Annotated in this window: 54 protein-coding genes (1 of these 54 running past the window's edge); 35 read left to right on the top strand and 19 right to left on the bottom strand. The window is 66.6% G+C overall.

The genetic code is table 11. From position 1 onward, the window contains the following. The 3 genes from PV773_RS14910 to PV773_RS14900 all read left to right on the top strand — a co-directional run. Positions 1–1532, top strand: partial view of a DNA translocase FtsK gene (locus tag PV773_RS14910; RefSeq protein ID WP_347967105.1) — the 3' portion only. It extends 1114 nt beyond the left edge of the window; 1532 of the gene's 2646 nt are visible here — the last part of the coding sequence; the start codon falls outside the window, past its left edge; the stop codon is at positions 1530–1532. A 118-nt stretch (positions 1533–1650) separates the two neighbouring features. Then, positions 1651–2307 (top strand): outer membrane lipoprotein carrier protein LolA, encoded by a 657-nt coding sequence (locus tag PV773_RS14905; protein WP_347967104.1) that lies wholly within the window; start codon positions 1651–1653, stop codon positions 2305–2307. A 123-nt stretch (positions 2308–2430) separates the two neighbouring features. Then, on the top strand, positions 2431–3237 hold the full coding sequence (locus PV773_RS14900) for an exodeoxyribonuclease III (RefSeq protein ID WP_347967103.1): 807 nt from the start codon (positions 2431–2433) through the stop codon (positions 3235–3237). Between the two features lie 161 nt (positions 3238–3398). Here the strand turns inward: PV773_RS14900 and PV773_RS14895 are convergent, their stop codons facing one another. Continuing rightward, positions 3399–3854 (bottom strand): cyclic nucleotide-binding domain-containing protein, encoded by a 456-nt coding sequence (locus PV773_RS14895; RefSeq protein WP_347967102.1) that lies wholly within the window; start codon positions 3852–3854, stop codon positions 3399–3401. Positions 3855–3928: 74 nt separating this feature from the next. Then, a complete protein-coding gene (locus PV773_RS14890; protein WP_340041003.1) occupies positions 3929–4612 on the bottom strand; it encodes a response regulator transcription factor in 684 nt (227 codons plus the stop codon). Between the two features lie 149 nt (positions 4613–4761). Between PV773_RS14890 and PV773_RS14885 the strand changes: the two genes are divergently transcribed. Next, positions 4762–5292 (top strand): L,D-transpeptidase, encoded by a 531-nt coding sequence (locus tag PV773_RS14885; RefSeq protein ID WP_347967101.1) that lies wholly within the window; start codon positions 4762–4764, stop codon positions 5290–5292. Between the two features lie 136 nt (positions 5293–5428). On the opposite strand, the gene PV773_RS14880 is transcribed toward PV773_RS14885, so the two are convergent. Further along, positions 5429–5677, bottom strand: a complete 249-nt coding sequence (locus PV773_RS14880) for a hypothetical protein (RefSeq protein WP_347967100.1) — start codon at positions 5675–5677, stop codon at positions 5429–5431. A 135-nt stretch (positions 5678–5812) separates the two neighbouring features. Between PV773_RS14880 and gcvA the strand changes: the two genes are divergently transcribed. Next, positions 5813–6730: a transcriptional regulator GcvA gene (gcvA, locus tag PV773_RS14875; protein ID WP_347967099.1), complete on the top strand. Its 918-nt coding sequence runs from the start codon at positions 5813–5815 to the stop codon at positions 6728–6730. 256 nt (positions 6731–6986) lie between these two features. On the opposite strand, the gene PV773_RS14870 is transcribed toward gcvA, so the two are convergent. From PV773_RS14870 to tsaD, 5 genes are all read right to left on the bottom strand, one after another. Beyond that, positions 6987–7589 (bottom strand): methyltransferase, encoded by a 603-nt coding sequence (locus tag PV773_RS14870; RefSeq protein ID WP_347967219.1) that lies wholly within the window; start codon positions 7587–7589, stop codon positions 6987–6989. A gap of 68 nt (positions 7590–7657) precedes the next feature. After that, positions 7658–8092 carry an EVE domain-containing protein gene (locus PV773_RS14865; RefSeq protein ID WP_347967098.1) on the bottom strand — a complete coding sequence of 145 codons (435 nt, stop codon included), beginning with the start codon at positions 8090–8092 and terminating at the stop codon, positions 7658–7660. A gap of 22 nt (positions 8093–8114) precedes the next feature. After that, positions 8115–8411 carry a YciI-like protein gene (locus tag PV773_RS14860; RefSeq protein ID WP_347967097.1) on the bottom strand — a complete coding sequence of 99 codons (297 nt, stop codon included), beginning with the start codon at positions 8409–8411 and terminating at the stop codon, positions 8115–8117. Between the two features lie 21 nt (positions 8412–8432). After that, complete coding sequence (locus PV773_RS14855; RefSeq protein ID WP_347967096.1) at positions 8433–9416, bottom strand: NAD(P)H-dependent glycerol-3-phosphate dehydrogenase; 984 nt, start codon at positions 9414–9416, stop codon at positions 8433–8435. Next, positions 9413–10498, bottom strand: a complete 1086-nt coding sequence (gene tsaD / locus PV773_RS14850) for a tRNA (adenosine(37)-N6)-threonylcarbamoyltransferase complex transferase subunit TsaD (protein WP_347967218.1) — start codon at positions 10496–10498, stop codon at positions 9413–9415. The genes PV773_RS14855 and tsaD overlap by 4 nt, the downstream gene beginning before the upstream one ends. A gap of 98 nt (positions 10499–10596) precedes the next feature. Between tsaD and hemC the strand changes: the two genes are divergently transcribed. From hemC to PV773_RS14820, 6 genes are all read left to right on the top strand, one after another. After that, complete coding sequence (gene hemC, locus PV773_RS14845) at positions 10597–11526, top strand: hydroxymethylbilane synthase (protein WP_347967095.1); 930 nt, start codon at positions 10597–10599, stop codon at positions 11524–11526. Further along, positions 11527–12243, top strand: a complete 717-nt coding sequence (locus PV773_RS14840) for a uroporphyrinogen-III synthase (RefSeq protein WP_347967094.1) — start codon at positions 11527–11529, stop codon at positions 12241–12243. It begins immediately after the preceding gene. Between the two features lie 113 nt (positions 12244–12356). Further along, positions 12357–13733: a phage tail protein gene (locus PV773_RS14835; RefSeq protein ID WP_347967093.1), complete on the top strand. Its 1377-nt coding sequence runs from the start codon at positions 12357–12359 to the stop codon at positions 13731–13733. 16 nt (positions 13734–13749) lie between these two features. After that, a complete protein-coding gene (locus PV773_RS14830) occupies positions 13750–15339 on the top strand; it encodes a heme biosynthesis protein HemY (protein WP_347967092.1) in 1590 nt (529 codons plus the stop codon). 47 nt (positions 15340–15386) lie between these two features. Beyond that, positions 15387–15866 (top strand): TerB family tellurite resistance protein, encoded by a 480-nt coding sequence (locus PV773_RS14825; RefSeq protein WP_347967091.1) that lies wholly within the window; start codon positions 15387–15389, stop codon positions 15864–15866. A 7-nt stretch (positions 15867–15873) separates the two neighbouring features. Then, on the top strand, positions 15874–16584 hold the full coding sequence (locus PV773_RS14820; protein ID WP_347967090.1) for a glutamine amidotransferase: 711 nt from the start codon (positions 15874–15876) through the stop codon (positions 16582–16584). A gap of 121 nt (positions 16585–16705) precedes the next feature. Here PV773_RS14820 and PV773_RS14815 read toward each other — a convergent pair whose 3' ends face one another. Further along, positions 16706–17143 (bottom strand): hypothetical protein, encoded by a 438-nt coding sequence (locus tag PV773_RS14815; RefSeq protein ID WP_347967089.1) that lies wholly within the window; start codon positions 17141–17143, stop codon positions 16706–16708. Between the two features lie 255 nt (positions 17144–17398). On the opposite strand from PV773_RS14815, the gene PV773_RS14810 reads away from it, so the two are divergent. Then, the gene (locus PV773_RS14810) at positions 17399–19384 is read left to right on the top strand and encodes an acyltransferase family protein (protein ID WP_347967088.1); all 1986 of its coding nucleotides are present in this window, start codon (positions 17399–17401) and stop codon (positions 19382–19384) included. 98 nt (positions 19385–19482) lie between these two features. On the opposite strand, the gene PV773_RS14805 is transcribed toward PV773_RS14810, so the two are convergent. Next, on the bottom strand, positions 19483–20748 hold the full coding sequence (locus tag PV773_RS14805) for an AGE family epimerase/isomerase (protein WP_347967087.1): 1266 nt from the start codon (positions 20746–20748) through the stop codon (positions 19483–19485). 255 nt (positions 20749–21003) lie between these two features. Between PV773_RS14805 and PV773_RS14800 the strand changes: the two genes are divergently transcribed. After that, entirely contained in the window at positions 21004–22173 is a 1170-nt protein-coding gene (locus tag PV773_RS14800) for a pyridoxal phosphate-dependent aminotransferase (RefSeq protein ID WP_347967086.1), read from the top strand. Positions 22174–22271: 98 nt separating this feature from the next. Continuing rightward, positions 22272–22973, top strand: a complete 702-nt coding sequence (locus PV773_RS14795) for a GntR family transcriptional regulator (RefSeq protein WP_347967085.1) — start codon at positions 22272–22274, stop codon at positions 22971–22973. Positions 22974–22979: 6 nt separating this feature from the next. Here the strand turns inward: PV773_RS14795 and PV773_RS14790 are convergent, their stop codons facing one another. From PV773_RS14790 to PV773_RS14780, 3 genes are all read right to left on the bottom strand, one after another. Next, complete coding sequence (locus tag PV773_RS14790) at positions 22980–24128, bottom strand: aminotransferase class V-fold PLP-dependent enzyme (protein ID WP_347967084.1); 1149 nt, start codon at positions 24126–24128, stop codon at positions 22980–22982. A 27-nt stretch (positions 24129–24155) separates the two neighbouring features. Then, positions 24156–24833 (bottom strand): amino acid ABC transporter permease, encoded by a 678-nt coding sequence (locus tag PV773_RS14785; protein WP_347967083.1) that lies wholly within the window; start codon positions 24831–24833, stop codon positions 24156–24158. Positions 24834–24909: 76 nt separating this feature from the next. After that, positions 24910–25704, bottom strand: coding sequence for an ABC transporter substrate-binding protein (locus PV773_RS14780; RefSeq protein WP_347967082.1), 795 nt, complete (start codon positions 25702–25704; stop codon positions 24910–24912). 440 nt (positions 25705–26144) lie between these two features. Here PV773_RS14780 and PV773_RS14775 point away from each other — a divergent pair, with 440 nt between their 5' ends. The 4 genes from PV773_RS14775 to PV773_RS14760 all read left to right on the top strand — a co-directional run bounded on the left by PV773_RS14775 (position 26145) and on the right by PV773_RS14760 (position 31322). After that, complete coding sequence (locus PV773_RS14775; RefSeq protein ID WP_347967081.1) at positions 26145–26939, top strand: cyclase family protein; 795 nt, start codon at positions 26145–26147, stop codon at positions 26937–26939. Positions 26940–27109: 170 nt separating this feature from the next. Next, the gene (locus tag PV773_RS14770; protein ID WP_347967080.1) at positions 27110–27595 is read left to right on the top strand and encodes a MarR family transcriptional regulator; all 486 of its coding nucleotides are present in this window, start codon (positions 27110–27112) and stop codon (positions 27593–27595) included. An 11-nt stretch (positions 27596–27606) separates the two neighbouring features. After that, a complete protein-coding gene (locus PV773_RS14765; protein WP_347967079.1) occupies positions 27607–29760 on the top strand; it encodes an indolepyruvate ferredoxin oxidoreductase subunit alpha in 2154 nt (717 codons plus the stop codon). Next, positions 29757–31322 (top strand): indolepyruvate oxidoreductase subunit beta family protein, encoded by a 1566-nt coding sequence (locus PV773_RS14760; RefSeq protein ID WP_347967078.1) that lies wholly within the window; start codon positions 29757–29759, stop codon positions 31320–31322. Before PV773_RS14765 ends, PV773_RS14760 begins: the two co-directional genes overlap by 4 nt. Before the next feature lie 85 nt (positions 31323–31407). Here the strand turns inward: PV773_RS14760 and PV773_RS14755 are convergent, their stop codons facing one another. Further along, positions 31408–32064 carry a TerC family protein gene (locus tag PV773_RS14755; RefSeq protein ID WP_347967077.1) on the bottom strand — a complete coding sequence of 219 codons (657 nt, stop codon included), beginning with the start codon at positions 32062–32064 and terminating at the stop codon, positions 31408–31410. Between the two features lie 353 nt (positions 32065–32417). On the opposite strand from PV773_RS14755, the gene PV773_RS14750 reads away from it, so the two are divergent. From PV773_RS14750 to PV773_RS14690, 13 genes are all read left to right on the top strand, one after another. Further along, on the top strand, positions 32418–33635 hold the full coding sequence (locus PV773_RS14750) for a LysR family transcriptional regulator (protein WP_347967076.1): 1218 nt from the start codon (positions 32418–32420) through the stop codon (positions 33633–33635). Between the two features lie 137 nt (positions 33636–33772). Next, positions 33773–34801, top strand: a complete 1029-nt coding sequence (locus tag PV773_RS14745; RefSeq protein WP_347967075.1) for a YeiH family protein — start codon at positions 33773–33775, stop codon at positions 34799–34801. Between the two features lie 65 nt (positions 34802–34866). Beyond that, positions 34867–35793 carry a LysR substrate-binding domain-containing protein gene (locus tag PV773_RS14740; RefSeq protein ID WP_347967074.1) on the top strand — a complete coding sequence of 309 codons (927 nt, stop codon included), beginning with the start codon at positions 34867–34869 and terminating at the stop codon, positions 35791–35793. Between the two features lie 389 nt (positions 35794–36182). After that, positions 36183–37733 (top strand): CoA-transferase, encoded by a 1551-nt coding sequence (locus PV773_RS14735; RefSeq protein ID WP_347967073.1) that lies wholly within the window; start codon positions 36183–36185, stop codon positions 37731–37733. Continuing rightward, positions 37730–38536, top strand: a complete 807-nt coding sequence (locus PV773_RS14730; protein ID WP_347967072.1) for an SDR family oxidoreductase — start codon at positions 37730–37732, stop codon at positions 38534–38536. Before PV773_RS14735 ends, PV773_RS14730 begins: the two co-directional genes overlap by 4 nt. Continuing rightward, the gene (locus tag PV773_RS14725; protein ID WP_347967071.1) at positions 38533–39384 is read left to right on the top strand and encodes a MaoC/PaaZ C-terminal domain-containing protein; all 852 of its coding nucleotides are present in this window, start codon (positions 38533–38535) and stop codon (positions 39382–39384) included. Before PV773_RS14730 ends, PV773_RS14725 begins: the two co-directional genes overlap by 4 nt. Before the next feature lie 95 nt (positions 39385–39479). Beyond that, the gene (gene hutH / locus PV773_RS14720; protein ID WP_347967217.1) at positions 39480–40994 is read left to right on the top strand and encodes a histidine ammonia-lyase; all 1515 of its coding nucleotides are present in this window, start codon (positions 39480–39482) and stop codon (positions 40992–40994) included. A 109-nt stretch (positions 40995–41103) separates the two neighbouring features. Further along, entirely contained in the window at positions 41104–41991 is an 888-nt protein-coding gene (locus PV773_RS14715; RefSeq protein WP_347967070.1) for a glycine betaine ABC transporter substrate-binding protein, read from the top strand. A 230-nt stretch (positions 41992–42221) separates the two neighbouring features. Continuing rightward, positions 42222–43226 (top strand): ornithine cyclodeaminase family protein, encoded by a 1005-nt coding sequence (locus PV773_RS14710; RefSeq protein WP_347967216.1) that lies wholly within the window; start codon positions 42222–42224, stop codon positions 43224–43226. 7 nt (positions 43227–43233) lie between these two features. Beyond that, on the top strand, positions 43234–44049 hold the full coding sequence (locus tag PV773_RS14705) for a PhnD/SsuA/transferrin family substrate-binding protein (protein ID WP_347967069.1): 816 nt from the start codon (positions 43234–43236) through the stop codon (positions 44047–44049). Positions 44050–44139: 90 nt separating this feature from the next. Next, entirely contained in the window at positions 44140–44769 is a 630-nt protein-coding gene (locus tag PV773_RS14700) for an ABC transporter permease (RefSeq protein ID WP_347967068.1), read from the top strand. Then, positions 44769–45404 carry an ABC transporter permease gene (locus PV773_RS14695; protein WP_347967067.1) on the top strand — a complete coding sequence of 212 codons (636 nt, stop codon included), beginning with the start codon at positions 44769–44771 and terminating at the stop codon, positions 45402–45404. The genes PV773_RS14700 and PV773_RS14695 overlap by 1 nt, the downstream gene beginning before the upstream one ends. A gap of 22 nt (positions 45405–45426) precedes the next feature. Then, positions 45427–46368 (top strand): ABC transporter ATP-binding protein, encoded by a 942-nt coding sequence (locus tag PV773_RS14690; RefSeq protein ID WP_347967066.1) that lies wholly within the window; start codon positions 45427–45429, stop codon positions 46366–46368. Between the two features lie 80 nt (positions 46369–46448). Here the strand turns inward: PV773_RS14690 and PV773_RS14685 are convergent, their stop codons facing one another. The 5 genes from PV773_RS14685 to PV773_RS14665 all read right to left on the bottom strand — a co-directional run bounded on the left by PV773_RS14685 (position 46449) and on the right by PV773_RS14665 (position 51970). Beyond that, the gene (locus tag PV773_RS14685; RefSeq protein WP_347967065.1) at positions 46449–47369 is read right to left on the bottom strand and encodes an ABC transporter permease; all 921 of its coding nucleotides are present in this window, start codon (positions 47367–47369) and stop codon (positions 46449–46451) included. Next, positions 47369–48436: an ABC transporter permease gene (locus PV773_RS14680; protein ID WP_347967064.1), complete on the bottom strand. Its 1068-nt coding sequence runs from the start codon at positions 48434–48436 to the stop codon at positions 47369–47371. The genes PV773_RS14685 and PV773_RS14680 overlap by 1 nt, the downstream gene beginning before the upstream one ends. Continuing rightward, positions 48420–49964 carry an ABC transporter ATP-binding protein gene (locus PV773_RS14675; protein ID WP_347967063.1) on the bottom strand — a complete coding sequence of 515 codons (1545 nt, stop codon included), beginning with the start codon at positions 49962–49964 and terminating at the stop codon, positions 48420–48422. Before PV773_RS14675 ends, PV773_RS14680 begins: the two co-directional genes overlap by 17 nt. Positions 49965–50055: 91 nt before the next feature. Further along, positions 50056–51150: a BMP family ABC transporter substrate-binding protein gene (locus PV773_RS14670; protein WP_347967062.1), complete on the bottom strand. Its 1095-nt coding sequence runs from the start codon at positions 51148–51150 to the stop codon at positions 50056–50058. Positions 51151–51199: 49 nt separating this feature from the next. Beyond that, positions 51200–51970 carry a GntR family transcriptional regulator gene (locus PV773_RS14665; protein ID WP_347967061.1) on the bottom strand — a complete coding sequence of 257 codons (771 nt, stop codon included), beginning with the start codon at positions 51968–51970 and terminating at the stop codon, positions 51200–51202. Between the two features lie 242 nt (positions 51971–52212). On the opposite strand from PV773_RS14665, the gene PV773_RS14660 reads away from it, so the two are divergent. From PV773_RS14660 to PV773_RS14645, 4 genes are read left to right on the top strand one after another with little or no spacing between them, the layout of a single operon-like run. Next, complete coding sequence (locus tag PV773_RS14660; RefSeq protein WP_347967060.1) at positions 52213–53079, top strand: aromatic ring-hydroxylating dioxygenase subunit alpha; 867 nt, start codon at positions 52213–52215, stop codon at positions 53077–53079. Positions 53080–53105: 26 nt separating this feature from the next. After that, positions 53106–54011 carry an aromatic ring-hydroxylating dioxygenase subunit alpha gene (locus PV773_RS14655; RefSeq protein ID WP_347967059.1) on the top strand — a complete coding sequence of 302 codons (906 nt, stop codon included), beginning with the start codon at positions 53106–53108 and terminating at the stop codon, positions 54009–54011. A gap of 36 nt (positions 54012–54047) precedes the next feature. Next, positions 54048–55814, top strand: a complete 1767-nt coding sequence (locus PV773_RS14650; protein WP_347967058.1) for a Rieske 2Fe-2S domain-containing protein — start codon at positions 54048–54050, stop codon at positions 55812–55814. Between the two features lie 12 nt (positions 55815–55826). Further along, positions 55827–56474, top strand: a complete 648-nt coding sequence (locus PV773_RS14645) for a glutathione S-transferase (RefSeq protein ID WP_347967057.1) — start codon at positions 55827–55829, stop codon at positions 56472–56474. Positions 56475–56612 lie beyond the last annotated feature (138 nt).

Here is a 56612-nt window from a genome sequence, read left to right as displayed (position 1 = left end):
GCTCCGACAAGTTCGAGATGCCGTCGCTGCATTTCCTTTCCGAGCCCAAGAACGTGGCGCGGGATGCGAGCCTTTCCAAGGATGCGCTGGAACAGAACGCGCGGCTGCTCGAGGGCGTGCTGGAGGATTTCGGCGTCAAGGGCGAGATCATCCATGTCCGTCCGGGTCCGGTGGTGACGCTCTACGAACTCGAGCCCGCTCCCGGCATCAAGTCGAGCCGCGTCATCGGCCTCGCCGACGACATCGCCCGTTCGATGAGCGCGATCGCCGCCCGCGTGGCGGTGGTTCCCGGCCGCAACGCCATCGGCATCGAGCTGCCCAACACCAAGCGCGAGACGGTCTATCTGCGCGAGATCATGGCCAGCCGCGACTTCGAGACGACCAAGGCCAAGCTGGCGCTGGCGCTCGGCAAGTCGATCAACGGCGAGGCGGTCATCGTCGACATCGCCAAGATGCCGCACGTGCTGGTCGCGGGCACCACAGGCTCGGGCAAGTCGGTGGCGATCAACACGATGATCCTGTCGCTGCTCTACCGCATGACGCCGCAGGAATGCCGGCTGATCATGATCGACCCGAAGATGCTGGAGCTTTCCGTCTATGACGGCATTCCGCACCTGCTCACCCCTGTCGTCACCGACCCGAAGAAGGCGGTGGTGGCGCTGAAGTGGACGGTGCGGGAGATGGAGGACCGCTATCGCAAGATGTCGAAGGTCGGCGTCCGCAACATCGACGGCTTCAATGCCCGGGTGGCTGCGGCCGACAAGAAGGGCGAGAGGATCTCGCGCACCGTGCAGACCGGCTTCGACCGCCAGACCGGCGAAGCGATCTACGAGACCGAGGATCTCGATCTCGAGCCGATGCCCTACATCGTCGTCATCATCGACGAGATGGCCGACCTGATGATGGTCGCCGGCAAGGACATCGAGGGCGCGGTGCAGCGCCTGGCGCAGATGGCGCGCGCCGCGGGCATCCACGTCATCATGGCGACGCAGCGTCCCTCGGTCGACGTCATCACCGGCACCATCAAGGCCAACTTCCCGACCCGCATCTCCTTCCAGGTGACGTCGAAGATCGACAGCCGCACCATCCTCGGCGAACAGGGCGCCGAACAGCTGCTCGGCATGGGCGACATGCTCTACATGGCCGGCGGCGGCCGCATCCAGCGCGTGCACGGCCCCTTCGTCTCGGACGACGAAGTCGAGAAGGTGGTCGCCCATCTCAAGCTGCAGGGCGTGCCGGAATATCTCGACGCCATCACTGAGGACGACGGCGAGGACGAGGACGACCAGTCCTCGGGCCGCGGCGGCGGCGGCGGCAACTTCGAGGATTCGGACGATCCCTACGACCAGGCGGTGGCGGTGGTGCTGCGCGACGGCAAGGCCTCGACCAGCTACATCCAGCGCCGTCTCGGCATCGGCTACAACCGCGCCGCCTCGATCATCGAGCGCATGGAGAAGGAGGGCATCGTGGGCGCGGCGAACCATGCCGGCAAGCGCGAGATCCTGGTGCCGACCGAAGACGACAAAATGTGAAACCGGCGGAACCGGCGATCACGTTTTCGCGTTCGGAGGGCATGGCGTGAACCATGTCAAACTTCAGCCCTACTAAGTGCCGATAGAACCGTCGAACTGGAGTGAGAGAGTAACCGGCATGAACGACGACATTGGCACCATGACCCGCCGCCGCCTGCTTGGCTTCGCCGCAGCGACGGCGCTGACCGCCGCGCCGGTGATGGCGTTGCAGAGCCCGGCGCAGGCGGCTTCGGACGCCGCGCAGCGTATCGCCGACCATTTCTCCAGCGTGAAATCGATGTCGGGCGAGTTCGTCCAGTTCGGGCCGCGCGGCGAGCAGACCGGCGGCAAGTTCTTCCTCGAGCGCCCCGGCAAGATCCGCTTCAACTACGAGGCGCCATCGAATTTCAAGGTGATCTCCGACGGTCAGTCGGTGGTGATCCTGAATTCGAAGATGCGGACCTCCGACCTCTATCCGCTGTCGAAGACACCGCTGAAGCTGCTGCTCGACGACCGCATCGATCTCAGCGGCAACAAGGTCCAGAGCGTCGCCGAAGAGGACGACCTGACCACCATCAAGCTGTCCGACAAGCAGGTGTTCGGCAACTCGACCATCACCATGATGTTCGATCCCAAGACCTACGAGCTGCGCCAGTGGACGATCACCGATGCGCAGGGCAAGGACACCACGGTGATGGTGTTCAACGTCCAGCAGGGCGGCTCCTTCCCGGCCGACACCTTCACCATCGACTACAAGCTCAACCGCGAACTCAACACCCGCAAGAAGAACGACTGACGCCGGGACTACGGCTTAGCTGTGGAAAGCGGCGCGCCCTGCGCCGCGTGAGCCGCCGCGCCTTGTCTTTGCCGCGCGCGGCTGGCAGGTTCCGGCGTGAATTCCCGCCGGACGAAGCCAGCCATGCCCTTCTCGATAGCCACCTGGAACATCAACTCCGTGCGCCTGCGCATGCCACTGGTCGAGCGGCTGCTGCTCGAAAAGGCGCCCGACGTTTTGTGCCTGCAGGAGACGAAATGCCCCGACGACCAGTTTCCCTCGGCGGCGTTCCGCAAGCTCGGCTACGAGCACATCGCCTTCCACGGCCAGAAGGGCTACCACGGGGTGGCGACGGTGGCGCGGCGGCCGATCGAGATCGTCGAGAAGCGCCGATTCTGCGAGATCGACGACAGCCGCCACCTTTCGGTGCGCTTCGACGCCGGCGGCAAGCAGGTGACGCTGCATAATTTCTACGTGCCGGCGGGAGGCGACGAGCCGGATGTCGAGATCAACCCGAAGTTCCGTCACAAGCTCGACTTCGTCGCCGAGATGAACGCCATCCGCGCCGCTCACGACGACAGCTCGGCCTCGGTGCTTGTCGGCGATCTCAACATCGCTCCGCTCGAGCACGACGTGTGGTCGCACAGGCAGTTGCTCAACGTCGTCAGCCACACCCCTGTCGAGACCGAGAATTTCGAGGCCATGCGCAAAGCCGGCGACTGGGTCGACCTGATGCGCCTCAACGTGTCGGACGACCAGAAGATCTACACCTGGTGGAGCTACCGGGCGAAGGACTGGGAACTGTCCGACCGCGGCCGCCGGCTCGACCATGTCTGGGCGTCGGCCAATCTGGCGCCGAGCCTCGCCGGCATCGACGTCCTGCGCGAGGCACGCGGCTGGGAGCGGCCGTCGGATCATGTGCCGGTGCTCGCGCGGTTCGATTTGGACTGAGATTCAGGTGAGGCCGGCCTGCAAATGGCGGCTTTCTCTGCTTCCGGTGCTCACGGTGGTGACGTCACGTGCTTGGTCTGAATTCAGGTCGAGCAGCCCCTCTCCCCGTCCTTCATGAGGGTAAGGGTGAGGGGCGCTTTGCGGCGCAACAACGTCTCGGCCTATTTCCCGAACCTGGGCGCCATGCTCTCGATCCGCGCGATCATGTCCTGGAGGTCCTCGAGGATATGCTGGTGCAGGCGGGCCGCGACCTCGGGATACTCCTCGAGGATGCGATGGAACATCTTGCGGTTGAGGCGGATGATTTCCGAATCGACCTCGGCGGCGGCGCTGGTCAGGCGCCTTGTGTCGGCGATGAGGGCGAGTTCGCCGAGCATGGCGCCGGGACCGGCTGAGCCGACCTCGGCGCGCGTTCCATCGATGTCGCGATAGAGGCCGATTCGGCCGCTGACGACGACATAGGCGGAATCGGCCTCGTCTTCCTCGCGATAGAGCTTGCGGTCGGCGGGCAGATGGATGTTCTCCGCGCCGAAGGCGAGCAAGCGCAACTGCTCCTGGGTGAAGCCCTCGAACAGCCTCACGCCGGACAGGATGCGGATGTCGTCATCCAGCGCCATTACGTCCCCGACTTTTCAGACCGGTTTTTCCTCCCTGTCGTTTGCCGGCGGCCCCACCTGCCGCCAAGAACCGGTCAGGGGACCAGCTTGTATCCGCCGCTTTCTGTCACAAGTATTTCCGCATTGGAAGGATCGCGCTCGATCTTCTGCCGCAGTCGGTAGACATGGGTTTCCAGCGTGTGGGTCGTGACCCCGGAATTATATCCCCACACTTCTTCGAGAAGTACGTCGCGGGTCACCACCTTCTGGTCGGCCCGATACAGATATTTGATGATCGAGGCCTCCTTTTCGGTGAGCCTGACCTTGCCGCCGCGCGCGTCGATGAGGAGCTTCTGGCTCGGCTTGAAGGTGTAGGGCCCGACGGAGAAGGTGGCATCCTCGCTCTGTTCGTGCTGGCGCAGCTGGGCACGGATGCGGGCAAGCAGGACCGCGAAGCGGAACGGCTTGGTGACGTAGTCGTTGGCGCCGGCTTCGAGGCCCAGGATCGTGTCCGAATCGGTATCGTGGCCGGTGAGCATGATGATGGGCGCCTTGTAGCCGCCCTTGCGCAGGATCTTCACCGCCTCGCGGCCGTCCATGTCGGGCAGGCCGACATCCATGATCAACAGGTCGATGATGCCGCCGCGCGCGACGTTGATGCCCTTTGCGGCGCTTGCTTCCTCAAGGACTTCGAACTCCTCGTAGAGCGCCAGCTGCTCGACGAGCGTGCCGCGCAGATCGTCGTCGTCGTCGACGATGAGGATGGTGCGTGAGGTCATGGATCAATCCGTTATTGAAGATCAGAATTCTGTTGACCGTAAACTATGGATGCGGAAGCTGGTCGCCACAACCGCCCGACGGGTGATTTGTGTTTCGGTTGGCGATCATACAAGAAAAATCAACGGCGTAATTGGGGCGGACGATCTTTTTGCGGCAAGGCATTTCCACGATCGTCGTCCGGGCCAGGCCCGGCGACCGGACCAAGGGGCTGCTGCAGGCCGGCGGCTCGGTGTTTCCCTGCGCACTGGGACGCGGAGGGATCACGGCCAACAAGCGCGAAGGCGACGGCGGCACGCCGCTCGGCGCGATGCGGCTGCTGTCGGGCTACTTCCGCCGCGATCATTTCCGCGGCGGCGGCACGCGTCTTGCGATGAGCCCGATCGGCGGCGACCTCGGCTGGTGCGAGGTGCCCGACGACCGCAACTACAACAGGCCGGTGAAGATACCTTACGGCGCCAGCCATGAGCGGATGAAGCGCGACGACCGGCTCTACGACGCCTGCATCGTGCTCGACTGGAACATCAGGCCGCGCCGGCGCGGACGCGGCAGCGCGATCTTCTTCCACCTCGCCCGGCCTGGCTTCACGCCCACCCAAGGCTGCGTGGCGGTGACGGCAAAGGTCATGGCGCGGCTTCTGCCGCATCTTTCCAGCCGCACGGTCATGAGGGTGGTGCGCTAAACGGGGCGCATTCTGACAATGCAATCTGGCTGCAACATGCTGTAAAAAAAGCGGCCCGAAGATCCGTTGGGGATCGTCGGGCCGGTGAGGTACTGCCTTCCAACAGCAGTGGGAGATGCGGGAACTGCAGGTAAGGTCAGTGGCGGTTCGGACGGCGCGGCGGCTGCCAGCCGATGTCGAGCAGCCCGAGGCGGCCAAGCTCGGCGTCGACGGCGTGGCCGACGTCACGGCAGGGGATGCCGGTGTCGCGGCGGTACTGTTCGGTCAGGCAGCCGAAGCTCTGGGCCGGCAGGCGCAGGGCAGCGCGCATCTGGCGGAGCCAGTCGAAAAGCGGCTTCTGCGGGTTCGGCTGCGCATAGGGTGCCTTGAAGACATCGGTGGACATGGTCGGCTTCCATTTCGCCCGGACATCAAATCCGGTTTGACATTGTTTCAACTGGTCCCATGATGGGGCCTGAAAAGACAAAAGAGAAACGAGTAGTTCTTTCTCGATTATCAAATTTGGCTTGAAGATCACGCGATGCGGTCGATGCCTGGGACACGTGCGCTGAGGACACTTGAGGCTGCCGGCCGGCACCTCAACTTCACGCGCGCCGCCGACGAACTGGGGCTGACGCCGGCTGCGGTGAGCCACCAGATCAAGGAAATCGAGGACCAGCTGGGCGTGGTGCTGTTTACGCGCACCAGCCGCAGCATCAGGCTGACGGAGGCGGGGGCGGCGCTGTGCGACGCCTCGGCGGACGCCATCGAGGCGCTCAACCGGGCCGTCTCCAAGGCGCGCAAGCTGACGCGCGGCACCACGCAGCTCAAGGTGACGCTCGACGCGCAATTCGCCTCGAAATGGCTGATGCGGCGCGTCGACGGTTTCCGCAAGCTGCACCCGGACATCGAGCTCAGGTTCGACATCAGCTACGAGGTGCGCGACTTCGACCTCGACGACGTCGATGTCGCCATCCGCTTCGGCATGGGCAAGTATCCGGGCCTGTGCGCCGACCGGCTGTTCGACAACATGATCATTCCGGTGTGCAGCCCGAGGCTGCTGGCATCAGGACCGCCGCTCAGGGTGCCGCGCGACCTGTTCCACCACACGCTGGTGCATATCGAGTGGTCGCAGCAGGGCGTGACCTGGCCGAATTGGCGGATGTGGATGGCGGCCGCCGGCGTCGACGACTTCGACGACAGCCGGGCCATCGTCTTCACCGCCTCCTCGGACGCGGTGCAGGCGGCGATCGACGGCAGCGCGGTGGCGCTGGCCGATTTCGCGATGGTCGCAAACGACCTCTCCGAGGGGCGGCTGGTGCGCCCCTTCGACCTCGGCATCCGCGTGTCGCGCGAGTTCGCCTATTTCCTGGTCTATCCGAAAAGCACCGAGGACGATCCACGTATCGCGGCCTTCAGGGAGTGGATGCTGGAGGAGGCGGCGAAGACGGAGGTGTGAGGGGCTAGGCCGCTGGCGTCTTCTCCCGAGCCCACCAGGCACCCCTGCCTGCAAGGCAATCGCGTGTGAGATACTCCCACCCGTAACCCCTCCCCACAAGGGGGAGGGTGACGACCTCGTCACCGGCTTGGCCAACATGTTCGACGTGGCCTCGGCTGGCAGCGCCGCAAGGTCCCCCTCTCCCTTGTGGGGAGGGGCTAGCTAGGGGTGGGGGTATGAAGCTGCGATGGTTCCTTTTCAGAGAACCCCATGCCTTTCACGGAGCAAGGCGCCAGACGGTGGTGCGCTTGACCTCGGCGTCCTCGAGAGCGCGGGTGACCGGCACCTCGTAGGTGGCGAGCTTCTCCAGGCGGTGCTTGGGCAGGTAGGCGCGGCCGGGGTCGCCGACCAGCACCTCGGCGCCGCGGGCACGCAGCGCCTCGAACCATGGCACCAGGCGGTCGGCGAAGGGCTTTTCGTAGAACACGTCGCCGGCGAGCACGACGTCCCAGCCGCCGTCATGGCCGACGAGGTCGGAACCGTTGAAGCCGACCGGGACATCGTTGGCCTCGGCATTGAGCTGGATGGCTGCCTCGCAGAACGGGTCGATGTCGGCGCCGACGACGGAGGCGGCACCCGCCTTCATCGCTGCGATGGCGACGAGGCCGGAGCCCGAGGCGAAGTCGAGCACGCGCCGGCCGCGCACGGTCTCGGGATGATCAAGCACGTAGCGCGCCAGCCCCTGGCCGCCGGCCCAGGCGAAGGCCCAGAAGGGCGGCGGCAGGCCGATCTCGGAAAGCTCTTCTTCGGTGCGGTGCCAGAGGTCGTGCGCCTCGTCTGCGAGGCGCAGGCAAATCTCCGGCACATGGGGCGGCAACATCAGCGCCGTGTTGGCGAGAATGAAGGTTTCCGCACTCTCGGGCGTCAGGCGTGTCGGGGAGGCGGTGGTCACGGCGCCTTGGCGAGCCCGGCCATGCGGCAGACTTCCTGCCATTCGTCAGGTGTGACCGGCTGGACCGACAGGCGCATCGAGGTGACCAGCGACATCTTCTCGAGCGCCGGATTGGCCTTGACGTCGGCCAGGGTGACCGTCCTGGGGATCTCGCTGTGATAGCGGATGTCGACGCATTCCCAGCGCGGGTCTTCGGTCGTGGTGTCGTGGTGGGCAAGCGCGCAGACCTCGGCGATGCCGACAACCTCAAGGCCCTCGTTGGAATGGTAGAAGAAGCCGAGGTCGCCGATCTGCATGGCGCGCATGTTGTTGCGCGCGAGGTAGTTGCGCACGCCGTCCCACTGCGTGCCGTCCTTGCCCTTGGCCTTCAGCATCTCGAAGGAGAATTTGAACGGCTCGGACTTGAACAGCCAGTAATTCTTCTCGCTCATGTCGTCCCCCTCGCTGTGCCGATCAGGCGCTGGCCGGATTGTTGAACACCCAGTTCCACGGGCGGATGTCGACGCTGTCGAACAGGCCGGCCTTGGCGTAGGGGTCGGCGCTGGCGATCGCCTTGGCCGCCGCCGCATCGGCCGCCTCGATGACAACAAGGCTGCCATCCGGCTTGCCGTCGGCGTCGAGGAAGGGGCCGGCGAACTTCAGCGCGCCTTTGGCGTTGAGGTCGTTGAGGAAGGCGACATGCTCGGGGCGCGTGTCGAGGCGGACCTGGAGATGGCCCGGCTTGTCCTTGCAGATCAGTGCGAAAAGCATGTTGTCCTCTCTGTACGGAAATCAGTCGGCTTCGGCGCGCAGCGGCCGCGACATCAGGCCGGCGACCGCCTCGTTGATGGTGATGGCGTTGTCGAGCAGGGCGGCGACTGCCTCGACGATGGGGGCGTCGATACCGCGCTCGCGGGTCAGGCGTGCGGCGATGTAAGCGGTGGCGACGCCTTCGGCGAGCGGGCGGCCGGACAATTCCTCGCCTTTGCCGAGCGCGACGCCGTAGGCGAAGTTGCGCGACTGGACCGACGAGCAGGTGAGCATGAGGTCGCCGAGGCCGGACAAGCCCATCAGTGTTTCGGGCCGGGCGCCGAAGGCAGCACCGATGCGGCGCAGCTCGACGAAACCGCGGGTGACGAGCGCTGCCTGGGCCGAAGCGCCGAGGCCAGCACCGGTGACAGCACCTGCGGCAATGGCAAAGACGTTCTTCAGCGCGCCGCCGATCTCGACGCCGATCAGGTCGTCCGATGAATAGCAGCGCAGGTTGGCGGCGGAGAAGCGTGTCGCCAGTGCCTGGGCGCGCGCCTCGTCCTCGGAGGCGACGACGACGGCGGTGGGCAGGCCACGCGAGACATCGGTGGCGAAGCTCGGGCCGGACAGGGCGGCGACGGGGTTTCCGGGCAGGATTTCCTTTGAAATGGCCGAGAGCAGGGTGCCGGTGTCGCGCTCGATGCCCTTGGCGCAGAGCACCAGCGGCACATGTGCCGCGACATGCGGCTTGATCTCCGACAGCACTCTGCGCAGCGCCTGCGCCGGGGTGACGACCAGCACGCAGTCGGCACCGGCAAGCGCGGTCGCAAGGTCTGTGGTGGCGACAATGCCGGTTTCGAAGGTGATGCCTGGGAGGTAGCGCGGGTTCTGGCCCTTGGCGATGGCCGCGACGCTGTCGGCGTCGCGGGCCCAAAGCGAGGTGGCATGGCCGGCGCGTAGCATGGCGAGCGCAAGGGCAGTGCCCCAGGCGCCGCCGCCAAGAACCGCGACCTTGTATGCGCTCATGCCTTGGCTCCCCGCCTGCCGGAGCCGACGACCGGCGCGGACACGCTGTCCAGCGGCCAGCGCGAGCGCGGCACGAAATCGAATGCGTCAGGCTCGGCGAGCCCGGCGCGCAGCCGCTCGATGCCCGCCCAGGCGATCATCGCGGCGTTGTCGGTGCACAGCGCCATGGGCGGCGCGATGAAGCTGAAGCCGTTCTTGGCGCACAGCGTTTCGAGCCGAGCGCGGATCTGCTTGTTGGCGGCGACGCCGCCGGCAACGACGAGCGCCGGGGTGGCGACGTCAGGGAATTCGGCGCGGAAGCGGGCGAGGGCGCGCTTGACGCGGTCGCCGAGCGTGTCGGTGACGGCGGCCTGGAACGAGGCGCAGATGTCGGCGACGTCCTGGTCGCTGAGTGGCGCCACGGCGGTCGCTGCCTGGCGCACCGACGTCTTCAGGCCCGAGAAGGAGAAATCGGGCTGCGCCGAGCCCTTCATCGGGCGCGGGAAGACGAAACGGGTGGCGTCGCCCGCGGCCGCCGCCTTCTCGACATTGGGACCGCCCGGATAGGGCAGGCCGAGCATCTTGGCCGTCTTGTCGAAGGCTTCGCCGAGCGCGTCATCGATGGTGGTCGCCCAGCGCTGGTAGTCGCCGACGCCCTTGACCAGCACGATCTGGGTGTGGCCGCCGGAGACGAGCAGCAGCAGGTAGGGGAAGTCGAGCCCGTCGGTCAGCCGCGCGGTCAGCGCATGGCCTTCGAGGTGGTTGATGGCGATCAGCGGCTTGCCGGCGGCGGCGGCGACGGCCTTGGCGGTCATCAATCCGACGATCAGCCCGCCGACGAGGCCGGGTCCGGCGGTGGCCGCAACCGCGTCGATGTCCTGAAGCTCAACGCCCGAATCCTCGAGGGCCGCCTCGACGATGCCGTCGAGCGCCTCGACATGGGCGCGGGCGGCGATCTCGGGCACGACGCCGCCGAAGGCCGCGTGTTCCTCGATCTGGCTGAGCACCGTGCTCGACAGGATCACCGGCTCCTTGCCCGGCTCGAGCGCGACGACGCTCGCCGCGGTTTCGTCGCAGCTCGTCTCGATGCCCAGAACGCGGATCAATTGGTCGCTACCCTGCATGATTGCCCGGTGGTAATTTCCTAGATAGGAGGGACGGGACCGCCCCGCCAGCGCGGGGTTATCACGGACCGGGCGCCATGCAAACCAGAGCCTTGAAAATCGGAACCCGCGGCAGTCCGCTGGCGCTCGCGCAAGCGCACGAGACCCGTGCGCGGCTGATGGCGGCGCACGGCCTGCCCGAGGAAGCCTTCGAGATCGTGGCGATCTCCACCAGCGGCGACCGCATCCAGGACCGCCCTCTCTCGCTGGCCGGCGGCAAGGGGCTGTTCACCAAGGAGCTGGAAGAGGCGATCTATGCCGGCGACGTCGATTTCGCCGTGCATTCGTCCAAGGACATGCCGACACAACTGCCGGACGGGCTGGAGCTTTCGGCCTTCCTGCCGCGCGAGGACGTGCGTGACGCCTTCATCGGCCGTTCGGCGAAGAAGATCGTCGACCTGCCCGAGGGCGCGGTCGTCGGCTCGTCGTCGCTCAGGCGCCAGGCGCTGATCCGCCGCATGCGGCCGGACCTCGACGTGGCGATGTTCCGCGGCAACGTGCAGACCCGCCTGCGCAAGCTCGGCGAGGGCGTGGCCGAGGGCACCATCCTCGCCCATGCCGGCCTGCGCCGGCTGGGGCTGACCGACATCATCACCGACCTGATGCCGGTCGAGGTGTTCCCGCCGGCGCCGGGGCAGGGCGCGATCTGCATCGAAAGCCGCATCGGCGACGACCGTGTGCGCGACATGCTGGCTGCGATCGACCACGAGCCGACCGGCCAGGCGCTGGCCTGCGAACGCGCGTTTCTCGCCGCGCTCGACGGCTCCTGCCGCACACCCATTGCCGGCTATGCCGAGATCGAAGGCGATCGCCTGTCCTTCTCCGGGCTGATCCTGACCCCGGACGGCACCCTGTCGCACGAGGCCAGGGCCGAGGGCAGCGCGACTGAAGCGGCTACGATCGGCCGCAAGGCCGGCGAGGACGTGCGGGCGCGGGCCGGCGAAAAGTTCTTCGAGGGGTGGAGCTAGATGGCGCTGCGCGTGCTGGTGACGAGGCCGGATCCCGGCGCCACCCGCACCGCGCGGCGCCTCGAAATGCTCGGCTTCGAGCCGGTACTGCTGCCGCTTTCCGAAACGCGCGCCTTGCCGGTTGCCCGCGGCCTGGTGCCGCCCGACGCCGTCGCGGTGGCCGTGACCAGCGCCAACGCGCTGCGCCATGCACCGAGCGGGCTCGTCGAGCGCCTCGGCCACCTGCCTTGCCATGCCGTAGGCGCCCGCACGGCCGAAAGCGCCCGCAAGGCCGGCTTCGCCTCGGTCCGCGAGGGGCCGGGCGACGCCGCGGCCCTCGCCGACAGCATCGCCAGGGAAATGGGCAAGGCGACGCTGGCCTATCTCTGCGGCCGAGTGCGCATGCCCGACTTCGAGCGCCGGCTGGGCATGAATGGCACGCGGGTCGTTGCCATCGAGACCTACGACACGGTCGGCCTGTCGCCGAACCCGGCGCTGGTCAGCCAGCGGTTCGGCGGGCAACCGATCGATGCGGTGCTCGTTTACTCGGCGCGGGCGGCGGCGGCGCTCGGCACCCTGATGGAGACGCAGGCGGAGGCCGACAGCCTGCTGCGCAACGCCCGCTGCTGCTGCCTGTCGGGACGGATCGCGGCGGCCATCGGCGGCGGACTGAGCGTCGAGGTGGCGCTCGATCCGAACGAGGACGCGCTGTTCGACCTTCTCGGCGATCCAGACTGACGGCCGCGCCATATCGCGGCCTTTTTTCGAGGGTCGGTGGGTGTTACTGCTTTCCATCTGCGACCCCGCATCGGTCGCGGGACCTGTGCCAACCAAATCGCGGAGCCCCAAGCATGGTCAAGACGCCGAAGACGCGCCACTCGAAGTCGCATCGCGAGCCGATGACGATCGAACTGGAACCCGGTGCGGTTTCGCGCGTCGAGGAGGCGGCCACGACGGAGGCGACCGAGGCTGCGGAGCCTGCCGAGGCCGTCGCCGCGACCACGGGCGACGAGGCGGTCGCAGCTGCCGAGGAGGCAAAGCCGGCCGACGCCGGTGAAACGGCCGCCAGGCCCGGTGACGACTATGTTTCCTACGACTACAGCTTCGACACCGAGCAGCCGAAGGCCGCCGAAACGCCCAAGCCGGCGGCTTCGGAAAGCGTCGACGCCGGACCGGCGCCCAGCGCTGCGGTTCAGCGCGGCGGCATGCCGGCCATCGCCGCCGGCCTCGCGGGCGGCCTGATCGCCCTGCTGGCCGCCGGAGGACTGCAGTTTGCCGGTATCCTCGGCGCGCCTGGCGGTTCGCAGGCGCCGGCGGGCGCGGACCAGATGCAGGCCGAGATCGAATCGCTGAAATCGCGCGTCGCCGATCTCGGGGCATCGAACGCGACCGGAGATGTCGACGGCCGCATCGCCGGGCTGGCTTCGGCGATCGACCAGGCCAAGGCCGAGATCGAAACGATGAGGCAGGCTGCCGGACAGGCCGGTTCGAGCGAGGCCCTTGCCGGCCTCGACGATCGGATCAAGGCGGTGGAGGGGCAGGTGGCGTCGCTCGGCCAGGGCGGCGGCGTGTCGGCCGATATCGCAACGCTGAACGAGCGCGTCGCGGCGCTGGACGCCACGGTGAAGGCGGCGGGCGAGGCCACCAAGTCGGATGCGGGCGACATCGCGGCGCTGGAGCAGTCGATGTCGTCGCTCGCCTCCAAGGTCGAGGCGCAGGCCTCGCAGCCGAAGATCGCGCTGGCGATCGCGGCGTCGGCGCTCAAGGCGGCCGTCGACCGCGGCGGCGGATTTGGCGCGGAGCTGGAGACGTTTGCGGCGATCGCCCCCGGTTCGCCGCAGCTGGCGGCCCTGCGCGACTATGCCGAGAAGGGTGTTGCGACGCGTGCCGACATCGTGGCCGAGACCGGTACCGTAGCCGACGCGATGATCGCCGCGGCCAAGCCGGTCAACCCGGATGCGGGGATCGTCGAACGGCTGGTTTCGAGCGCCGAGCAGCTGGTGAAGGTCCGGCCGATCGGGCAGGTAGAGGGCAGCGGAGTGCCGGAAACCGTGGCGCGCATGGAGGTAGCCGTCAACCAGGGCGACTTCGCCAAGGCTATCGCCGAATACGAGACGCTGCCCGAGGCGGCCAAGGCCGCCGGCGCCGATTTCGCCGCCATGCTCAAGGCGCGGCTCGACGTCGAGAACCAGGTGGACCAACTCGTCGCCAATGCGATGAAGGCCTGAGGCGAGGGGACACGAGATGATCCGCATCCTGTTCTACCTGGCCGTCGTCTTCCTGCTCGGGCTGGGCTTTGCCTGGCTGGCCGACCGGCCCGGCGACATGGTCGTCACCTTCGGGGGATATCAGTACAGGGTCACGCTGATGGTGGCGGCGGTGGCCGTGACCGCCATCGTTGCCGCGGTCATGCTGCTCTGGTGGCTGACCAAGGCGCTGTGGAACAGCCCCTATGCGATCGCCCGCCATTTCCGCGCCCGCAGGCGCGACCGAGGCTACCAGGCGCTGTCGACCGGCATGATCGCCGCGGGCGCCGGCGACGCAGCACTTGCCCGCAAGAAGAACAAGGAAGCGGCCAAGCTGATCCGTTCCGACCAGGAGCCGCTGATCCATCTGCTCGAGGCGCAGGCCTCCCTGCTCGAAGGCGACCACGACGCGGCGCGGCAGAAATTCGAGGCGATGCTCGACGACCCCGAAATGCGCCTGCTCGGGCTGCGCGGGCTCTATCTCGAGGCCGAAAGACTGGGTGACCGGGCGGCGGCCCGCCACTATGCAGGGCGCGCCGCCGGGCTCGCGCCGCAGCTCGGCTGGGCCGCGGAATCGACCATGGAGGAAAAGGCCGAGCGCGGCGACTGGGACGGCGCGCTGGCGCTCGTCGACGCGCAGAAGGCGTCGCGGCTCGTGGAACGCGACGTCGCCAACAACCGCCGCTCGGTGCTTTTGACCGCCAAGGCGATGTCGCTGCTCGACAGCGACTTCAACGCGGCGCGGACCGCGGCACTGGAAGCCAACCGGCTACGGCCGGATTTCGGCCCGGCGGCGGTCGTCGCGGCCAAGGTGCTGTTCCGCCAGAACGACGTGCGCAAGGGCTCGAAGCTCCTGGAGGCGGCATGGAAGGCCGAACCGCTGCCCGACATCGCCGAGCTCTATGTCCACGCCCGGCCGGGCGATGCGGTGCTCGACCGGCTGGCGCGGGCGAAGAAGCTGCAGTCGCTGAAGCAGAACAATCCGGAATCGTCGCTGACGGTGGCGCGCGCGGCGCTCGGGGCGCAGGACTATGCGCTGGCGCGGTCGGAAGCGACGGCTGCGGCGCGGATGCAGCCCCGCGAGGGCGCCTATCTGCTTTTGGCCGACATCGAGGAGGCCGAGACCGGCAACCAGGGCAAGGTGCGGCAGTGGCTTTCCAAGGCGGTGCGGGCGCCGCGCGACCCGGCCTGGGTGGCGGACGGCGTCGTCTCCGAACGCTGGGCGCCGTTCTCGCCGGTCACGGGGCGGCTCGACGCCTTCGAGTGGCGGGCGCCGGAAGAGCGGCTCGGCCATCTCATCGAACAGCAGGACGAAACCGCCGAGCGGGTGCCGATCCCGTCCATTCGCGCGGCGCAGCCGGCCGGCGACGACATCGTCGAGATCGAGCACGAGGTGGCACCGGCCGATGCCGGCGCACGGCCGGCGAAGGGCGGGCAGGATGGGGGCACCGACAGCCCCGAGCCGAAGCCGCGCGACGAAACGATTCTGGACGACGGCGATGCCGAGCCGATCCGCCTGCCCGACGATCCCGGCGTCGATCCGGACGATGACCGGGAGAACGCCCAGCGCCGCTTCAGATTGTTTTGAGCGGCGGCCGTGCCTAAATCCAGGTTTTGCAGCTACAGGAACCGCCGATGTTCGAACGCATGATCTCATTCCTGAGGGACCTTCCCGCAGTGGGCGGCGCTCCGTCGCGCCAGGACGACCTGCGCGTTGCCGTGGCGGCGCTGCTCTATCACGTCATGGACGCGGACGGAGACCGGCAGGACGTCGAGTGGGAGCGGCTGAAGCAACTCCTGGCGCAGAGCTACGGCATTTCCGGCACCGAACTCGATCGCCTGGTCAAGGCGGGCGAACAGGCCGACAACGAGGCGATCGACCTCTACGCCTTTACCAGCGTGCTCAAGCGCAATCTCGACGAGCAGGCGCGCAAGGACTTCATCGGCATGATGTGGGAGGTCGTCTATGCCGACGGCCAGGTGCACGAGATGGAGGACAACACCATCTGGCGCGTCGCCGAGTTGATGGGGGTGGAGCGGCGCGACCGCATCGAAGAGAAGCACAGGGCGGCCGAGAACGCCCGAGTCGCGATTGGATCGGAACCAGACGAATAGACGCTCGATGCGGGGGCAGGCGCGACCGAAAATTCTGGTGGTGCTGCACCAGGAGCATTCCAGTGCAGGCCGCGTCGGCCATATGCTGATCGAGAACGGCTTCGACCTCGACATATGCCGGCCGCCGCTGGGCGATACCCTGCCTGAAACACTGGATGGACATGCGGGCGCGGTGGTGTTCGGCGGGCCGATGAGCGCCAACGACCACGACGAGTTCGTGCGTCGCGAGACCGACTGGCTCGCCGTGCCGCTCAGGGAGAACCGGCCGTTCCTCGGCATCTGCCTGGGCGCGCAGATGCTGGTCAACCATCTCGGCGGCAAGGTCGAGGGTCACGGCGACGGGCTGGTGGAGATCGGCTGGTACCCGATCAAGGCGACCGAGGAAGGCCGCAAGCTCATGCACTGGCCGGAGATGGTCTATCAGTTCCACCGCGAAGGCTTTTCGCTGCCGAAGGACGCGGTGCTGCTCGCCTCGTCGGAGACCTATCCGAACCAGGCGTTCCGCTATGGCGACAACGCCTGGGGCATCCAGTTCCATGCCGAGCTGACCCGGATGATGATGCAGCGCTGGGTGGTGCGCGGGGCGGAGCGCTTCGTGCTGCCGGGCGCGCAGCCGGGCCGCGACCATCTCGGCGGCCGCCTGATCTGGGACATGCATCTCAAGCGCTGGCTCGACGAGTTCCTGGACAAGATCTTCGGACGCCCCGCGCAGGATTGAGACGAACTGCAAGGGGCGGCGAAAGCCGGCCGGCCCGGCACCGCAGCCACCGGACCGCACCGCTCTGCGCAGCATAGATGCCGGTCCCTCCTGAGACGCGCGGGGCTGCAGTCAGGTCCCGCTAGCGCACGAAGACCGTGACGGCGCCGTCGGCCGCGATATTTGCGGCGAGGATGCTGGAGGTGTCGACATTCTCGGCGTCGAGTTTTTCCTTCAGCAGGGCGTTGGCCATGATTGCGGCCTGGACGCCGGTGATGTCGGCCTGGTTATCCTTCTCCGCCTGATCCAGCTTCTGCATTTCGTCCTTGCTGGCGATCTCCGAAACCTTGACGATGTTCACCGACTTGACCGCCGTCAGCGACTGGATGGCCGTGGCCGTGCTGCTGCTCGCCTGGATCGACGACATGACGGTGGCGAAGTCGATGGAGCCGGTGCTGGCGGTCGTGCCCGGATCGATCTGGGCTGGCATCGTCGACGGCGCGATCGCATCCTCGCCGGCTGCCGGCGCGGCCAGCGCGGCACCGCCGAGCAGGATCGCGATGGCGAGAGAATGTCTCATTGATCTTCCTCTTCGAGATTCGGCCCCTCGCGCGGATTAACCCGTTCATGCGCGCATCGGTTCCCCGAGAAATCGGGCGGCGCGACAAAAGGCCGGGCATAATGTTATCCCGCCGACCAGCCGCAACGCCTTGTGTCCCCTGCGTTACAGCCGCTGCCGGCCACGGCGATCATGTTGCATTGCAATATGGTTTGAATTGTCCGGCGCCGCCGCCTGAACAATCCTGCGCTTCATGACAGACAGGCAGGCGAAGGCATGACGACACCCGCTTCGGCGTCGTTCCGTCCCGACATCGAAGGGCTGCGGGCCATCGCCGTCGCCGGCGTGGTCGCATTCCATTTCGGCATGACCAGCCTTCCCGGCGGCTTCATCGGCGTCGACATCTTCTTCGTCATCTCGGGCTACCTGATCACCAGCCACCTGATGCAGGAGATCGGCCGCACGGGGACAGTCGACCTCTGGCGCTTCTACGGCCGCCGCGCCCGCCGCCTGTTGCCGGCTTCGCTGCTGGTGATCGCAGCCACGCTTGCGGCGGGCTATTTGATCCTCGCGCCGTCGGAACAGCAGCTCTATGCCAAGGGCGCGCTGTTCGCCTCCACCTATGTCATCAACATGTGGCTGCTCAGGTGGTCGTTCGACTATTTCGCCACCGACACGGCGAACAACCCGTTCCTGCATTTCTGGTCGCTGTCGGTGGAGGAGCAGTTCTACCTGCTGTGGCCGGCGCTGCTGCTGCTCGTCGCGCGCTTCCGGCCGGGCGAGAGGGGCATGGCCGTGCTCCTGGCGCTGGCGGCCCTCGTTTCGTTCGCCGCCAGTGCCTGGATGACGAAGACGTCGCAGCCCTGGGCCTTCTACTTCTCGCCGCTGCGCGCCTGGGAGTTCGCTGCGGGCGGGCTTGTCTCGCTCCCGGTCGCACGGCGCTGGGCGGCAGGCTACCGCCCGGCACCGGCGATGGGATGGGCCGGCATCGCGCTGATCGGCGCGGCCTATCTGAGCGTCAGGGAAACCGATCCGTTTCCCGGTTTAATCGCGCTGATGCCTGTGGCGGGCACCGCGATGCTGCTCCTGTCCGGCGCCCGCCAGAGCAGGTCTGCGCCTGGCGCCGCGCTCGCGCTCGCGCCGTTCCAGTGGGTCGGCAAGCTGTCCTATTCGCTCTATCTGTGGCACTGGCCGGTCATCGTCTTCGCCACCATCCTGGTTCCGGATCTGTCGCTCGCGGGGCGACTCGCCTGTCTCGCCCTGACCTTCGGCCTGTCGATGCTGAGCTACCACCTGGTCGAGAACCCGGTGCGGCTGAGCGGCTGGCTCGCTGCAAGGTCGGTGCGATCGCTGGGGCTGGCGGCGCTGCTGACCTCGGCCGGGGCGACCTTGTCCTATGCCGCAGCGCAGCTTGCGGCGCAGAGCATCGACCCCAACCAGCGCCTGATCATGGAAAGCGCGGCCCGCGGCTCCTCGGCGCGCCAACTCGACAGCGGATGCGTGCTCGCCCGGGAGGAGACGGTGCCGCGGCGCTGCATCCTCGGGGCCGCGAACTCGGACAGGACGGTGGTGCTGTTCGGCGATTCGCATGCCGACCATTGGTCGACGCCGCTGGCCGAGATCGCCGAAAGCCGAGGCTGGCGGCTGGTCACCTATATGAAGTCGTCATGTCCGGCAGCACAGGTGCAGTCCTGGAATGAGGTGCTGGCGAGGGAATATAGCGAATGCGACGAGTGGCGGCGCCGGGCCCTCGACGAGATCGCAGCACTCAAGCCCGAACTCGTGATCGTCTCGCAATATTCCTACAGCTATGTCGAAAACCGGGTGAACGGCGAGCTCGAGCACCTCGTCGGCCGTGACGCGTGGGCCGAAGGACTGAGGGCGTCGGCCGATCGGCTGCGCAAGGCGGGCGCCGAGGTGGTTCTGATCCGGGACGTTCCGGTCCACAGGTCCTATCTCGACAAATGCGTGGCGCGGTCGCTCTGGCAAGGACGGGGTGCCGAGGCCTGCGATACGCCCCGCGACCAGGCCATCGACGAGCAGGTCTTTGCCGCGGAACAGGCGGCGGTCGCCGGCATGGGCGGCGTGCGCTATGTCGACCTCACCGGCCAGTTCTGCGATGCGCGTAACTGTCCGGCGATGATCGGCGGCAAGCTGACGTTCCGCGACCGCCATCACATCGCCACGCCCTATGCCGCGTCGCTGGCAGCGCCGCTGCAGCGGGCGATCTTCGGCGACCAGGTGGCGCAGAGGGCGCGCTAGCGCAATTCCAGGAAAATTGCGCAGCGGTTTTCCGTCCGGAATTGCGCAAAAACAAAGAGATAGAGCGTTTCCGCGATTCGAAGAAAAGCGGCAACGCTCTAGAGCCGGATGCCGGTCTGGACGAGCCCGCGGGTGATGCTGCCCGTGGTCGGCAACAGCGGGATCAGGCACGCCTGCAGCGCGTGATAGATGTCGGGCTTGCCGTAGAAGGGGCCGGCATTGGGCCTGAGGTCGGCGTCGAGCTGGGCATGCCAGCCGCCATTGGCGCGGTCGATGAAGCGCGCGGCCGAAAAATTCCAGATGCGGCGGTACCACTCTTCGTAGCTTAGATCGCCGTCGATGGCATTGAGGAAGGCGGAGGCACCGATCGCCTCGCAGCATGGCCACCAGTAGCGGTCGCGGATGCGGGCCGAGCCGTCCCATTCGAGCGTGTAGTAGAAGCCGCCCTTGGCCGTGTCCCAGCCGTCTGCGGCCGCCTGGCCGAACAGGTTCCTGGCCGCGTCGGGCAGCCAGGCGAGCTTGCGGCCGCCGAGTTCCCAGAGCTGCAGCAGGAGACGCGCCCATTCGAGCGAATGGCCGGGCGTGGTGCCGAAGGGCCGGAACATCGGGTCGCCGGAATAATCGCGGTCGAGCTTCCAGTCGGTGGTGAAATGCTCGGGCAGGCGCCAGCCGGCGGCAGCGGAATGACGGCGGATGATGAGGTCGGCGATGCGCTCTGCCATGGAGAGGTAGTTGCCGTCGCCGGTCGCCTCGAACGCGGCCATCAGGGCCTCGGTGAGGTGCATGTTGGAATTCTGGCCGCGGTAGCTGTCGTAAGACTTCCAGTCCGCCGTGAATTCCTCCGCGACCGCCCCGTGGGCCTCTTCCCAGAACCTTTCTTCAAGCACGGTCGAGATGTCGGTCAACAGCCGGTCGGCGTCGGGATGGCCGGCGACCTTGGCGCTGGAGGCGGCAAGCATCACGAAGGCGTGGCCGTAGGCCTGCTTGGTGTCGTTGGTCGGCCCCTCGTAGCCGACGCCCCAGAAATAGCCGCCGTTGACCTGGTCGCGGTGACCGTTCCAGAGGAAATCCATGCCGTGGTCTACGAGGGCCGCGGCACCCGGGCGGCCCATCAGGTGGGCGATCGAAAAGCAATGGACCATGCGCGTGGTGACATGGATCTGGCGCCCGGCATGCTTGCCGGGCACGGCGCCGGGAGCGAAGGGGCGGCCCAGGTCGTCGAGCTCGTGGAAGCCGCCGAGCGGGTTGATGCTGTTGCGCTCGAAGAATCCGAATAGCGCTTCGGCCTGCTGCAGCAGCCAGAGGCGGTGGCCAGCCAGCGTCGCCCACTTTGCCGAGCCTGCGGCCGTTTCCAGTGAAGCCATGAACTTCGTCTCCCATTGTTCGGTACGCACATGCCGGCGTCGACCGGGAACTATTACGTTCCTGGCACGGGCCTCAACTGGAAAACGCGCGGAGAGGCGAAGAGGCAATTGGCGTTCGGTGAAGATAAAATGCGCATTTGATCAAATGCGCACACTATGTTATCCGGTCCTCGTTCAATCGCGCCGAGTGGCGACGGCCGGGCTGTGCCGTCGTGACGAAGTGCCGTGCCGCTGCCAATCGCTCAGGAAAATCCCATGCCCCGCTTCGCCAGACGCATCACGCAGACCTCCAGGAAGAGCTACGGCATGTTCGCCAAGGCGGCGGCGCTGGGGAATGACGGGCGCGACCTCATCCATCTCGAACTCGGCCAACCGGTGCACGACACGCCAAGCCACATCAAGGACGCGACCATCAGGGCGCTGCAGGCGGGCGAAGTGCACTACAGCGACCTGCAGGGCATACTGCCGCTGCGCCAGGCCCTGGCGGCGAAGCTCAGGGAGCATAACAAGCTCGATGTCGAAGCCGGAGAAATCCTGATCACCAACGGCCTGACGCAGGCGTCCTTCGCTGCCTTCATGGCGCTGGTCGACGACGGCGACGAGGTGATCCTGCTCGAACCCTACTACCCGCAGCACCTCGGCAAGGTGGAGATGGCGGGCGGGCGGGTCGTCTTCGCGCCTCTCGACAAGGAAGCCGGGTTCCGCATCCGCAAGGAGCTGATCGCGCCGCTGGTGACGCCGCGGACGCGGATGATCGTGCTCGTCAACCCCTCGAACCCGACGGGCAGGGTCTATTGTCGCGAGGAACTGCAGGACGTCGCGGATCTCGCCATCGAACATGACCTCGTCGTCGTTTCCGACGAGGTCTACGAGCAGATCGTCTTCGACCGGTCAGAGCATGTCAGCATCGCCTCGCTGCCCGGCATGAAGGAGCGGACCATCAGCATGTTCGCCTTCACCAAGGCCTATGCCATGGACGGCTGGCGTCTCGGCTACCTCGCCGCCGACAAGGCGATGATGCCGGCGCTGATGAAGGTGACGGCAAGCGAGGTCACCCATGTCAACACCTTCATCCAGCACGGCGCCCTGGCGGCCGTGACCGGCCCGGCCGCGGTCCTCGACGAGATGGTTGAGGACGATCGCCGCAAGCGCGACCTGGTGGTGAGCCGGCTCAACCAGATGCCAGGCGTGAAATGCGCCATGCCGGAAGGCACCATCTATGCCTTCCCCGACATCAGCGGCACCGGTCTCGGCGCGCAGGAGGCGGCCGACGCAATCCTCGACAAGGTCGATGTCGTGGTCGAGGCGGGCAGCTTCTATGGCCCCGCGGGCGAGGGGCACCTGCGCGTCTGCTTCGGATCGCAGAGCCATGAGCGGCTGGAAGAGGCGATGGACAGGCTGGCGCGGTTCTTCAACGGCCTCTGAGCGCGCTCTGGCAGCAGCAAGGCCGTTGCGCTAGAGCCGTTGGCGATAGGGAGGACGGCTTCGTCGACGGAGCCGTTCGCCGCAACAGGAGACCGGAGATGCTGGACGACCAACTGGAGCCCGTTGCCTCGCGCGTCACCATGGGCGACGGCGTCTACCTGCAGCTGCGCAACGCCCTGATCACAGGGCGCTTCGATCCCGGGCAAGCCCTGACGATCTCGGCGCTGGCGTCGTCGTTCCGCACCAGCCACATGCCGGTGCGCGAGGCGTTGCGACGGTTGGCCGCCGAAAATGCGCTCGAGGTGGCGTCGAACGGGTCGGCCAAGGTGCCGCAGGTCTCGGTCGAGCGGCTCGACGACATCTATCGGGCGCGCACCGTGCTCGAGGGCTTGGCCGCGGAACTCGCCGCCGCGCATGTCGACAAGGGCGGGCTTGCCGCGCTGGAAGCGATCGTCGCCGAGCACGAGGCGACCTATGCGTCCGGCAACGTCTACGACATGCTGCTGAAGAACCGGGATTTTCACTTCGCGATCTACCGCGCCTCGGGTTCCGAGGTGCTGGTGCAACTCATCGACACGCTGTGGCTTCGCCACGGGCCCTACATGCGGATGCTGTCCTCCGAGATCTCGCCGCGCCCGGGGAGCGGGTTGCAGGAGCCGTTGTCACAACACCATCGCGCCATCGTCGAGGCGCTGCGCAAGCGCGACGGGGCGGCGGCGCGCGATGCCATGGTCGCCGACATCGGCGCCACCCAGGGCCTGCTCAGGCAGCTTTGCATGGCCGTCGAATCGTCGCGCTGAAAGTGTTCACCGACCGAGAAGGCCGCGAAGGCGGGCGAACAGCCGGTCGACGCCCTCGGGCGTGGTGATCATGCCGGGCGACAAGCGGAGGATCCGCCCGCGGCAATCCGCATGGATGGCGTCCGCGCGCAGCCGGTCGACGATCTCGGCGGTGTCGGCCGAGTTGGGAAGCCTGAGCATGATGCTGCCGCCGCGGCGGGGCTCGTCGCGCGGGCTGGCAAGGGAAAGCCCGAGCTCGTCGGCGCGGGCGATGATCTCGGCGCCGAGCGCCCGGTTGTGCGCGCGCATCGCCGCCAGGTCCTGCGCCGCGTGCCATTCGAGTGCGGGCAGCGAGCCGGCGCAGGCCAGCACCGAAGGCGTGCCGTGATCGAAGCGGCGCGCGTCGGCGGCATAGGCGAAGGCGTCGAGGTTCCAAGAGAAGATGTTCTCCTGGCTGAACCAGCCGCGCAGCTCCGGCCGGCACTGCTTCAGCAGCGGCTCGGCGACATGGATGATGCCGGCCCCGGGCGTGCCGCACAGCCATTTGAGCGTGGTCGAGACGGTGAAGTCCACGGCCGGCGCATCGACCCTGAAGGGCAGCAGGCCTACGCCTTGGGTGATGTCGACGCCGACGAGGCTGCCCATGCGGCGGCCGTGGGCGACGAGCAGCTCCAGGTCGCAGCGATGCGAGGCCGTCGAGGTCACGAAGGTGATCAGCGCAAGTCCGACCTCCTCGGTCCAGGCCGCGATCATGTCCTCGTCGCGGACCCAGGTTTCGCCGCTGCGCAGCGGCACGGTTTCAAGCGTGAAGCCGAGGCGCGGCGCAAGGCCCGCAAGCAGGAAATGCAGGCTCGGGAAACAGTCGGCCGCGACCAGCAGCTTGCGGCCGGCGAGATGACGCGCGGGCAGCGAGCCGATCAGGCTGTAGAGCGCGGTGGTGACGTTCTCGGCCGTCGTCAGCGTCCCCTTGGGCGCGCCGATGAGATTGCTCCAGCGGTCGATGAATTGCTGCCGCTGGCCGAGCGCCCGCATCCATTGGCCGTCGTCGCAGGCGCCCCAACTCGAGGAAAACGCCGAGAACGCCGCGGCCATGTCCTCGGCCTTGCCCGGATACATGCCGATCGAGTGGTAAAGGAAGTAGCCGGAGCCGTCCGCGGCTGGGTTGGGAGCATTCATGCCTGTGATCCTTCGAACGCGGACACTCTAGCGCGCGGCCAGCCGCTGCTTGCCGCGCTCTTCCAGGTAGCTGACCAGACGGACCAGCGGCAGCAGGAAGGCGAGGTAGATGATCGCCGCGCCGATGAGCGGGGTGGGATTGGCCATCAGCGCCTGCGCGTCGGTGGCCTGCTTGAGCAGGTCCGGCATGGCGACGACGGAGGCGAGGGCCGTGTCCTTGAAGATCGACGCGGCGTTGCTGGTCAGTGGCGGAACCACCACGCGCAGCGCCTGCGGCAGGATCACCTTGCGCATGGCCATCCAGAATCCGAGGCCGAGGGCCGAGGCCGCCTCGAACTGGCCCTTGGGCACGTTCTCGATGCCGGCGCGGCAGACCTCGGCGGTGAAGGCGGAGAGGACCAGCGACAAGGCGAGCGTCGCGGAGGTGAAGGACGAGAAGCGGATGCCGACGAAGGGCAGAGCGTAGTAGATCAGGATGAGCAGCACTAGGATCGGCATCGCCCGCAGCACGTCGATATAGGCGATGGCCAAGAGCCGCACCGGCCTGGGGCCATAGAGCCGCATGAGGCACACCAGAAGCCCGGCCACGCCGCCGAAGACGATGCTCGCAGAGCCCAGGAGCAAGGTGTTGCTGACGCCGCGCAGCAGCATCGGGAAGGACCTGACGAGGATTTCCCAGTTGAAGAACGTGTTGATCAGTTCCATGGCAAGGCCCGGTTAGGGGCGCACCGGCCGCGAGGACCGGTGCGTCGTTTGAGTGGCTGTGGGCGCCGCGGGGCGGTCATTCCGCCTTGGGCAGCGGCAGGTCGGTCACCGTGCTGGTGCCCTGGTCGGGATCGACGCCGAACCACTTCTTGTGGATGGCGGCCAGCGTGCCGTCCTTCTTCATCGCCGAGATCGCGTCGTTGGCTTCGCCGACGGCGGGATGGTCCTTGCGCGACATCATGGCGAAGCGCTCGCCGGTCGGGATGCGGACCAGCACCTTCAGGCCCGGCGTCTTGGTCATGGCGTACTGGAAGCCGGCGAGTTCACCCGCGCCGCCGTCGATGCGGCCGTTCTGGACGTCGAGCAGCAGGTCCTGCTGGGCGTTGTAGCTGGTGATGTCGGCGATGCCGAGCTTGTCCTTGTTTTCCTTGGCCCAGGCTTCGCCGGTGGTTCCGGCGACCACGCCGATCACCTTGCCCTCGAGGTCCTCGAGCGACGCAATGGACGTGCCCTCGCGGCCGACGACGGTGCCGTCGCTGTCGTAGTAGGGCTGGGTGAAGGACTGGTTCTTCAGGCGCTCGTTGGTGACCGAGATCGAGGAGATCGCAAAGTCGATGCGGCCGGAACTGGTGGCGGCGAACAGCGCCTGGAAGCCCATGTCCTGGAACTCGACCGGCCGGTTGAGGCGCTTGGCGACCTCAGTGGCGACGTCGATCTCATAGCCCTCGAACGTGCCGGTTTCGGACTTGTATTCCCATGGCGGATTGGCGGGATAGGCGCCGACGACGATCTTCTCCTGGGCGCCGACGGGCGCCGCGATCGCCATCGCGAGAGCCATCGCAAACCCAGCGACTGCGCTGGAAAGCTTCATTTCATACTCCTCCGGTTGTGCCCCTTCGTTCCGTTTCGGCGGATGTCGAGGCGGGTTTTCATGGTCGCCGAGGCGCTGCAGCTTCAGGATCATTAATATGCATTTGCAAGTAAATTTGGCCGAGCGGAGAGCGGGCTGACATGCCGGTGTTTCCCGACATGCGCCGACCTAGTCGCATCGATCCCGTTCGGCCTTGGTACCCCTCCCATCCATGTTCCCAAGCTGCAGGGTTTCCCGCCGGCTGCTTCGCCAGTCATGGAAACAGGCGCGCCACATCCTCGCTTCGGTGGCAGGCCCGGGTCATGTTTTTGCTTGTCCTCGGAAATGATATTTGCATATGCAATTAAATCCGTCTAGTCTCTTGTTCGGGAAGAGCGGCGTGGCCGGCCCGGATGGTGGATCCGGGCCAATGCCAGGCGCCATCAAACGGAGGACTGGAAATGACTGCAGCCGCAGCCACTCTCGACAATCTCGGGGAACTGCTTCTGAGCGGGCGGGTCGAGGTCGTCGATCTGACGGCGCCGCTCGGGCCGGACACGCCCCTGATCAAGCTGCCGCCGGAGCTTGCGGTGGATACACCCAGGATCGAAGTCCACACGATCTCCGAATATGACGACAAGGGGCCGTTCTGGGCATGGAACTGGCTGAAGCTCGGCGAGCATTCGGGCACGCATTTCGATGCGCCGCACCACTGGATCACCGGCAAGGACTATTCCGACGGCTTCACCGACACGATCCCGGTGCGCAACTATGTTGCCCGGGTCAACGTCATCGACTGCTCGGCCCAGTCGGCCGCCGACAACGATTTCCTGCTCAGCGCCGACGGCGTTCGCGCCTGGGAGGCCGAGCATGGCGCGATCGGCAAGGGCGAGTGGGTGCTGATGCGCACCGACTGGGACAAGCGCAACGATTCGGAAGCGGCCTTCCTCAATGTCGATGCGCAGGGGCCGCATTCGCCCGGACCGACCGTCGACTGCATCGAATACATCATCGAGCGCGGCGCCATCGGCTGGGGCACCCAGTGCATCGGCACCGATGCGGGTGCGGCCGGCGGGATGCAGCCGCCGTTTCCGGCGCACAACCTCATGCACAAGGCCAATCGCTATGGGCTGGCGAGCCTGTGCAACCTCGACAAGCTGCCGCCGAAGGGGGCGATCCTCGTCGCCGCGCCGCTGAAGATCGTGCGCGGCACGGGCAGCCCGGTACGCGCGCTGGCGCTGGTGCCCAGAGGCTAGGCGAGGCCGGCTCGGTTCGAGGCGGCGGGCGCCGCCCGTCTCGGGCTGAAAATTGCAGGGTCGGTGGGATTGATCAGGCCGACCGTTGGCGATGACCGGCGGTCGTGCTCTGTATCGCAGATCCGCGGCGAAGGCCCGCCGCAGGGAAGCCGGCTGCGAAGGAAGACCCGATGAACGAGCACATCATTTCGAGCGAAAACGACGAAGGCCCCCGCCTTGGCGAGATCGGCCTCCAGCAGTTTGCGCCCTATCTGATGAACCGCATCATGGGACGCTACAACGCCTCGCTGCGGGAGGACCTGGCGAAACTCGGGCTGACGACGCCGAAGATGCGCACGCTGGCGGTGCTTTCGGTCGTCGACGGGCTGCTCGTCGGCCGTCTCGCGGTCTATGCGGTGGTCGAGCAGTCGACGCTCAGCCGCGCGCTCGACGCGCTCGAGGCCGACGGCATGGTGCGGCGCACGCCCGACCAGGAGGACAGCCGCGCCATCCGCGTCTCGATCACCGAGGCCGGGCGCGCCGCCTTCGAGAGCCTGTGGCCGACCATGCGCCAGAGCTACAACCGGATGTTCGCCGGTATCGACGCGGCCGAGCACGCCGCCTTCGTCGCGACCCTGCAGAAGGTGCTCAACAACATCAAGAAGCATGATTTCTGAGGAGCTCGCCCATGGCTGAACGATCGTTTGCAAAGGAGGTCGAGAAGCTCAAGCTGGGCGATGGCGAGGTGTTCACCGGCGAGGGCATCCTCGCCATCACCAAGGCGCTGCTGCAATGCGGCGTCGGCTATGTCGGCGGCTACCAGGGCGCCCCGATCAGCCATCTGATGGACGTGCTGGCCGACGCGCAGGAAATCCTCGGCGAACTCGGCGTGCATTTCGAGGCGAGCGCGTCCGAGGCGACGGCCACGGCGATGCTGGCGGCATCCGTCCACTATCCGATCCGGGGTGCCGCGACATTCAAGTCGACGGTGGGCACCAACGTCGCGTCCGACGCGTTGGCCAACCTCGCCTCCGGCGGGGTGACCGGCGGCGCGCTGATCATCGTCGGCGAGGACTATGGCGAAGGCTCCTCCATCATGCAGGAGCGCAGCCATGCCTTCGCCATGAAGAGCCAGGTCTGGCTGCTCGATCCGCGGCCGAACCTGCCGTCGATCGTCGCGGCGGTCGAGCACGGCTTCGAGCTGTCCGAGGCCTCCAACACGCCGGTGATGCTGCAGGTGCGCATCCGCTGCTGCCACGTCAACGGCTCCTTCGTGACCAAGGACAACGTGCGTCCGGCGATGACCGTCGCCGAGGCGCTGGAGAACCCGCGCCGCGACACCCGGCGCATCGTGCTGCCGCCGGCGTCCTTCCTGCATGAGAAGGAAAAGATCACCAAGCGCCTGCCCGCCGCGATCGACTACATCAAGCGCCACCGGCTGAACGAGACCTTCGGCGGCAACGGCAAGGTCGGCCTGATCATGCAGGGCGGCATGTACAACGGGGTCATCCGGGCGCTGCAGCGGCTGGGGCTCGCCGACGCCTATGGCGAGACGGAAGTTCCGCTGCACGTGCTGAACGTCACCTACCCGCTGGTCGCCGACGATCTCGTGGCGTTCTGCGCCGACAAGGAGGCCGTGCTCGTCATCGAGGAGGGCCAGCCGGACTACATCGAGCAGGCGCTGGGCGCCATGCTCTACAAGGCCGGCGCGACCGTCAGGCTGGAGGGCAAGGGCATCCTGCCCATGGCTGGCGAATATGCTGGCGATGTGATGCTCGCGGGCATCGGCGCGTTCCTGCGCAAGCATGCCGCGGATTTGCTCGCGCCCGAGGTGAGGGCGCCCAACATGCCGGCTCCGCCGATGTTCGAGGATCTCGCGAAGACCGTGCCGACGCGCCCGCCGGGCTTCTGCGTCGGCTGCCCGGAACGGCCGATCTTCGCGGCGACCAAGCTCGCCGAGCAGGAGCTCGGCAAGCACCACATCGCCTCCGACATCGGCTGCCACCTGTTCTCGATCATGCCGCCGTTCGAACTCGGCGCCACCACCATGGGCTACGGGCTGGGGCCGGCCTCGGCCTCCGCCTTCAACGCGCCCGACGCCAAGCGCCGCTCGATCTCCTTCGTCGGCGACGGCGGCTTCTGGCACAACGGCCTGACGTCGTCGATCGGCAATGCGGTGTTCAACAAGAACGACGGCGTCATCGTCGTGGTCGACAACTACTATTCGGCCGCCACCGGCGGGCAGGACATCCTGTCGTCGCGGGCGAGCAACAGGACCAAGTCGACAAAACACCCGATCACCGACGCGCTCAGGGGCATGGGGGTCAAATGGGTGCGCCATGTCGATCGCACCTACGATGTCGACTTGATGCGCAGCACCCTGAAGGACGCGCTTACCACCGAGGAGAGCGGACCCAAGGTGATCGTCGCCTCGTCGGAATGCATGCTGAACCGGCAGAGGCGCGAAGGCCCGCTGCGCAAGCAGGCGATCGCCGACGGCAAGCGCGTGACCAAGACCAAGTTCGGCGTGGACGAGGATGTCTGCACCGGCGACCATGCCTGCATGCGCCTTTCCGGCTGTCCGTCGCTTTCGGTCAAGCAGCTCGACGATCCGCTGCGCGACGATCCGGTGGCGGCGATCGACGAAAACTGCGTCGGGTGCGGCAATTGCGGGGAGGTGGCGGATGCCGCCGTGCTGTGCCCGTCCTTCTACCAGGCCGACGTCGTCTCCAATCCCACGGCCTGGGACCGGTTCGCGTTCGGCCTGCGCCGGCGCGTCATCACGGCGTTGCAGGCATGGCGCGAGCGCGGCCGGCTGGTGTTCGAAGGAGTATCCGCATGAGGCTCGGGCTCGCCGGGGGCGCGGACACGACGCGCGCCATCATCAAGCTCGCGGTCCTCGCCGTCGGTGGCCAGGGCGGCGGCGTGCTGACCAACTGGATCACCGATCTTGCCCAGCGCTGCGGCTGGCATGTCCAGTCCACCTCCGTCGCCGGCGTCGCGCAGCGCACCGGCGCCACCATCTACTATGTCGAGATGATGCGGAAGGATCCGGCCCGGCCCGAAGCCAGTCCGGTGCTGGCGCTGAGCCCGGCGCCGGGCGACGTCGACATCCTCATTTCGGCGGAGCTCGCCGAAGCAGGGCGGGCGGTGCTGCGCGGCTTCGTCACGCAGGACAGGACCACGCTCATCGCCTCCAGCCACCGCATGCTCGCCGTGTCCGAGAAGATCGTTCCCGGCGACGGCCGCGCCGACAGCGAGATTGTGCTGAAGCGGGCGGAGGAAGCGGCCCGCCGCTTCATCCATTTCGACATGGAGAGTATGGCGCGGCAGGCCGGCAGCGTGATCTCGGCAAGCCTGTTCGGCGCGCTGGCCGGCTCGGGCGAGCTGCCGTTTCCGCGCGAGGCGTTCGAGGCGACGATCAGCAGCGGTGGGCGCGGCGCCAAGGCGAGCCTGGCTGCCTTCGCCCTTGCCTATGACCGAACGCTGGCCGGTCCGCCGCCGGAAGCCGAGCGGACATCGCGGGCCGCGCCGGCGGTAGCGGGCCCCGCCGGACTGCGCGACAAGTGGGCGGCGCTCGAGCACCGCCTGGACCAGCTTCCAGAGCCTGTCCGCGAGATGGCGGGCCATGGCCTGCGCAAGGTCGTCGACTTCCTCGATCCGGCCTACGGCGCCGAATATCTCGATCGGCTCGAAGCGGTGGCGAAGGTCGATTCCTCCGCGCAAAGCTATGCATTGACGCGCGAGGCGGCGAAGTATGTCGCCAACGCCATGGTCTATGACGACATCATCCGTGTCGCCGATCTCAAGACGCGGTCGTCGCGGGCCGAACGGGTGCGCCGCGAGGTGCATCTCGGCGAGGACCAGACGCTGATGACGACCGAATATTTCCATCCACGCATGGAGGAGATCTGCGGTACTTTGCCGGCAAGGCTCGGTGCGGCGATCGAGGCCCGCCCCGGTCTCATGAAGGGGCTCAACCGCTTCGTCGACCGCGGCCGAAGGATCAGGACCGACGGCATGCTCGGCTTCGGCATGCTGTGGCTGGTCGGGGGAATGCGGCGCTGGCGCCGCGCGCTGCTCCGCCATAGGGTGGAGACGGCGCATCTGCAGGCGTGGCTGGACCTGGCGTTGAGCGAGGCCATGGCCGACTACGAACTCGGTGTCGAGGTGCTGAAATGCCGGCGCCTGATCAAGGGCTATGCGGACACCCACGTCCGGGGGCAATCGAAGTTCGACCGGGTGCTGGGCTGCCTCCGGATGCTGCGCGGGCGCGACGATGCCGCGGCGTGGATCGCGAGGCTGCGCGAGGCGGCGCTGAAGGACGCCGAGGGTGCCGCGCTCGACGGCGCGATCATGACGGTGCGCTCCTTCGCCGAGACGCCGAACGGCAAGGCCGCCTGACCGAGATTCGGTGGCTTCTCCCGAAGCAAGGGAGAAGCTTCGGAATGAAAAGCGGGCCGGAAAAATCCGGCCCGCCTGGCTTTTGTCAGGCGCCCGTCATGTAGGGCATGATCTCGAGTGAGCCGCGATAGATCATCTCACCGGCCACGTAGAGGATGATCAGAAGGCCGACATAGGCGATCCACCGGTACTTCTGCAGAAGATTGGCAATGAAGCTCGCGGCGATGCCCATCAACGCGATCGACAGGACCAGGCCGAAGATCAGGACGTTGGGGTGGTCGCGCGCGGCACCGGCAACCGCGAGCACGTTGTCGAGCGACATGGAGACGTCGGCGATGACGATCTGCCAGGCCGCCTGGGCAAAGGTCTTGCGCGGGGCAGTGCCCGCGACCTTGCCGTCACGATCGAGGTCCTCTTCATTGAGCGCCTCGACCGCCTGGGTCTCCGCGGCGTGATTGTGCCGGAGTTCGCGCCACATCTTCCAGCAGACCCAGAGCAGCAGCACGCCGCCGGCAAGCAGCAGTCCGACGATCTGCAAGAGCTGCGTGGTCGCGGCGGCGAAGCCGATGCGCAGCACGGTGGCGGCGATGATCCCGATGAGGATCGCCTTTGCGCGTTGGTCCTTGGGAAGGCCCGCGGCGGCGAGACCGATAACGATGGCATTGTCGCCGGCCAGGACCAGGTCGATCATGATGACCTGGAAGAGAGCGGTCAAAGCTTCGGGAGTGAAGAATTCTGTCATACGGCACCCTTTGCGTTCAGCTGGGGCGGCGTGGCTCGCAGACCTGCTCAGATGCGCCGGGAGGCGCGCATGCCAGAGTGCTGCTGAAGATCGAGAGACGTCAAAGCCAGGCCACCGGATTGCAACTCCAGTCCGACATCGCAGCCGTGAACGACTGCCAGAGGGGCCCGGCCTGGTGGCTGCTACCTAGTTGAGGGGAGCGAGAAACTCAAGCCGAAATTGCGCTCCATCCAGGCACGGGTCGCCGATCGAAGCTGGATTTCCGGCATCCGCTATTGCAAGAGTCCAAAGCGGCGGTCGGCCCGCTGCGCCCACAGACACGCTCGCAAGCACGGAAAGCGGTAGGTCAGGACATGGATACGGCAACGCTTCTGATTGCCCACAAGGTGATGAGCGAACGCAGCATTCGCGGCACCGCACGGGTCATGGGGAAGCCGGTTTCGAGCATAGCCGCGGCGATCGACCGACTGGAAAACCAGATCTCCGTGCCGCTCGTGCAAAAGGCGGGCACGAGCGTCGTGCTCACCCTCGAAGCGGAAAGGCTGTCACCGTCAATCAAGCAGCTCGCCGAACATGTCGAGGAGATCATGGCCATCGGCAGCCGCAGCCGGCCCGACGTGTCGCTGAGCCTCGGCGCGCTGGCCCGTTTTGCCCATGTCGCGGAAGCCGGCAGCATTCGCCGGGCGGCCAAGTCTCTCGGACTGGGCCAGCCCCAGCTCGCCCGCCAGATCGCGCATGTGGAATCCACGCTCGGCTGCCGCCTGCTCAATCGCCATGTCGGCGGCTCGACGATGACCGAGGCGGGAAAGCGGCTGGCCAGGTCGGCCCGCGCGATCGAAGCGGTATGGAACGAACTCGCGCATGCCGCGGCCGGACGTTCGCGCCGCAGCGCCGCGACCATCCGGCTCGGCTCGATCATTCCGATGGGCCATGACAGCTTTGTAGCCACCCTGCTTGCCTCGCTTGTCTCGGCATGGATGAACGACAAGCCCCGCCAGCCCCTCCTGGTCGCCAGCACGACGACCGAAGGGCTCATCGCCGGGCTGAAGAGCGGCACCTACGATGCGGTGTTCCTGAACAGCGTCACCGTCCCGACGGATTTCGACGGCTACCTGATCGCCAGATCGCCGTTGTCGCTCGTCGGTCAATCGAATGTCATCGGACCGGCCGCGGGCAGGGATGACCTGGCCAGGGTCGTCATGGGGTCGCCCATCGCCGTTCCGAGCCCGAGGAGCGGGCTGCGCCAGATCATCAATCGGCTGCTCGCCGAAATCCTCACCGACGCCGAACTGGACCAGCTGAGGGTGATCGAGGTCGATTCGATGCCCGTCATCCTCAACCTCGTCCTCCGACACGGGGCCGTTTCGGTCCTGCCGTCGGATTCGGTCGTCAGAATCCGCGGCGACCTGCGCCAGATCCCGCTGCCGTCCGGGCTTGCACTGCCGTACTGGCTGGTCTGCGGCAAGAACGAAAGCAGCCGCCAGACCGCCCGCGCGGTTCTGAAGGTGCTCGCGGGGCTGGGCTACGGCGAAGCGGCGAAACAGCATCGGCCGGTCGGCCCTGGCCAGTAGACTCCCCTGCAATAGGGGTTCTGTCGGCCGAATCATTCGGAAATGACGATTAGAACGATCTTCCAATCCAATTGGAGGTTTGCGAATATTTTTCCTAATGCTGCGTCGAAATGAAATCACATCCGGATGCAGCGAACGTGACCCATTCCTCCGTTGTCATTGCCCCGCCCAAGACGAGCGCGGTCGCGAGCCACGCTCCGGGTCTCGTGCTCGTCGCCGTCATCACGGCCTCCGCCTATGGGCTGCGGCAACTGCCGTTCTTCTCGGCCCTCAGCCCGATGATCTCGGCCATCTTCGTGGGCATGCTGTTTGCCAACACGGTGGGCTTTTCGAGCGCCGCAAATGCCGGAATTGCGATTGCGGGCAAGCGCCTGCTGCGCCTGGCGGTCGCCCTGCTCGGCCTGCAACTGACATTCGGGCAACTGGCTGGGATCGGGATGCGGGGGCTGGCCTATGCCGCTGCGGCCCTGCTGTTGACCTTCTTCTTCACCATCTGGGCAGGCCGGATGCTGGGTGTCGATCGCAGGCTCGGCCTGCTGCTCGCGGCCGGCACCTCGGTCTGCGGCGCCTCCGCCATCGCAGGCGCCAACGCGGTCACCCGGGCCGACGACGCGGACGTATCCTATGCGGTCGCGTGCATCACGTTGTTCGGCACGATCGCGATGTTCCTCTATCCTTTCATGCAGGCCATCCTCGACCTCGGCCCGCAGTCCTACGGCCTGTGGATCGGCCTTTCGGTTCACGAGGTCGCGCAGGTGGTGGGGGCCGGGTTCCAGGGCGGCGAGGTGGCCGGTCAGACCGCCGTCGTGGCAAAGCTCGCACGCGTGATGATGCTGGCGCCGCTGGTCATCGGCCTCGCCGTTTTCGTGGCGCGGCCCGCAAGCGAACGCTCGAGCCGCCAGGCTGCGGTGCAGATGGTGCCGTTCTTCATCATCGGCTTCCTGCTGCTCGCGCTGCTCAACAGTTCCGGCCTGGTGCCCGAGCAGGTCCGGGCGCCGATCGTGTCGGCCACGCCCGTGCTGCTGACGGCCGCCATGGGCGCGCTCGGGCTGGGCACGAACTTCACCAAGCTCAGACAACGCGGTTTCCGGCCCTTGCTTCTCTCGGCCATTGCCTCTTTGTTCATTGCCGTCGTAGGCCTGCTGCTCGTCAACATGGCGCCGTGATCGAGGCGGCTCGTCGAAGCCGGGCGATGAAACGGCAGGCGAATGGATAGGCAAAGAGGCGCGACGTGACGCTTGACCAGCTTCGGATATTCCTCGCGGTGGCGGAACGGGAACATGTGACGCGCGCGGCGGAAGCGCTGAACCTGACGCAGTCGACGGTGAGCGGGGCGATCAATGCGCTGGAGACCCGGCACGACGTCAAGCTGTTCCATCGGGTCGGCCGCCGGATCGAACTGACCGAGGCGGGCAAGGCACTTGCCGAGGAGGCAAAGGTCATTCTCGCCCGGGTGCGGGCCGCCGAGACGGCGATGGCGGACCTCAGCGGCATCAGGCGCGGCACGCTCACCGTGTTCGCCAGCCAGACGATCGCCAGCTACTGGCTGCCCCGCCTGCTCGTCCGCTTCTACGCCCGCTATCCGCAGATCGACCTGAGGCTGGAGGTCGGCAACACGGCGCAATGCACCAGGGCGGTGATGGCGGGCGCGGCCGATCTCGGCTTCATCGAAGGCACCATCGACGAGCCGTCGGTGTCGGTCGAACTGATCGCGACCGATCGCCTCGTCATCGTCGTCGGGCGCGAACATCCCTGGACGAAGCGACCGCCGGTCCTGCCCCAGGATCTGAGCCAGACCGAGTGGGTGCTGCGCGAACCGGGGTCCGGCACGCGGTCCAGCTTCGAGGGGGCATTGCGGGGCTGCGGGCCGAGCCCCGACGACCTGCGCATCGCCATCGAGCTGCCGTCCAACGAAGCGATCTGCGCGGCGGTCGAGGCCGGGCAGTTCGCTACGGCAGTCTCCGAGACCGTGGCGCAGGCGGGCGTGAGCGCCGGAAGGCTGGTCATCATGCCGCTCGAGCTGCCGTCGCGCGCCTTTAGCCTCATCCGCCATCGTGAAAGACATCGTACGCGGGCGAGCGAAGCGTTTCGCGAACTGATCGTTGCCGACGGGGCGACGAAGCCGGCCACCGGCACCGAAGCGATGCCCCGGCGCTGACAAGGTTGCTTTGCGCAGTACAGATGCGAGAGGCCTCCCGATGTCGGAAGACGAGGCGTCTGTGACACCGGATTGAGCCCGGTCTCATCGCGAAGGTCGGTGGCTTCCTGCCGCACTGTAAAGCGCCCATGCGAGCCGCATAAGGCATTCGAAGCAAGACATCCGATTGCAACGCAGGCTGAAGGTGCGCAACTCGATGCCGTCGATTAAGTTATTGATTTTGCTTCGTAAGCAGAAAAGGCGCAGATCGGGAGGATAGGTATTCTACGCCGAATCGCGGATTTTGGGATATCCCAAAACATATACACATCGACCTTAGGTCATAGGGACTTCTCAAGGGTCGGAACCTGTGCTTGTCTATACATATTAGAAGAATTCCAGGGGAACCGATGCGTATCATAACTGCCCGTGAGGCAGCCGATCGGCTGCGCGACGGGATGACCGTTGCTGTCTCCGGGTTCGGAGGATGCTGCCATCCCGAAGCGATTACCGCCGCGGTCGAGGACAGGTTCCTCGCCGAAGCCGGACCTCGCGACCTGACCCTGCTTTTTGCCGCCAGCACCGGCGACCGCAAGACCCGCGGCATGGGCCATTTCGGTCATGAAGGGCTGGTGAAGCGCGTCATCGCCGGCGGCTGGCGCGGCACGCCGCGGCTCGGCAACCTCGCCCTCGAGGAGAAGATCGAAGCCTATTGCTGGCCCCAGGGTGTCATCGCCCAGCTGTATCGGGCGATTGCCGCGGGCCAGCCGGGCGTCATCACCCATATCGGCCTCGGCTCGTTCATGGACCCGGTCAACGGCGGCGGGCGGATGAACGCCTCGACCGCCGAAGCGATCGTCGAGCGCGTCTCGCTGCGCGGCCGCGACTGGCTGCTCTATCCGACCATGCCGCTCGATTGCGTGCTGCTGCGGGGCACGACGGCCGACGAGGACGGCAACATCACGCTCGAGGACGAAGCCTTTCCGCTCGATGTGCTGGCGATGGCGCAGGCGGGGCGCAACTCCGGCGGCATCGTCATCGTACAGGTCAAGCAACTTGCGCGGCGCGGGTCGCTGGCGCCCGGCGACGTGCGCATTCCCGGCGCCCTGGTCGACTATGTGGTCGTCTGCCAGGATCCCGCCCAGCACGGGATCAGCTTCGGGGAGGCCGACAATGCGTCCTACACCGGCCGGCTGCAAGCCGCCTCAGGCAGCCTCGAACCGCTGCCGCTGTCGGTCGACAAGGTCATCCAGCGCCGCGCGTTCCAGGAACTCCTCGGGCTCGACCGCCCGGTCATCAATCTCGGCATCGGCATCCCGGCCGGCATCGGCCGCATCGCCAGCGAAGAGAGCCTCGACGGCTATACGGTGACGATCGAATCCGGCGTCATCGGGGGCGTTCCCGCCGAGGAGCTGTCATTCGGCGCGGCGATCAACCCTTCGTCGATCATCCCGCAGGCATCGCAGTTCGACTTCTACGACGGCGGCGGCCTCGACATCGCCTTCCTCGGGATGGCCGAGGTGGACGTGCGCGGCGCGGTCAATGTCAGCCGCTTCGGCAGGTCGATCGTCGGCGTCGGCGGCTTCACCAACATCTCCCAGACCGCGCGCCGGATCGTCTATGTCGGGTCGTTCTCGACCGGTGGCGCGGCAATCGACATACGCCACGGCAGGCTCGACATCGCCAGCGACGGGCGGCTGTGCAAGATCGTCGCCCGGGTGGCGCAGGTCAGCTCCGATCCGGCCTTCGCGCCTGCCGGGCAGGACCAGATCGTGGTGACGGAACGGGCCGTGTTCAGGGTGCTGGGCGGCCGGCTCACGCTCACCGAAGTCGCGCCCGGCATCGACGTCCGCAAGCACGTCATCGAACGGCTGCCGGAAGGCGTCGCGATCGCCGATCACCTCGTCACCATGGATGCCCGCCTCTATGCGCCGGGTGCAATGAAGGATTTCGCCGCATGAACATTCGCGAGGCAGCGGTCATCGTCACGGGTTCGGCCACCGGCGTCGGCGCGGCCTGCGTCCGGCAGTTCGCCGAACGGGGCGCGCGCGTCGCGGTCAACTACAATCGCAGCAAGGCGGAAGCCGACGAGACCGCCGATGCCTGCCGGGCGCTGGGCGTCGAGGTCATCGTGGTCCAGGGCGACGTCGCCGACGACGGCGCCTGCCGGGCGATGGTCGGCGCGGTCGTCGATCGCTGGGGCCGCCTCGACGCGCTGGTCAACAACGCCGCCATGACGGTGAAGTCGGATCCGTTCGATCTGGAGACCCTGTCGGCGCGCGATTTCCAGGACGTGTTCTCGGTCAACGTCATCGGCGCCTACCAGATGTGCAGGGCGGCGATTCCGGCGATGCGAACAAACGGCGGCGGCGCCATCGTCAACGTTTCCTCCAACGTGGCCTTCACCGGCGGCGGCAGTTCGCTCGCCTATACGGCGTCGAAGGGAGCGCTCAACGCCCTGACCATGGCGCTGGCGCGCACCTGCGGACCGGACATCCGGGTCAACGCGGTTTGCCCGGGTGTGATCGACACGCGCTGGATGCGCCAGACGCTCGGCACCGATGCCTATGCGGCGCTCGCACAGCGGTTTTCCGACACAGCGCCGCTGGGCCGTGTCGCCACGCCGGAAGATGTCGCCGGCGCGGTGGTCTGGCTGGTCGAGGGCGCCGACTTCATCACCGGCGAACTGCTTTCGGTCGATGGCGGAGTGCGGCTGGGCGGCGGCGTGCGCAAGAAGGCGGCGTGCACGGGAGGCGGTTCGTGAGCCTTCCCGCCACCTCGATCCTGGATTTCTCCATCCCCGAAACCCGCCAGACGGTCGCGGCCAGGGATGCGATCCTCTATGCCCTTTCGGTGGGATACGGCACGGAGCCGCTGGATCCGTCGCACTTGCGGTATCTCTACGAAGCGGACCTCGTGCCTGCGCCGACGCTCGCCAATGTCGTGGCGCATTCGGGCCCGTGGATGAAGCGGGTGGGCGTCGACTGGAGCCGGGTAGTGCATGCGGAGCATCGCCTGACCGTGCATCGCCCGATGCCGCTCGATACGCCGCTGGTGTCGCGTTCGCGCAGCCTGTCGGTCGTCGATCGCGGCGTCGGCAAGGGCATGTTCGCCGCATTCGAACGTGTGGTCTCGGTCGAGGCGACCGGCGAGCCGGTGGCATCGATCGTGCAGACCAACGCCTGCCGTGGCGACGGCGGCTGCGGCTCCGCAGGCAGGCCGCCCGAGCCGCTTCCGCCGGTTCCGAACGGGTCGCCCGATGCCACGCTCCAGCTGGTCCTCGCCGAGGATGCGGCACTGCTCTACCGGCTGAACGGCGATCTCAATCCCCTGCATGTCGATCCGGCGGCGGCCGAAAAAGGCGGGTTCCGCCGACCCATCCTGCACGGGCTGTGCACCTTCGGACATGCCGGCTACGCGATCTCGCGGATGGCGACAACGTCGGGCCTTGCCGGGCTCGGCGGGCTTGCCGCCCGCTTCAGCGCACCGGCGTTTCCGGGGGACACTTTGGAAGTCCAGATGTGGCGCATCGGCCAGGACATCCGCTTCCGGTGCACCGCCCCGGCGCGGGGCGTGACTGTTCTCGACAACGGCGTGGCGAGGCTCGCATGACCAGGCAATTCCCCTATCCGGCCGAGAAGCTTCGCCTCGACGCCCAAGCCAACGAAGACGGACGGCACCGGCGTCCGGCAGAAAGCAATGACAGCATGACCAACGCGCCCGCAACCGTGGTGTTGAAGACCCCTCCGGCGACGATCGAGGACATCGTCGCCATAGCGCGCGCCGATGCACGCATCGAAATCTCGCCGGAAGTCGAGCAGCGCGTCGTCGCGGCCCGCGCGGTCGTCGACCGCTATGCGGAACTCAACCTGCCTGCCTATGGCCTGACGACCGGGCTCGGCGCCGGTGTGGACACGCGGCTCGCGGCCGACGACCTCGTCACCTTCCAGATCAGGGTGCCGCAGGCGCGCGCCGTCGGGGTCGGGGCAGCGCTGCCGCGCGAAGCAGTCAGGGCGATGATGGCAGTCAGGCTCGCCGGCATGGCGGCGGGCGGCTCGGGCGTCTCGCCGCGCATCGTCAAGTCGATGGCCGCTGCGCTGAACGCCGGGTTCCATCCGGTGGTTCCGTCGCTCGGCTCGATCGGCGCCGCCGACCTCGCGCCGCTCGCGCATATGGGGCGGGCGCTTCTCGGCTACGGCGAGGCCGAGTTCGGCGGCGAGGTTATGCCTGCCCTGGAAGCGCTGAAAAGGGCCGGGCTGGAGCCGCTCGATCTCGGGCCGAAGGACGGCCATGCGCTCGTCGTCGCCAATAGCCTCTCAGTGTCGCAGGCCTGCCTGCTCGTCCACGACATCGACCGCCTGTTCGACTGGTCGCTGCTGTCTGTCGCGCTCAACTTCGAAGCCTTCCGTGCCAACACGACCGCCTTCGACGACCGCGCGCTCGCGGCGCGTCCCGCCTTCGGCCAGCGTGCCGTGGCGGCGCGGCTGCGCGAGATCCTGGCGGGAAGCTCGCTTCTCGAAGAGGGCGCCGCGCGGCGCCTGCAGGACCCGCTGAGCTATCGCTGCGCACCGCAGGTGTGGGGCGCGTTTTCGCATGCGGTCGCCGAGGCTCGGGAAGCAACGCTGATCGAGCTGTCCAGCTCGGGCGACAATCCCGTGGTGCTGGCCTCGGAGGGGCTCATCCTGTCGCATGCCAATTTCGACCTGACGGCCTTCGTGCTCGCCTGGGAGCGTCTGGGGCAGGCGCTGGCGCATTGCGCCGCCGCGACGGCCTACCGGACGATGAAGATCATGTCGCCCGGCATGTCGGACCTCCCCCGCTTCCTCACCACGATGGGCCAGAATCGCGCCGGCTTCGCCACCGTCCAGAAGACGGTTTCGGCCCTGGAGGCGGAAATCCGCCACCTCGCCGCACCGGTCTCCCTCACCCCCATACCCGTTGCCGACGGGGTGGAGGACCAGGCTTCGATGGCGCCGCGGGTGCTGGCCAAGACCGCGGAGATCGTCGAGCGGCTGCGCTACCTGGTGGCGATCGAACTCATCGCCTCCGCCCAGGCGATGGATATCAGGGGCCTGCCGGACCAGATGGGGTCAGGGTCGGGCGCCGCCTACCGCTTTGTCCGCAGCCTGGTCGAGCCGCTCGGAGAGGACCGGGCGCAAGGGCCGGACTTCATGCGCCTTGCCGACGCGATCGCGCTTTCCGCCCCGGTGACGAGAGGCTGATCCCGCACTTCCAACCCGTGCCGAACGACGAAGGACCGAACCCAACCAAGCCATCGAACCGATCCGACAGCCATTCAACCGACAATCACTATCAATGGAGGAAATGATAATGAAAACGTGGACCACGAAAGCCATTGCCGCAACCATCGCGATTGCCGCTGCGACGCTTCAGCCGGCTGCGGCGGAACCGATCAAGGTCGGCAGCAAGAACTTCACCGAGCAGTTCATCCTGGCCGAAATGTATGCGGCCCTGCTGGAGAACGCCGGCTTCGAGGTGGAGCGCAAGATCAACCTCGGCGGAACCCTGATCGCTCACCAGGCACTGACGACCGGCCAGATCGATCTCTATCCGGAATACACCGGCACCGCGCTGTCGGCGGTCGTCAAGGGCGAGGCGTCGACCGACGCGCAGAAGGTCTATGACCAGGTCAAGGATTTCTATGCCAAGGAGTTCAAGCTCAACTGGCTGAAGCCCACCGGCATCAACAACGGCTACGTCATCGTGGTGCGGGGCGAAACGGCGCAGGAGAACAACCTCAAGAGCCTTTCCGATCTCGCCAAGGTCTCCGGCGAGATGGTCTTCGGCGGCGGGCCGGAATTCCCCGACCGCAAGGACGGCCTGCCCGGCCTCAAGCGGGTCTATGGCGCGGAATTCAAGGAGTTCAAGCAGTTCGCCAAGCTCGGCCTGCGCTACGATGCGCTTCAGCAGAAGGACATCGATGCGTCGAACGGCTCGGCGACCGACTGGCAGATCGAGCAGCAGAACCTGGTTGCGCTGGAAGACGACAAGGGGCTGTTCCCGCCCTATTACGTCGCCCCGGTCGTGCGCCAGCAGACGCTCGACGCCAATCCCAAGATCGCGGAACTGCTCGAAGCCATCGGCCCGAAACTCGACAACGCCACCATGCGCGCCCTCAACGCCCGCGTCGAGAACGACCGCGAGGAGCCTCGCGACGTCGCCGTGTCCTTCCTGAAGGACAAGGGCCTGCTCGACTAGGCCATGGTCACTCTTCCGGCCGGGACAGGTCCCCGGCCGGAGATGGCGCGCCGCACCGACAAGCGAAAGCCGGGCGATCTCCGGGTCGGGTCGTCCTCGACCGGCCCGGCAACGGCCCTCCCTTGGGCTGCGCCCCGGCATGACGGCAGCATTCCGATCCGCCTTCCCGGCTTCGCCCGGGATGGCATGGAGCCCAAAGTTCCATTCGAACTGAAATGAAGAGACAGGACATGCAGGAAATCTGGATCGACTACATCAACGCCCTGGACACCAAGGCGCTGCAACTGACCAACGACGAAATCCTCGAAGCGGTGTCGGAAGCGCTGGCCGCCCAGGGGCGCGGCGAGACGGTGATCGAGCCCAGGGTTCATCTCGTTCCGGAAAGCTCCGACAAGGGGCATTTCAACGTGCTCAGGGGCTACGTCAAGCCGCTCGACTTCGCCGGCGTGAAGGTGGTCGGCGATTTCGTCGACAACTACAAGGTCGGCCTGCCCTCGGAACTCGCGGTCCTGAACCTGTTCGATCCGCGCACCGGCGTGCCCAAGGCCATCATCGACGCCACGGCCATCACCGACATGCGCACCGGTGCGATCACCGCGCTCGGCGCCAAGCACCTGGCGCGCAAGGACAGCAAGATCCTGGGCCATGTCGGCGCCCGGGGCACCTCCTACTGGAACATCCGCCTGCTCGACCATCTGTTCGACTTCGACGAGATCCGGGTGCATTCGCGCCGCCCCGAGAGCCGCGAGAGCTTCGCTGCCCGCCTGTCGAAGGACCTCGGCAAGAAGATCATCGTGACCGACAACTGGGAAGACTGCCTGAAGGGTGCCGACATCATGGTCGAGGCCAGCCGCCTGCCCGAGCCCGCGCCGCTGTTCAAGACCAGCTGGGTGAAGAAGGGCGCCTTCGTGGTTCCCTACGGGACGATGAGCGCGCTGGAGTTCGATCTCACCGACATCATGGACAAAGTCGTCGTCGATGACTGGGGCCAGTGCCAGCCGGGACGCCCCTTCGGCGCGCTGCGCCGCCATGTCGACGAGGGCAAGGTGACGCTGGAGACTCTGCACGCCGAGATGGGCGAGATCGTCTGCGGCGCCAAGCCGGGCCGCGAGAGTGACGACGAGACGATCCTGTTCTGGCATCGCGGGTTGAGCAGCACGGACGTGGCCCTGGGCGCCGCGATCGTCGCCAAGGCGCAGCGCATGAATGTCGGCCAGAAACTCCGTTTTGCCTGACCCGATCATGAGCGACGCCAAACTCATCGCCTGTTCGCGAATGTACAATGTCTCGGCGGGCGTCCGCGCCCGCTGGGACGACCTGTTCGCGTGGCTGAGCGGCCAAGCGGGCGTGCCGCTCGACATCGTCGCCCACGCCTCGCCCGCGCCGCTGTCCGAACTTTGGGAACGGGCCGACATGGGGGCCGTGTTCATGTGCGGCTATCCGCTGTCGCGCTGGTGGGATGCGGAGCGCCCCACGATCCTGGCAGCACCCGTGGCGCAGGCGTCCTGGGCCGGCGGCCGGCCCTACTATGCCAGCCATATCGTGGTGGCCGCCGACAGTCCGATAAAGTCGGCCTCGGGGCTGGCGGATGCGACCTGGGGCTGGACGGTGCGGGATTCCCAATCCGGCTACAACGCGCCGCGCGGCTTCCTTGCCGATCTCCTGTCCGGAAAGGCGCCCGTGCGGCGCACCGTCGGACCGTTGCTCAACCCCACCGGCGTCGTGGACGCGCTGCGCAGCGGGCGCATCGAGGTCGGCGCCATCGACGCCTACGCCTACGAGCTCATGGCCATGTACGAGCCGGATGCGGTCGCGGGACTGCGGGTCGTGGCCACGACGGAACCGACGCCCTGTCCGCCGCTGGTCGCGTCGCCCGGGACGCCGGCCGAAATGGTGTCCGCCCTGCGGCAGGCGCTGCTGTGGGCCCATGAGCGCGAGGACGGGCGGGCGCTGCTGCATCAACTCGGGCTGGCGCGGTTCGCGCTTCCCGACGTAGCCGACTACGGGATCCTTGCCGAGCGGGCGGAAGCGGTCGACCGGAGGCTTGCGGCATGGTGACGCCAGGAGCATGCGGCACGGGCCGTGATAGTGATACGGCAGAGGTAACGGGCGGGTCTACCCAGACGCCCGACAGGTAGGAGCAACGTTTTGACTTGGGTTCCAAAGAACATCCCCCGGCTCTTCGAAGCATTGATGGAGCATTTGTATCTGGTCTTCTCCTCGGTGGGGATCGCTTTGGTGATTTCGCTTGCCGTCGGCATCTGGGCAGCCAGGCGTCCGAAGTCCTTCACCACCATCATTCTCGTGACGAGCATCCTTTTCGCCATTCCCAGCCTCGCCTTGTTCGCGCTGCTCATCCCCATGATGGGCATCGGGGCGGCACCGGCGATCCTGGGTCTCGCCGCCTATTCGCTGATGATCCTGGTCCGCAACATCGGAACGGGCTTCCAGTCGATCCCGCATGAAATCCTCGAGGCGGCGCACGGCATGGGCTACGGGACCGCGCGCCGGATCTGGGAGGTCGAGTTGCCGCTGGCGATGCCGTACATCGTCGGCGGAATCCGCATCGCCGTGGTGACGGTCATCGGCATCGCCACGGTCGCCGCCTACATCAATGCCGGCGGCCTCGGCGTCATCATCTTCCAGGGTATCGACCAGCGCTTCCCCGAGAAGATCATCGCCGGCGGCCTCATGACCTCGGTCCTGGCGCTGTCCGCGGATTTTCTCCTGACTTCGCTGGAAAAGGCGCTTCGCCGCCGCAACGGGAGGCAAGCCTGATGATCGTCGTCGAAGCCTTTCAGTGGATCGCCGCAAATCTCGGCACATTCACCAGTGCCTTCAACCGGCACATGGTGATGAGCCTGATTTCGCTTGGCATCGCGCTGGCCATCGCCCTTCCCGTGGGGATTGCCGTGGCGCGGTCGCCCCGGTCGGCGTTCGTGACGATCAACGTCGCCGGCGCCGCGCGCTCGATCCCGAGTCTTGCCATCCTGGCGGCGGCCATGCCGATCATGGGCATCGGGCTCTGGCCATCGGTGATCGCGCTCGTCGTGCTGGCCGTCCCGCCATTGCTGCTCAACACCATTATCGGCATACGCGAAGTCGACCCGGCCGTCCTCGACGCCGCCAACGGCATGGGCATGGGACGGGCGGAGATCCTCTGGCAGATCGAGTTGCCGCTGGCCGTCCCCTCGATCCTCTCCGGCGTCCGCACGGCGGCCATCCAGGTCATCGGCGGTGCCGCCCTTGCATCCTTCATCGGCGGAGGCGGTCTCGGCGACTTCATCAACGCCGGCATTGCCATCATGGACATGCCGCGTCTCCTCGTGGGGGCCATTCCGATCGCGTTTCTCGCGATCTTTGCGGAGCTGGCGTTCGCCTGGCTCGAACGCAGCGTTTCCTACCGGCGCTGACAGCGGATTACGGATATTTGAGATGATACGAATTGAACGTGTGACCAAGAACTTTGCCGGCAGCAATCGCCCGGCAGTGGACAATCTCGACCTTCACATCGAAGAGGGCACGACCGTCGCCATGATCGGCCCGTCGGGCTGCGGCAAGACGACCACCATGCGGATGATCAACTGCCTGGAAACCCCGACCCGCGGACGGGTTGTCGTGAACGGCAACGACGTTGCCAATGCCGACCCCAAGCAGCTGCGCCGGACCATCGGCTACGTCATCCAGCAGGTCGGCCTGTTCCCGCACATGACGATCGCCCGCAACATCGCCACGGTGCCGCGCCTGCTGGGCTGGGACAAGGCGAAGACCGATCGCCGCATCGACGAGCTGCTCGAACTCGTCAGCCTCGATCCGGCCGTTATGCGCAACCGCCTGCCGCACGAGCTCTCGGGCGGCCAGCGGCAGCGCGTCGGCTTCGCCCGGGCCCTGGCGGCCGATCCGGCGATCATGCTGATGGACGAACCGTTCGGCGCCATCGACCCGATCACCCGCGTCCGCCTGCAGGACGAGTTCCGGCAGATCCTGAAGAAGGTCAGCAAGACCGTCGTGATCGTGACGCACGACATCGACGAGGCGATCAAGATGGGCGACCGGGTCGCGATCATGCGCGACGGCCAGTTGCTGCAATACGACAGCCCCGAGGCGATCCTTGCCAATCCGGCCAACGAGTTCGTCAAGAACTTCCTCGGGCCGGACCGGACGATCAAGCGGCTCAGCCTGATCAATGTCGCCAGCGTGATGACGGCGCCGCGCTCAAGTGCCGAGGGGACCCCGATCGCGCCGGACGCCAACCTGCATGTCGCGCTGGCGTGCATCCTCGATAGCAATCTCCCGGGCCTGGACGTCAGGGCGCCGGACGGTACCGTGATCGGCTATCTCGACCGCGATGCCATCCTGGCCTGCCACACGCGCTGACCGAAAGCCTTATGAGCGCGTCGTAGATACAACGGCCGGGCATTGCCCGGCCGCTTTTCGTTGCCTGGTGGCTCCTGGTCTCACGTCGCAGGCCGGAACGGCTTTGCCAGCGAGGCCGGGAAGTGCAGCGCCAGCATCTGGCGGTTCTGCGAGATGATGACCAGCACGACAATGGTGGCGAGGTACGGCAGGGCGGAGAGCAGTTCGGAGGGAACCGCCAGCCCCAGCGCCTGGCCCTGCAGCTGCAGGATGGTCATGCCGCCGAACAGCCAGGCGCCGAGCAGCACGCGCAGCGGCCGCCAGGTGGCGAAGACCACCAGGGCCAGCGAGATCCAGCCCTTGCCGGCGGTCATGTTCTCGACCCACAGCGGCGTGTAGGCGACCGACAGATAGGCACCGGCCAGCCCCGCCATCAGCCCGCCGAACATCACGGCGAGGTAGCGGATGCGGATCACCGGATAGCCGATGGCGTGCGAGGTCTCGGGCGACTCGCCGATGGTGCGCAGGATCAGCCCGCCCTTGGTGCGGTACAGGAACCAGCTGATGACGACAAACATCAGGATGGCGAAATAGACCATCGGGTCGAAGCGGAAGAACATAGGTCCGATGACCGGAATGTCCGACAGGACCGGGATGCTGACCCGGTCCAGCGCGTCGATCGGGGCCGAGCCGAAGCCGCGGCCGAGGAAGGCCGAAACGCCCGAGCCGAAGATGGCGAGCGCGAGGCCCGCCGCGTACTGGTTGGTCAGGAAGGTGAGCGCCAGCACGCCGAAGAGCAGCGAGGCGGCGGCCCCGCCGAGCGCGCCGGCGAGGATGGCGACCGGCATCGGCAGGCCGGCGATGACGGCCCAGAAGGCGAATGCGGCGCCCATCAGCATCATGCCCTCGATGCCGAGGTTGAGGACGCCGGACTTTTCGACGACGAGCTCGCCGAGGGCGGCGAAGATCAGCGGCGTTGCTGCGATGATCGTGCCGGTGAAGATGGCGATGAAGAGATCCATCAGGCGTGCTCCGGAATGCGGCGAAGCCGGTAGAAGATGAAGAAGTCGGCGGCGAGCAGGAAGAACAGCAGGATGCCCTGGAAGATGCGGGTCAGCGACGACGACAGGCCGAGGTTCATCTGAACCGCCTCGCCGCCGAGAAACAGGAGCGACATCAGCAGCCCGCCGAGCACGATGCCGAAGGCATTGAGCCGGCCGATGAAGGCGACGATGATCGCGGCAAAGCCATAGCCGGGCGAGATCTGCGGCGACAGCTGCCCGAGCGGGCCGGCGACCTCGGCCATGCCGGCGATGCCGGCGGCGGCTCCACCTGCAAGCAGGCCGGTCCACACCGCCGAGCTCTCGCGGAAGCCGGCATAGCGGGCGGCGAGCGGGGCAGCGCCCGAAACCTTCATCTTGTAGCCGAGGAAGCTGCGGTCGGTGAACAGCCACATCAGCACGACGGCCGCCACGGTGATGAACACCGAGCCGTTGATGCGGTAGGCATAGTCGAAAGGCTCGAACATGGCGGCCGCCGGCAGCAGCGCCGTTTGCGGATAGTTGAAGCCCGCGGGGTCGCGCCATGGCCCGTGCACCAGCCACGACAGGAAGAGTGTGGCGATGTAGGTCAGCATCAGCGTGACCAGGATCTCGTTGGTGTTCATCCGCGCCCTGAGGAAGGCGGGGATGGCGGCCCAGGCCATGCCGGCGGCGGCACCCGCCAGGAACATCAGCGGCAGAAGGATCGGGCTTTCCGGATTGGGATAGAACAGGCCGACGCCGCAGGCGGCGATGGCGCCGATGACGAGCTGGCCCTCGGCGCCGATGTTCCAGACATTGGCGCGGAAGCCGACGGCAAGGCCGCAGGCAATGAGGATCAGCGGCGAGGCCTTGAGCAGAAGCTCCGACAGGCCGTTGATCGAATTGACCGGGGTGATGAAGAACGCCTGCAGCGTCGTCGCCGGGTCATAGCCCAATCCGGCGAACATCAGCGAGCCGACGAACAGCGTGAGTATCGTGGCGATCACCGGGGCGGCGATGCGCATCGAGGCGGATGGTTCCGGCCTCTGTTCAATCCTGTACCGCAACTTCGCCTCTCCCGTTCGTTCCGTTGCCGCGGTCGACCCTGGTCATCAGCAGGCCGATTTCCTCGCGGTTGGTGTTTGTCCTGATCAGCGGTGGCGACACCTGGCCCTGGCAGATGACGAGCAGCCGGTCGCAGATCTCGAACAGCTCGTCGAGTTCCTCCGATACCACCAGGACGGCGGCGCCGGCGCGGCTGAGATCGACGATGGTCTGGCGGATGAAGGCGGCAGCGCCGACGTCGACGCCCCAGGTCGGTTGCGCCACGAGGAACAGCTTGGGCTGCAGCGCGATCTCGCGGCCGACGATGAACTTCTGAAGGTTGCCGCCGGACAGGCTCTGGGCACTCGCTTGCGGACCGTTGGCCTTGACCTTGAAGCGCTCGATGATGCCGCGGGCGAAGCCGGTCGCCTTGGTGCGGTCGACCATGCCGTGGCGCACGAGCCCGCCATGGCGATTGGCGGTCAGCACCGCATTCTCCCACAGGGCATGCGGCGGCACGGCGCCGCGGCCGAGCCGTTCCTCCGGCACGAAGGCCATGCCGAGCTTGCGCCGTTCGCTGGCGTTGAGATGGGCGGCCGCCTTGCCGCCGATATGGACTGCCAGGGCATTGGAATGCGTGCGCTCGCCGCTGAGCAGCGCGATCAGCTCGGCCTGGCCGTTGCCGGAGACGCCGGCGAGGCCGACGATCTCGCCGCCGCGAACCTCGAACGACACGTTCTTGAGCTCGACGCCGTATTTGTCGCGGGCGGGGGCACTCAGCCCGCGCACCGCGAGCACAGGCTTGTCGCTCGGCACAGACGCGCTGACATGCATTTCGGGCAGCTTGGAGCCGACCATCATGCGGGCGAGTTCGAGCGAGGTGCTCTCCTTGGGTTTTGCCGTGCCGGTCACCTTGCCGTTGCGCAGCACGGTGGCCGAGTCGCAGAGTTCCTGCACCTCGTCGAGCTTGTGGCTGATATAGACGATCGAGCAGCCCTCGGCAGCGAGCTGTCGCAGCGTCTCGAACAGCTTCACCACCGCCTGCGGCGTCAGCACGGAGGTCGGCTCGTCGAGGATCAGCAGCTTCGGCGCCTGCAGCAGGCAGCGCACGATCTCGACGCGCTGGCGTTCGCCGACCGACAGGTCGTGGACGCGGCGGTGCGGGTCGATCGGCATGCCGTAGCGGTTGGACAGCTCGGTGATCTGGCGGGCGAGGGTGTCGAGGTCGAAGGTGCTCGATACGGACAGTGCGATGTTCTCGACCACGGTGACGGACTCGAACAGCGCGAAATGCTGGTAGACCATCTCGATGCCGAGCGCCCGCGAGCTTGCGGGATTGTGCGCCTCGATCGGCTTGCCGTCGCACCAGATTTCGCCGGAATCGGCCTGGGCGGCGCCGTAGATGATTTTCATCAGCGTCGATTTGCCGGCGCCGTTCTCGCCGAGCACGGCGTGGATTTCCCCGGGCATGATCGACATGGAGATGTCGTCATTCGCAACGATGCCGGGATAGCTCTTGGTGATGTTGCGCAGTTCTAGGCGCGGGGTCATAGCCGGTCCTGCCGTTTGGGTTGGACGGAGCGCAGCCGCAGTCCGCCGGGACGGATTTCCGCCCCGGCGGGTACGATTGCAGGGCGATCGGTCAGCCGAGCTTGCCGATCATGCCCTTGACGAACCAGTTCATGCCGCGGATGTCGGCATCCGCGAGCACCGTTCCGGAGGCCACCTTGACGTTGCCGTCCTGGTCCTTCAACTCGCCGGAATAGGGGTGGACCTTGCCTGCGCCGATGTCGGCCTCGAGCTGCTTGAGCTTGGCGACCACATCGGCGGGGATCGCCTCGTTGTAGGGCGCCATCTTGACCACGCCGCCGGCGAGACCGTCCCAGCGCGCCTCGGGCTTCCAGGTGCCATCGGCAACACCCTTGGCGGCGCGCAGATAGTCGCTCGACCAGTCGAGGGTGAAGGCGGTGAGCTGCTTGCCCGAGCCGAACTTGGCCATGTCGCTGGCATAGCCGATCGACCAGGCGCCGCCCTCGCCCGCGACCTGCACGCCGGTGGCGGTGTCGGTCATCGAACAGATGACGTCGCAGCCCTGCGACAGCAACGTGTTGGCCGCCTCCTTTTCCTTGCCCGGGTCGAACCAGGAATTGAGGAAGATGGCGTTGCAGGTAATGTCGGGCTTGACGCTCTGGGCGCCGAGCAGGAGCGCATTGGCCGGGCCGACGATATCGGGGATCGGGAAGCCGCCGATGAAGCCGATCTTGCCCGACTTGCTCATATGCGCGCCGGCGGCGCCGGCGACGAAGGTGCCTTCGTAATACTTGGCCTCGAAGGTGCCGAGATTGGCGAGGTGCACGATGCCGGAGCAGTGCTCGAAGGCGACCTTGGGGAAGCGCGGTGCGACCTTCTGCATCGGCGTGCCATGCGAGAACGAGGTGCCGAAGATCAGCTGGTTGCCCGAGGCCGCGAGCTCGCGGAACACGCGCTCGGCGTCCTGCGGCATGAAGATATTGTCGATGACCGTGATGGCGACCTTGTCGCCGAACTCCTGCTTGATGGCGTCGACGCCAAGGCTGTGTTGTTTGGTCCAGCCGATCTCGGCGATGGGGGAAACGTAGACGACCCCGATCTTGAGCGGTTCCTGGGCGCGGGCGGCGCCGGTCAGGCCGCCGGTGGCGAGAGCGGCACCTGCCGCCCCCGAATAATGTAGAAACTTGCGTCTGGTGAGATTGAGCATGGTGGTAACCCTCTGTTGGTAGATGCGGCGCCCGGCTTGTCTGCCGGGTCTATTTAGCGGCGTGGTCGTGGGCGTGCGCCCTCGCCTTGCCGTTGTCTCCCGTCTTTTTTCTTGGCGCAGGCTGCGGAGCCTCGCCGGCCTTGGTGTCCAGATAGGGCTCGAGCGCCTCGCGCGGCGTCAGCTCCGGAAACACCTGCCTGTCCATGATATAGCCGCGCACGACGCTCCGGTGATGCGCGTCGATCAGCTCCATGGCCTGCTTCAGCCGGCCCTTCTCGAGCAGTTCGATCACCCGCGCATGGTCGTCGAGCAGGTTGCAATAGTCGAAGTCGGCGGTGATCAGCGAGCGCAACAGCGTCGTGCGGCGCACGAGCTGGGCGTGGATCTCCTGCATCACCTTGTTGCGGCTGAGCCGCACGAAGACGGTGTGGAATTCCTGGCCGAGCACGTCGGCGAGCGCGTCGTTGCCGGAGGCCACGGCCTGGCGCTGGCGCTCGACATGCTGGCGCAGCTCGGCCCAGCCGGCGGGGCCGAGACGGTCGCTGAGCTGGGCCGCCACGCCCTGTTCGACCAGGGTGAGGGCGTCGTAGATCTCCATCGCATCCTGCATGCTCGGACGCGCGACGAAGGCGCCGCGATTGCGCTCGATCTGGGCGAGGCCATCGTCGGCGAGGCGGATCAGCGACTGGCGGATGACGATGCGGCTGACGTCGAATATCTCCGACAGCTCGCGCTCGCCGAGCTTGCAGCCGGGCACGAGCCGGTGATCGAGGATCGCCCGGGTCAACATGTCGGCAATCGCCTGCGAGCGGCTGCTCATGACAACTTCCTCCCCCGCCAGCGCCTTTGGCCTGCTTGGCGGTCAGCCTCGGCTTGCATGGGGCCGGCGGCACCATTTGTCCCGGGTTACGAATTCCATATCGGTATTCAATCAATTCCGCCTGTCAATCAAAATTCTCGTCTGGGTATGCAATTTCTTATTGATTGATATCCAATCCTGTGGTTCCAATAAGGCCATAACAGAGCTAGGTTCATGGGGAAGTGCTAGCCAGGGAGGTTGCAATGAGCAAAGCAGCCCTTTGTAGCGACAGAGTCCTTCTTAACGATTGGCATGTGGTCGCGGACCTGACGAACCTGTCGTCGGCCGCGCCGTTCCAGACCCGGCTTCTCGGGGTCGATCTCACCATTCACTGCCGCGGCCGCTACAACAAGGAAGTGGTTCGCAACGACACCGGCGAAGTGGTCAATTCGACCAAGCGCTACGGGTTCCTCTGGGCCTGCCTCGGTAAGCCGGAGCGCGACATCGTCTTCGTGCCCGAAGCCGAGGAGGGCGACCGCTACCTGGTCACCGGCGGGTCGATCGCCGTCAGGGTTTCGGGCCTGCGGGCGGTCGAGAACTTCCTGGACATGGGGCATTTCCCCTTCGTCCACACCGGCTGGCTGGGCGACGAGCCGCATACCGAGGTCGCGCCCTACAAGGTCGAACTGACGGCCGCCGACGAGCTGGTGGCGACCGAGTGCAAGTTCTACCAGCCCGTCGCATCGCCGACGGCCAAGGAAGGCTTCGTCGTCGATTACGTCTACAAGGTGATCCGGCCCTATACGGTGGCGCTCTACAAGAGCAATCCCGTGCAGAAGCACCGGCTCGACGTCATCACCCTGTTCGTCCAGCCGGTCGACGAGGACAATTGCGTTGCCCATCCTTTCCTTACCTACCTCAAGGACGGCATCGACGAGGCGGGGATCCGCAGCTTCATGCAGTTGATCTTCGCCCAGGACAAGCCGATCCTCGAAAATCAGGTGCCGAAGCGCCTGCCGCTCGATCCGCGTGCCGAAACGCCGATCCGGGCCGATGCCGTCGCCGTGCTCTACCGGCGCTGGCTGCGCGACAAGTCGGTCACCTACGGCGCGATACCGGCGCGGATGTGAGCCGCGCCCTCAACAAGGAACCGCACATGACCAAGACGCGATGCACGGATCAGGTGATCCTCGACCTCTGGCACCCGCTGGCGGCCCTGGCCGAAGTGCGGGCAGGGGTCGTCGCCGACACGGTGCTGCTCGAGGAGCGCCTCAGCTACGCAGTCGATGGCAAGGGCAATGCCGCCGTCTGGCGCGACCGCGCCGACCTTGCCGAGGGCAGCCCGGTAGACGTTGCAACGGTAGCCGAAAAGCTGCCGCTGAAGCTTGCCTATGGCTACATCTGGACGTCGCTCGGCAATCCACCGGCCGACCTGTTCCCGATCCCGGAATTCGACGAGGCCGACCGCCGCAAGCTCAACGCCGCGACCGTCGGCGTCAACGTGTCGGCGCCGCGGGCGATCGAGAACTTCCTCGACATGGGGCATTTCCCCTATGTCCACACCGACATCCTCGGCGCCGAACCGCATACGGAGGTGAAGGAGTACGACGTCGAGATCTCGGTCGACCGCGACGAGATCCTGGCGACGCGCTGCCGCTTCTACCAGCCGATGGCCTCGACCACCTCGGACGGCGGCGCCGACGTCGACTACATCTACCGCGTGCCGCATCCCTATTGCTCGGTGCTCTACAAATCGAGCCCGATGGACGAGAGCCGCCGCGATGTGATCGCCGTGTTCCTGCAGCCTGTCGACCAGGAGCATGTGCGGGCGCACATGATGCTGTGCATCCTCGACGAGGACAATGAGGACAAGGTCATCAAGCGCTTCCAGCAGACGATCTTCGGGCAGGACAAGCCGATCCTGGAGAACCAGTTCCCGAAGCGGCTGCCGCTCGATCCGCGCGCCGAAACGCCCATCCGTGCCGACAAGTCGGCCATCGCATACCGCCGCTGGCTCAGTCAGAAGGGCGTGACCTACGGGGTCATTCCCGCCGCTACCTGAGCGTGAGCCGCGCGAAACCCAATTCTGGAGACAACAATGCTCGATACCGCCAAGACCAGATGGCATCCCATCGCCGCGTCTTACGACCTGCCGCACCGCCATGTCTTCCATGGCCAGCTTCTCGGCCGCGAGTTCGCCGTCTGGCGCGCCGACGACGGCTACATCAACGTCTGGGAGAACCGCTGCCTGCATCGCGGCGTGCGCCTCTCCATCGGCATCAATGACGGCCGCGAACTGAAGTGCCAGTACCATGGCTGGCGCTATTCGAACCGCACCGCCGGCTGCACCTACATACCCGCCCACCCGGCCGACGCGCCGGCGCGCACCATCACCAACCGCACCTTCGCGGCGGTCGAGCGCTACGGCCTGGTCTGGTCGGCCGAGGAGCCGCAGGGCGAAGTGCCCGAAGTGCCGGGTCTCGCCGAGGGCGAACTGCTCACCCTGCGCGGCATCCCGGTCAACGCGCCGGCCGACGTGGTCGCGGGCAGGCTCAAGGGCTACCGCTTCCAGCCGAACGGCCGGATCGACGGCAGCGACGCCAAGGTCTCGGTCGAGGCATCGAAGGAGTTCTCGGTCGCGCTGCGTGCCACGGATGACGATGCCGCGACGCTCGCCATCTTCTTCGTCCAGCCGGTCGATTCCAACCGCTCGGTGATCCGCGGCGTGCTCGACGGCAAGGTCGAGGGCAAGGCCCGGCTGGCAGTCCTCCATCACCACAACGCCCTTCTGTCGAAGCTGCGCGACATCGTCGAGCGCGAGGCCGCGCTTGAGCCGGCGCCGGCGCCGCTGGAACCGGTCATCGAACGCGTCTCGGCCGAACTCGCCGAGATGCCCGAAGAGACCAAGCACGGCCGCAAGGCAACGATGCGGGTCGAGGTGGCGAGGAAGTGGCAGGCAGCCGACGGCATCGCCGGCTTCGAGCTCAGGCCCATCAAGGGACTGTTGCCGACGTTCCAGCCGGGCGCCCATATCGACGTGCACATGCCGAACGGGCTGATCCGGCAATATTCGATCACAAACGGTCCGGGCGAGAGCGACAGCTACGTCATCGGCGTCAAGCTCGAGCGCGACTCCAAGGGCGGCTCGACCTGCATGCACGAGACGGTGCGCCAGGGCGACGTGCTGGCGATCTCGGAGCCGCGCAACAATTTCCCGCTGCGCCGCGACGCGGTGAAGACCGTGTTCGTCGCCGGCGGCATCGGCATCACGCCGCTCCTGGCGATGGCCCAGGCGCTCAAAAACCAGAACCTCAATTTCGACCTGCATTATTTCGCCCAGAACCAGGCTCAGCTGGCTTTCCCCGAGAAGACCGCAGGCTTCGGCGCATCGCTCAAGCCGCATCTGGGGCTCACGCCGGAACAGACCGGCGCGCAGTTGCGCGAGATCCTCGCCGGTTACCGGCCCGACACGCATCTCTATCTCTGCGGTCCGGGACCGATGCTGGAGGCGGCGCGCCATCTGGCGGCCGAGGCCGGCTGGCCGGAAGCGGCGGTGCATTTCGAATACTTCAAGAACACCAACGTCATCGACGACAGCTCGAGCTTCGAGGTGGCGCTGGCCCGTTCCTGCGTGACCCTCAAGGTGCCCTCGGGCAAGACCATCCTCGAGGTGATGCGCGAAGCCGGCATCGACATGCCGTCGTCCTGCGAGCAGGGCGCCTGCGGCACGTGTCTCGCGACCGTCATCGAAGGCGAGCCCGACCACCAGGACGTCTACCTCAACGATGCCGAGCGCAAGTCCGGCACCAAGATCATGACTTGCGTGTCGCGTGCCAAGTCGGCGCGGCTGGTGCTGGACCTTTAGGAGTTTCCCCCGATGATCACGCTTTACGACTACGAACTGTCGGGCAACTGCTACAAGCTGCGCCTTTTTATGAGCATGCTCGGCATCGACTGGAAGACGGTGCCGATCGACTTCTACCCCGGCCGCGAGCACAAGTCGGAATCGTTCCTCAAGATCAATCCGCTCGGGCAATTGCCCGTGATTGAAGACGATGGCACGGTGTTGCGCGACGCCCAGGCGATCCTCGTCTACCTCGCTTCGAAATACGACACGTCTGGCACCTGGTATCCGCGTGATAATCCCGCACTGTTAGGCGAGATCAGCCAGTGGCTGGCGTTTGCCGACGGAATCACCGGCACGGCCTCGGCGGCGCGCCTTCACGACGCGCTGTTCTACGAGCTCGACGTCGAGGCAGCGCGAGCCGGCGCCCATCGCCTGTTCCGCATCCTCGACGAGCATCTCTGGTTCGGCGAGCAGGAGGGGCGGGAGTGGATCTGCTCGGCCGCCCATCCGACCATCGCCGACATCGCCTGCTTCCCCTACATCATGCTGTCCGAAGAGGGCGGCATACCCAGGCAGGACTATCCGGCGATCCGCCGCTGGTGCGACCGCGTCAAGCGCCTGAAGGGCTTCACCGTGATGTCGGGCGTGTTCCCGGCCGGCCCGGCCAAGGCTGCCTGATCCAGTTCAATACACATCCGTCGGGCATAGGTCCGGCATTCGAGACATTGGGAGTGAGACGATGAAAACCCGCGCCGCCGTCGCCGTTGGAGCAGGCAAGCCGCTCGAGATCATGGAGGTGGACCTCGAGGGCCCGCG

It is taken from the genome of Mesorhizobium sp. CC13 (genome assembly GCF_039907765.1).
GTDB lineage: Bacteria > Pseudomonadota > Alphaproteobacteria > Rhizobiales > Rhizobiaceae > Aminobacter.
The sequence above is the reverse complement of the archived record's forward strand: the minus strand, read 5'-3'. Positions and strand labels throughout refer to the sequence as shown.

Excerpts from the sequence above, each read along its gene's own strand:
- PV773_RS14905 (WP_347967104.1), top strand. The coding sequence starts at position 1,651 with ATGAACGACGACATTGGCACCATGACCCGCCGCCGCCTGCTTGGCTTC.
- PV773_RS14900 (WP_347967103.1), top strand. The coding sequence starts at position 2,431 with ATGCCCTTCTCGATAGCCACCTGGAACATCAACTCCGTGCGCCTGCGC.
- PV773_RS14895 (WP_347967102.1), bottom strand. The coding sequence starts at position 3,854 with ATGGCGCTGGATGACGACATCCGCATCCTGTCCGGCGTGAGGCTGTTC.
- PV773_RS14890 (WP_340041003.1), bottom strand. The coding sequence starts at position 4,612 with ATGACCTCACGCACCATCCTCATCGTCGACGACGACGACGATCTGCGC.
- PV773_RS14880 (WP_347967100.1), bottom strand. The coding sequence starts at position 5,677 with ATGTCCACCGATGTCTTCAAGGCACCCTATGCGCAGCCGAACCCGCAG.
- gcvA (WP_347967099.1), top strand. The coding sequence starts at position 5,813 with ATGCGGTCGATGCCTGGGACACGTGCGCTGAGGACACTTGAGGCTGCC.
- PV773_RS14870 (WP_347967219.1), bottom strand. The coding sequence starts at position 7,589 with ATGTTGCCGCCCCATGTGCCGGAGATTTGCCTGCGCCTCGCAGACGAG.
- PV773_RS14865 (WP_347967098.1), bottom strand. The coding sequence starts at position 8,092 with ATGAGCGAGAAGAATTACTGGCTGTTCAAGTCCGAGCCGTTCAAATTC.
- PV773_RS14860 (WP_347967097.1), bottom strand. The coding sequence starts at position 8,411 with ATGCTTTTCGCACTGATCTGCAAGGACAAGCCGGGCCATCTCCAGGTC.
- PV773_RS14855 (WP_347967096.1), bottom strand. The coding sequence starts at position 9,416 with ATGAGCGCATACAAGGTCGCGGTTCTTGGCGGCGGCGCCTGGGGCACT.
- hemC (WP_347967095.1), top strand. The coding sequence starts at position 10,597 with ATGCAAACCAGAGCCTTGAAAATCGGAACCCGCGGCAGTCCGCTGGCG.
- PV773_RS14840 (WP_347967094.1), top strand. The coding sequence starts at position 11,527 with ATGGCGCTGCGCGTGCTGGTGACGAGGCCGGATCCCGGCGCCACCCGC.
- PV773_RS14835 (WP_347967093.1), top strand. The coding sequence starts at position 12,357 with ATGGTCAAGACGCCGAAGACGCGCCACTCGAAGTCGCATCGCGAGCCG.
- PV773_RS14830 (WP_347967092.1), top strand. The coding sequence starts at position 13,750 with ATGATCCGCATCCTGTTCTACCTGGCCGTCGTCTTCCTGCTCGGGCTG.
- PV773_RS14825 (WP_347967091.1), top strand. The coding sequence starts at position 15,387 with ATGTTCGAACGCATGATCTCATTCCTGAGGGACCTTCCCGCAGTGGGC.
- PV773_RS14820 (WP_347967090.1), top strand. The coding sequence starts at position 15,874 with ATGCGGGGGCAGGCGCGACCGAAAATTCTGGTGGTGCTGCACCAGGAG.
- PV773_RS14815 (WP_347967089.1), bottom strand. The coding sequence starts at position 17,143 with ATGAGACATTCTCTCGCCATCGCGATCCTGCTCGGCGGTGCCGCGCTG.
- PV773_RS14810 (WP_347967088.1), top strand. The coding sequence starts at position 17,399 with ATGACGACACCCGCTTCGGCGTCGTTCCGTCCCGACATCGAAGGGCTG.
- PV773_RS14805 (WP_347967087.1), bottom strand. The coding sequence starts at position 20,748 with ATGGCTTCACTGGAAACGGCCGCAGGCTCGGCAAAGTGGGCGACGCTG.
- PV773_RS14800 (WP_347967086.1), top strand. The coding sequence starts at position 21,004 with ATGCCCCGCTTCGCCAGACGCATCACGCAGACCTCCAGGAAGAGCTAC.
- PV773_RS14795 (WP_347967085.1), top strand. The coding sequence starts at position 22,272 with ATGCTGGACGACCAACTGGAGCCCGTTGCCTCGCGCGTCACCATGGGC.
- PV773_RS14790 (WP_347967084.1), bottom strand. The coding sequence starts at position 24,128 with ATGAATGCTCCCAACCCAGCCGCGGACGGCTCCGGCTACTTCCTTTAC.
- PV773_RS14785 (WP_347967083.1), bottom strand. The coding sequence starts at position 24,833 with ATGGAACTGATCAACACGTTCTTCAACTGGGAAATCCTCGTCAGGTCC.
- PV773_RS14780 (WP_347967082.1), bottom strand. The coding sequence starts at position 25,704 with ATGAAGCTTTCCAGCGCAGTCGCTGGGTTTGCGATGGCTCTCGCGATG.
- PV773_RS14775 (WP_347967081.1), top strand. The coding sequence starts at position 26,145 with ATGACTGCAGCCGCAGCCACTCTCGACAATCTCGGGGAACTGCTTCTG.
- PV773_RS14770 (WP_347967080.1), top strand. The coding sequence starts at position 27,110 with ATGAACGAGCACATCATTTCGAGCGAAAACGACGAAGGCCCCCGCCTT.
- PV773_RS14765 (WP_347967079.1), top strand. The coding sequence starts at position 27,607 with ATGGCTGAACGATCGTTTGCAAAGGAGGTCGAGAAGCTCAAGCTGGGC.
- PV773_RS14760 (WP_347967078.1), top strand. The coding sequence starts at position 29,757 with ATGAGGCTCGGGCTCGCCGGGGGCGCGGACACGACGCGCGCCATCATC.
- PV773_RS14755 (WP_347967077.1), bottom strand. The coding sequence starts at position 32,064 with ATGACAGAATTCTTCACTCCCGAAGCTTTGACCGCTCTCTTCCAGGTC.
- PV773_RS14750 (WP_347967076.1), top strand. The coding sequence starts at position 32,418 with ATGGATACGGCAACGCTTCTGATTGCCCACAAGGTGATGAGCGAACGC.
- PV773_RS14735 (WP_347967073.1), top strand. The coding sequence starts at position 36,183 with ATGCGTATCATAACTGCCCGTGAGGCAGCCGATCGGCTGCGCGACGGG.
- PV773_RS14730 (WP_347967072.1), top strand. The coding sequence starts at position 37,730 with ATGAACATTCGCGAGGCAGCGGTCATCGTCACGGGTTCGGCCACCGGC.
- hutH (WP_347967217.1), top strand. The coding sequence starts at position 39,480 with ATGACCAACGCGCCCGCAACCGTGGTGTTGAAGACCCCTCCGGCGACG.
- PV773_RS14715 (WP_347967070.1), top strand. The coding sequence starts at position 41,104 with ATGAAAACGTGGACCACGAAAGCCATTGCCGCAACCATCGCGATTGCC.
- PV773_RS14710 (WP_347967216.1), top strand. The coding sequence starts at position 42,222 with ATGCAGGAAATCTGGATCGACTACATCAACGCCCTGGACACCAAGGCG.
- PV773_RS14705 (WP_347967069.1), top strand. The coding sequence starts at position 43,234 with ATGAGCGACGCCAAACTCATCGCCTGTTCGCGAATGTACAATGTCTCG.
- PV773_RS14695 (WP_347967067.1), top strand. The coding sequence starts at position 44,769 with ATGATCGTCGTCGAAGCCTTTCAGTGGATCGCCGCAAATCTCGGCACA.
- PV773_RS14690 (WP_347967066.1), top strand. The coding sequence starts at position 45,427 with ATGATACGAATTGAACGTGTGACCAAGAACTTTGCCGGCAGCAATCGC.
- PV773_RS14685 (WP_347967065.1), bottom strand. The coding sequence starts at position 47,369 with ATGGATCTCTTCATCGCCATCTTCACCGGCACGATCATCGCAGCAACG.
- PV773_RS14675 (WP_347967063.1), bottom strand. The coding sequence starts at position 49,964 with ATGACCCCGCGCCTAGAACTGCGCAACATCACCAAGAGCTATCCCGGC.
- PV773_RS14670 (WP_347967062.1), bottom strand. The coding sequence starts at position 51,150 with ATGCTCAATCTCACCAGACGCAAGTTTCTACATTATTCGGGGGCGGCA.
- PV773_RS14665 (WP_347967061.1), bottom strand. The coding sequence starts at position 51,970 with ATGAGCAGCCGCTCGCAGGCGATTGCCGACATGTTGACCCGGGCGATC.
- PV773_RS14660 (WP_347967060.1), top strand. The coding sequence starts at position 52,213 with ATGAGCAAAGCAGCCCTTTGTAGCGACAGAGTCCTTCTTAACGATTGG.
- PV773_RS14655 (WP_347967059.1), top strand. The coding sequence starts at position 53,106 with ATGACCAAGACGCGATGCACGGATCAGGTGATCCTCGACCTCTGGCAC.
- PV773_RS14650 (WP_347967058.1), top strand. The coding sequence starts at position 54,048 with ATGCTCGATACCGCCAAGACCAGATGGCATCCCATCGCCGCGTCTTAC.
- PV773_RS14645 (WP_347967057.1), top strand. The coding sequence starts at position 55,827 with ATGATCACGCTTTACGACTACGAACTGTCGGGCAACTGCTACAAGCTG.